The 45,632-nt window shown below is 39.1% G+C and carries 37 protein-coding genes, 2 pseudogenes and 1 CRISPR repeat array; of the genes and pseudogenes, 6 read left to right on the top strand and 33 right to left on the bottom strand.

Annotation, left to right across the window (positions count from 1 at the left end; genetic code table 11):
* The 17 genes and pseudogenes from ACFORE_RS00570 to dnaG all read right to left on the bottom strand — a co-directional run.
* Positions 1-200 (bottom strand): hypothetical protein (locus tag ACFORE_RS00570; RefSeq protein ID WP_380434894.1); only part of this gene is annotated, 200 nt, incomplete at its 3' end.
* Positions 201-788, bottom strand: coding sequence for a hypothetical protein (locus ACFORE_RS00565; RefSeq protein WP_380434893.1), 588 nt, complete (start codon positions 786-788; stop codon positions 201-203).
* Positions 789-899: 111 nt separating this feature from the next.
* A pseudogene (locus tag ACFORE_RS00560) lies at positions 900-2,241 on the bottom strand (GBS Bsp-like repeat-containing protein).
* 65 nt (positions 2,242-2,306) lie between these two features.
* The gene (locus ACFORE_RS00555; RefSeq protein WP_168260604.1) at positions 2,307-3,233 is read right to left on the bottom strand and encodes a glycosyltransferase family 2 protein; all 927 of its coding nucleotides are present in this window, start codon (positions 3,231-3,233) and stop codon (positions 2,307-2,309) included.
* An 83-nt stretch (positions 3,234-3,316) separates the two neighbouring features.
* Entirely contained in the window at positions 3,317-4,867 is a 1,551-nt protein-coding gene (locus ACFORE_RS00550) for a glycosyltransferase family protein (protein ID WP_380434891.1), read from the bottom strand.
* Positions 4,868-4,914: 47 nt separating this feature from the next.
* On the bottom strand, positions 4,915-6,186 hold the full coding sequence (locus ACFORE_RS00545) for a hypothetical protein (RefSeq protein WP_235300291.1): 1,272 nt from the start codon (positions 6,184-6,186) through the stop codon (positions 4,915-4,917).
* 2 nt (positions 6,187-6,188) lie between these two features.
* Positions 6,189-7,301 carry an LTA synthase family protein gene (locus tag ACFORE_RS08700; RefSeq protein ID WP_464821561.1) on the bottom strand — a complete coding sequence of 371 codons (1,113 nt, stop codon included), beginning with the start codon at positions 7,299-7,301 and terminating at the stop codon, positions 6,189-6,191.
* Between the two features lie 1,373 nt (positions 7,302-8,674).
* Complete coding sequence (locus ACFORE_RS00535) at positions 8,675-10,441, bottom strand: rhamnan synthesis F family protein (protein ID WP_269725508.1); 1,767 nt, start codon at positions 10,439-10,441, stop codon at positions 8,675-8,677.
* The gene (locus tag ACFORE_RS00530; protein ID WP_269725509.1) at positions 10,438-11,856 is read right to left on the bottom strand and encodes a glycosyltransferase family 2 protein; all 1,419 of its coding nucleotides are present in this window, start codon (positions 11,854-11,856) and stop codon (positions 10,438-10,440) included. The genes ACFORE_RS00535 and ACFORE_RS00530 overlap by 4 nt, the downstream gene beginning before the upstream one ends.
* Before the next feature lie 33 nt (positions 11,857-11,889).
* A complete protein-coding gene (locus tag ACFORE_RS00525; protein ID WP_235280970.1) occupies positions 11,890-13,128 on the bottom strand; it encodes an ABC transporter ATP-binding protein in 1,239 nt (412 codons plus the stop codon).
* Positions 13,128-13,934, bottom strand: coding sequence for an ABC transporter permease (locus tag ACFORE_RS00520; RefSeq protein WP_154454698.1), 807 nt, complete (start codon positions 13,932-13,934; stop codon positions 13,128-13,130). Before ACFORE_RS00520 ends, ACFORE_RS00525 begins: the two co-directional genes overlap by 1 nt.
* A complete protein-coding gene (locus tag ACFORE_RS00515; protein WP_168260597.1) occupies positions 13,931-14,866 on the bottom strand; it encodes a glycosyltransferase family 2 protein in 936 nt (311 codons plus the stop codon). Before ACFORE_RS00515 ends, ACFORE_RS00520 begins: the two co-directional genes overlap by 4 nt.
* Entirely contained in the window at positions 14,856-16,010 is a 1,155-nt protein-coding gene (gene cps2T / locus ACFORE_RS00510) for a beta 1-4 rhamnosyltransferase Cps2T (protein ID WP_168260596.1), read from the bottom strand. Before cps2T ends, ACFORE_RS00515 begins: the two co-directional genes overlap by 11 nt.
* A 122-nt stretch (positions 16,011-16,132) precedes the next feature.
* Positions 16,133-16,987 carry a dTDP-4-dehydrorhamnose reductase gene (rfbD, locus tag ACFORE_RS00505; protein ID WP_154454695.1) on the bottom strand — a complete coding sequence of 285 codons (855 nt, stop codon included), beginning with the start codon at positions 16,985-16,987 and terminating at the stop codon, positions 16,133-16,135.
* 109 nt (positions 16,988-17,096) lie between these two features.
* The gene (locus ACFORE_RS00500) at positions 17,097-17,432 is read right to left on the bottom strand and encodes a metal-sulfur cluster assembly factor (protein ID WP_154454694.1); all 336 of its coding nucleotides are present in this window, start codon (positions 17,430-17,432) and stop codon (positions 17,097-17,099) included.
* Positions 17,433-17,450: 18 nt separating this feature from the next.
* Positions 17,451-18,560, bottom strand: coding sequence for an RNA polymerase sigma factor RpoD (rpoD, locus tag ACFORE_RS00495; RefSeq protein ID WP_154454693.1), 1,110 nt, complete (start codon positions 18,558-18,560; stop codon positions 17,451-17,453).
* Between the two features lie 8 nt (positions 18,561-18,568).
* A pseudogene (dnaG, locus tag ACFORE_RS00490) lies at positions 18,569-20,381 on the bottom strand (DNA primase).
* Between the two features lie 134 nt (positions 20,382-20,515).
* Between dnaG and mscL the strand changes: the two are divergent.
* Entirely contained in the window at positions 20,516-20,896 is a 381-nt protein-coding gene (gene mscL / locus ACFORE_RS00485; RefSeq protein ID WP_380434889.1) for a large conductance mechanosensitive channel protein MscL, read from the top strand.
* A gap of 50 nt (positions 20,897-20,946) precedes the next feature.
* Here the strand turns inward: mscL and rpsU are convergent, their stop codons facing one another.
* From rpsU to ACFORE_RS00455, 6 genes are all read right to left on the bottom strand, one after another.
* Positions 20,947-21,123, bottom strand: a complete 177-nt coding sequence (rpsU, locus tag ACFORE_RS00480; protein WP_000048058.1) for a 30S ribosomal protein S21 — start codon at positions 21,121-21,123, stop codon at positions 20,947-20,949.
* Between the two features lie 279 nt (positions 21,124-21,402).
* Positions 21,403-21,627 carry a VOC family protein gene (locus ACFORE_RS00475; RefSeq protein WP_235281284.1) on the bottom strand — a complete coding sequence of 75 codons (225 nt, stop codon included), beginning with the start codon at positions 21,625-21,627 and terminating at the stop codon, positions 21,403-21,405.
* A 211-nt stretch (positions 21,628-21,838) separates the two neighbouring features.
* Positions 21,839-22,654 carry an ABC transporter substrate-binding protein gene (locus ACFORE_RS00470; RefSeq protein WP_154454691.1) on the bottom strand — a complete coding sequence of 272 codons (816 nt, stop codon included), beginning with the start codon at positions 22,652-22,654 and terminating at the stop codon, positions 21,839-21,841.
* A gap of 151 nt (positions 22,655-22,805) precedes the next feature.
* Positions 22,806-25,070, bottom strand: a complete 2,265-nt coding sequence (glgP, locus tag ACFORE_RS00465; protein WP_235280966.1) for a glycogen/starch/alpha-glucan family phosphorylase — start codon at positions 25,068-25,070, stop codon at positions 22,806-22,808.
* Between the two features lie 21 nt (positions 25,071-25,091).
* The gene (malQ, locus tag ACFORE_RS00460; protein ID WP_264879704.1) at positions 25,092-26,597 is read right to left on the bottom strand and encodes a 4-alpha-glucanotransferase; all 1,506 of its coding nucleotides are present in this window, start codon (positions 26,595-26,597) and stop codon (positions 25,092-25,094) included.
* A gap of 155 nt (positions 26,598-26,752) precedes the next feature.
* Positions 26,753-27,778 carry a LacI family DNA-binding transcriptional regulator gene (locus ACFORE_RS00455; RefSeq protein WP_204984506.1) on the bottom strand — a complete coding sequence of 342 codons (1,026 nt, stop codon included), beginning with the start codon at positions 27,776-27,778 and terminating at the stop codon, positions 26,753-26,755.
* A 346-nt stretch (positions 27,779-28,124) separates the two neighbouring features.
* Here ACFORE_RS00455 and ACFORE_RS00450 point away from each other — a divergent pair, with 346 nt between their 5' ends.
* From ACFORE_RS00450 to ACFORE_RS00440, 3 genes are all read left to right on the top strand, one after another.
* Positions 28,125-29,387, top strand: a complete 1,263-nt coding sequence (locus ACFORE_RS00450; protein ID WP_154454688.1) for an extracellular solute-binding protein — start codon at positions 28,125-28,127, stop codon at positions 29,385-29,387.
* Between the two features lie 64 nt (positions 29,388-29,451).
* Positions 29,452-30,819, top strand: coding sequence for a carbohydrate ABC transporter permease (locus ACFORE_RS00445; RefSeq protein WP_380434888.1), 1,368 nt, complete (start codon positions 29,452-29,454; stop codon positions 30,817-30,819).
* Positions 30,819-31,655 carry a sugar ABC transporter permease gene (locus tag ACFORE_RS00440; RefSeq protein ID WP_380434887.1) on the top strand — a complete coding sequence of 279 codons (837 nt, stop codon included), beginning with the start codon at positions 30,819-30,821 and terminating at the stop codon, positions 31,653-31,655. The genes ACFORE_RS00445 and ACFORE_RS00440 overlap by 1 nt, the downstream gene beginning before the upstream one ends.
* A gap of 102 nt (positions 31,656-31,757) precedes the next feature.
* Here ACFORE_RS00440 and ACFORE_RS00435 read toward each other — a convergent pair whose 3' ends face one another.
* The 4 genes from ACFORE_RS00435 to uvrB form a co-directional block, all read right to left on the bottom strand.
* On the bottom strand, positions 31,758-32,222 hold the full coding sequence (locus ACFORE_RS00435; protein WP_154454685.1) for an 8-oxo-dGTP diphosphatase: 465 nt from the start codon (positions 32,220-32,222) through the stop codon (positions 31,758-31,760).
* 23 nt (positions 32,223-32,245) lie between these two features.
* Complete coding sequence (locus ACFORE_RS00430) at positions 32,246-32,617, bottom strand: type II toxin-antitoxin system death-on-curing family toxin (protein WP_264879702.1); 372 nt, start codon at positions 32,615-32,617, stop codon at positions 32,246-32,248.
* Positions 32,614-32,871, bottom strand: coding sequence for a type II toxin-antitoxin system Phd/YefM family antitoxin (locus ACFORE_RS00425; protein WP_264879701.1), 258 nt, complete (start codon positions 32,869-32,871; stop codon positions 32,614-32,616). Before ACFORE_RS00425 ends, ACFORE_RS00430 begins: the two co-directional genes overlap by 4 nt.
* Positions 32,872-32,949: 78 nt before the next feature.
* Positions 32,950-34,941: an excinuclease ABC subunit UvrB gene (uvrB, locus tag ACFORE_RS00420; protein WP_154454682.1), complete on the bottom strand. Its 1,992-nt coding sequence runs from the start codon at positions 34,939-34,941 to the stop codon at positions 32,950-32,952.
* A 190-nt stretch (positions 34,942-35,131) separates the two neighbouring features.
* Between uvrB and ACFORE_RS00415 the strand changes: the two genes are divergently transcribed.
* Positions 35,132-37,312, top strand: a complete 2,181-nt coding sequence (locus ACFORE_RS00415; protein WP_380434883.1) for an amino acid ABC transporter substrate-binding protein/permease — start codon at positions 35,132-35,134, stop codon at positions 37,310-37,312.
* The gene (locus ACFORE_RS00410) at positions 37,312-38,052 is read left to right on the top strand and encodes an amino acid ABC transporter ATP-binding protein (protein ID WP_154454680.1); all 741 of its coding nucleotides are present in this window, start codon (positions 37,312-37,314) and stop codon (positions 38,050-38,052) included. The genes ACFORE_RS00415 and ACFORE_RS00410 overlap by 1 nt, the downstream gene beginning before the upstream one ends.
* Before the next feature lie 350 nt (positions 38,053-38,402).
* On the opposite strand, the gene ACFORE_RS00405 is transcribed toward ACFORE_RS00410, so the two are convergent.
* The 6 genes from ACFORE_RS00405 to ACFORE_RS00380 all read right to left on the bottom strand — a co-directional run bounded on the left by ACFORE_RS00405 (position 38,403) and on the right by ACFORE_RS00380 (position 44,541).
* The gene (locus ACFORE_RS00405; protein ID WP_154454679.1) at positions 38,403-38,576 is read right to left on the bottom strand and encodes a hypothetical protein; all 174 of its coding nucleotides are present in this window, start codon (positions 38,574-38,576) and stop codon (positions 38,403-38,405) included.
* Positions 38,577-38,668: 92 nt separating this feature from the next.
* On the bottom strand, positions 38,669-39,982 hold the full coding sequence (gene obgE, locus ACFORE_RS00400; protein WP_154454678.1) for a GTPase ObgE: 1,314 nt from the start codon (positions 39,980-39,982) through the stop codon (positions 38,669-38,671).
* 64 nt (positions 39,983-40,046) lie between these two features.
* On the bottom strand, positions 40,047-40,175 hold the full coding sequence (locus tag ACFORE_RS00395) for a DUF4044 domain-containing protein (RefSeq protein ID WP_167829270.1): 129 nt from the start codon (positions 40,173-40,175) through the stop codon (positions 40,047-40,049).
* Positions 40,176-40,246: 71 nt separating this feature from the next.
* Entirely contained in the window at positions 40,247-40,975 is a 729-nt protein-coding gene (locus ACFORE_RS00390; protein ID WP_154454677.1) for a pseudouridine synthase, read from the bottom strand.
* Between the two features lie 97 nt (positions 40,976-41,072).
* Positions 41,073-42,722 (bottom strand): peptide ABC transporter substrate-binding protein, encoded by a 1,650-nt coding sequence (locus ACFORE_RS00385; protein WP_380434881.1) that lies wholly within the window; start codon positions 42,720-42,722, stop codon positions 41,073-41,075.
* 175 nt (positions 42,723-42,897) lie between these two features.
* Entirely contained in the window at positions 42,898-44,541 is a 1,644-nt protein-coding gene (locus tag ACFORE_RS00380) for a SulP family inorganic anion transporter (RefSeq protein WP_380434880.1), read from the bottom strand.
* Between the two features lie 451 nt (positions 44,542-44,992).
* Positions 44,993-45,618: a CRISPR direct-repeat array (repeat unit 36 nt; unit sequence GTTTTGGAACCATTCGAAACAACACAGCTCTAAAAC).
* Positions 45,619-45,632: the final 14 nt, after the last annotated feature.

Below are 45,632 nucleotides of genomic sequence, written 5' to 3'. Positions count from 1 at the left end.
TCTGACCAAACCGCAAACATGATTTTAGCCCCATCAGCGATTGGTTGGTTGTATTGGATGTTGAAACCGTTGCTACCTAGATAAACGTCGGTCACTCTATCCGTTACTCCAGTTCCGCCTCCTGTGGCTCCATGTTTTGATTGGTCAGCAGCTTCAGCATCTTCAGAAATAACTTTGACTTCTGTTTCTGATGCAACCAACTATTCAGCAGAACTTTCTTCAGAAGTTGCCTCTGTGCTTGCCATTTCTTTTGCAGGCTCTGTAGAATCTTCTTCTGCTTCTGTTGACTCGGTAGAATTGTTTTCATTCTCTTCTACTACGTTTGTTGCCTCAGTTGTTACACCAGCAACTTCTGTTTCTGTCTTTTCTGGCACACTTGTCGCACTAGCAGCTTCTGTTTCTGTCTTTTCTGGCACAGTAGATTCAGCTGGTTTGACAACTTCAGCATCTGTATTTTCCGTTGTTGAAGATGTTTCTGTAGTCTTTTCTACTTCAACCGGAGTTGTGCTTTCTGCTGAGTCAGAAATAACCGTCTTGTTTGCTTCTGTTTCAGAAGTTTTTGTGTCCCCAACACTGACTTCTGAATCTGTGGCAGTGGCAGCAGTAGATTCTGTTGCGACTTGTGGTGTGCTAGCAAGAGTTTCTGTGGCAGAAGAGTTTTCTACCGTTTCGTCAGCTTGCACAGCTGTTGTTCCCATAGCTGCCACCAAAACACCTGACAATAAAAGAGTTCCGATAGCTCCATAAGCTTTTGATTTTTTGATCGTTCCATGACCTTTTGTCTTCATAAACTTCTCCCTAATCACTTAATTAATCATTTCCTGCTTATTATATCAAGACAGATGATAAAAACAAACCCAATTTTTTCATAAAAATATAAGATTATTTTCATGATGTTCTCAATCTGGGTAAATATAAAGATACATTACCACCCCAAGAAGAAGCTTGTGGATTAAACCAGCCTCGGAAATTAGCAATGTATTGCTTTCCAGCGTAATTAGATTCTTTAACTTGAATACGTGTATTACTTGCTACATCTGTCACATAAGCTACGTGACCATAACCGCCACCATCATTTGGCCAAACTGCAATCGACCCCACACGTGGCGTTGAGCCAGTCCTAAATCCCTTTGCTCTTGCATTGTTGGCCCAGCCCCCAGCATTTCCAAGCCAATTCGGAATCCATGGCGCTAATGATTTCACCGCCCAAGTACACTGACCAACAGGGTAAGTATTCGTTTCATTGATGTAAGTCGTGATACGAGGGGTTGGGGTAGCATTCTGATTTGGAACATTGTCTGCTCTAAAACCTGAAGTTCCTTTCAATCCCTCAAAGTTATTAGTAATCGCATTTTGACCATAGATATGGACACTATAGTCTCCTGATGTATAACCATGATTTGCTAAATTGATTTGCGCCTTATATGTCCCATTATCTACTTTAGTAGTAGTGTACCATTTTATATCATCTTGACCATTTGCGTTAGACCAAGTAGGTACAGCGATAGAAGTAATGTATTCTGGTACATTAGTTACTAATACATCGTAAGTTGTATCGTTAACTTTATTAATCTGATACGAAACTTCTTGTTTATTAATGACAATGTCTTGACCATTAATTCCAATCATTTTCCCACCTTGAGATAAATAAGTATGAACAAAATATCTTCCATATCCGCTATGATTTTTCAAATCTGCTTGCGTAATTCCTTTACCACTATCTTCATACCATCTTAAATCATCTTGATCATTCTCCTCAGACCAAATGGCATATTTCACTTGGCCATTTGACGGGGCATAAATTTCTGTCGTCAGCTGAATGACCCCATTTTTGACCGAAACTTGAGGCGCACTAGGAGTGATCTTAGTATTATCTAAAACAAGTCCTGAACGACTTCCATCAAGGTAAGTGGTATAAACGTGCGTCACATAATTTCCAGCGCGATTGCCATGATTGGCTAAATGAAATTGAACACTGGCTTGATCTTCGGTGATCGCGTTCACGGAATACCATTTTAAGTCGTCCTGACCATTTTCTTCTGACCAGATAGCGACATCTATCTGCTTAATACCTTTACCGTTAGTGGATTGCTGTGCAGTGATGTCAAATGTTTTACTCACTGAATTAAAATCCGTTTTGGAAACCGTTGCTTCATCTAGCTGACTAGCCAGGACAGACGGCGACAAGTAAGCCGTTGACAACACAGCAGTTGATAACAATGCCGTTTTTAGTTTATTCAAAAAAGCTATTCTCCTTTTGGTATAGTGGTTACACTATACTAATTCGGAAAATAGCTTGTCTGTTGTTATCCTTTTTCTTTCACGATATAAACGGGACGTTTTTTGGTTTCAAGGAAAATTTTGGAAATGTATTTTCCAATAATACCAAGTGATAACAGCTGGATTCCACCGATGAACAAGATGATGCACACCAGGCTTGCCCAGCCATCTACACTGCCTCCAACCGTCAATTTACGCACGATAATGAAGATAACGCCTAATATAGAAGCTAAAAATGAAGCCGCACCTGCCCAAAGAGACATATTAAGTGGTGCTTCAGAGAAGTTGATAAAACCTTCCATCGAGTACTTCAACAAACTCCAGAAGTTCCAAGATGTCTCACCAGCCACACGCTCACGATTTTCATAAGCAATGTAAGTCACATTGTAACCAACCCATGAGAAAATCCCTTTAGAAAAGCGATTGACTTCTCCTAAATCTAAAATGCTATCGACAACTTGTCTTGTCATCAAGCGAAAATCACGCGCACCGTCAACCATTTCAGTATCTGATACTGCATTTATGATTTTATAAAACATCTTAGAAAAGAATGAACGAATAACAGGTTCGCCCTTACGGTCAGCACGACGTGTCCCAACGACATCATAACCTTCCAAAATCTTTTGATACATATCGATCAATAGTTCTGGCGGATCTTGCAAATCAGCGTCCATCACAGTAACAAGGTCCCCATCAGCAGCCTCAAGACCTGCCAATAGTCCTGCTTCTTTCCCAAAATTACGTGAAAATGACAAATAATGTACATTGTCAAAACGCTTAGCAACATCTCGTAAAATAGTCAAGGTATCATCTTTTGATCCGTCATTAACAAAAATGTAATCAAAAATAAGCTGATCCTTCATCTGCTGCTCAACCTTTTGAGTTGCTTCTAAAAATGGATAAATAGTTTCTTGTTCATTGTAACAAGGAACGACAATAGATAATTTTTTCATTTTACTCCTAAGCCTTTCACCAGCTAGTTTACATACCGATTCTAGTATATCATAAAGTCTTTACAAAAAAAAATGACGAAGGATTATTTCGTCATTTTAATCATCATGTCTTCTTTTTTTATTACCAAAGTCATCATATAATCCAGTCCTAATGCTGATAATGGCAATAATAGATAAACATATGGATAGACGTATTGACTCTTAGTTTCCCAAATCAAATGGAAGATGAAACCACCTGTTAAGTAAATCAACGGAATCAAAAGAAAGACTGTCATGCCATCTTTGTGACGGTATTGCGTCCAAATACTTGGAAGAACACTCACATATATCACCACCAATAATAAGGCAGAGAAATAATAAATGATCTGATAGGCTAATTTTCCTTGATAAATACTGGTCATTAAGCGACCTGTGATTTTTTGTCCCTCAACAGGCATCTTTGTAACAGGACCAGACCAAATGGATTCAAATAAGCTATCTGTCCATGTCGATAGAAATTTATTTTTAAAGAAATTCCAAGCGTAGTCTGGATGCTTCACCATATAAGTGACACGAGATACAATCTGTCTTTCGCTAGCTTCTTCAATCGCTTCAGCATCACCTTGATGTTCATTGTACACTGTTTCAACATAAGCATCATACCAACCCGCTACACGATTGTATATTGGAGTGTCATTCAATCCCATAGCTATCCAAGCAACCTTGGGTTCCCCATCTAAATGATCTACTCGGGCAACCTGCTGGTAGTAGCTTGAGATCGCACGGTTTCCTGCAATGATCGAAGCCAAAAGAATCACCATAAAAGCTAGGTTTTTCTTTGTTTTGTGATAGAGAAAATCTAACATTAAAACAATGAGAACGGTTATGATGAGAATGATGTAGTTATTTCTAATAATATCTGATAAGGATAAGAAAACAGTACTTAGTAACAAGTTAGACCATGATTTCTTATCAAAATATAATTGTAGGAAATACAAACCGATCAAGGCAAAGAACAAGCCGTAAGTTAGCCCATAAACAAACAAGATGTTAAATAAATGGGGTAAAAAAACAAAGGACAATAATAGAACGATTTTTGAAATATTATCTTTTTTAAAGAGATTTTGTGTGATTTTCCAAAGAAAGAAATTATCAGCTATCGCCATCACTAAGTTGATGATAAAGAATACTTTAACATTGCTTTCACCAAATAGGGTTAAAATGAGGCGTTCAAAACTAACTAAACCAAGTTGGTGAGGGTACTTATGAAGGTAACCTGATACTTCTGTCAAGATACTGTAATCCCCACGATTAAGCGCCTTAGCAGCTTCTAGGACTGCCAAAGCATCGTGACGAAGCACATCATTTTGGTGAAGAATCACATAAGCTCCTAAAGCAAGATAAAAAAGCGTCCCAAATAAGAATAAATAAGATTCTTTAACAAATGCCAACGAACGCAAGCAAAGATAGAGTAAGCCAATAAAAAGCACTAAACTCACGAAAAAAATTGGTCCGTTTGCTTGCATATTGGCCAATTCTGACCCATCCATTGGCATATTGGTTCTGACAAAAAGACTCGATAGGCCTAAAAGAAGAAATAGCAAGAATGACCATATCAGAACTGCTTTTTGCCCTAAAAACGCAAGAAATTTCAAAAGATTTCTCCTTATACAAAAGGGGTCTAGGACCCCAAAATCGTTAATTAACTTTTTTCAATGTTACGGGTATCATTACCAACAAAAGCTCGTTTTTGAAAATCACTATCCAACTCTTTTGCAATCATCACAACGACAATCAATAAAGATAAGATAAGTGGTGTATAAGTTCGAATTCCTGAAGCATAGATTGTTGGTGATAATGACATCGCCATTCGAGAAGCATAGCCAGCAATTAAAACGATAACTGCAGACAAGCCCTCAGCTCTATTTCTAAAAATGAAAAAGACAACTGCAGCAAGTACGCATAAAATCAAAGTATAAACAATCAAAGGATAGAGATTTTCCTTGATGCTAAAATAAGTGACATCCCCTCTCTTATTTTGGTCATCAATAACCCTTTGAACAGCTGTCAAGAGGCTTCCTAAGGCAAGTTTGTGAGCAACAACAGTGTAGATGACTGCTCCTGAAAGAAAGGCAGAGAAATATTGCTTTTTAACAATTGTTGCAATGACAAGAATGCCTAGAAAAATGAAGACAATGCTTAATTCAGAGGTTACCAAGAGCACGCGATTGGTTTCCAGATAACCTTTTAAGATTTTAATAAGCAAAGATAGTTTTTCAAATCCAGGGTACCACATTTCTGATTCAATGGCGACACGGTTATCAGAACCAGGTGCCAATAAACCTGAAAGAATACCCAAGAAAGAGATGGCCGTTGCCAGCAGATAAGTCATATCCACTTTTCGGTCTTTAATATAGGCACTGATGCAGAAGTAAAGGAATAAAATAAAGCTATAAACCGTAAATTGTTCTTGCATACAAGCAAAAAGCAAAAATGGCAAGGCAATGATGGTATAGCTTTGTTTCTTTTGTAGCAAGCAATACCAAGCAATGATAAAAGCAATCATTGGGAAGAGGTAGTTTGTGACTGTTGCAATGAGGCCTGCTCCAGTGAAAAAGATACTAGGAAAGGCAATCAAGAACAAAATTGGGGTTACAAACTGCAATAACCAATACTTCTGCTTATTCAAAAAGATACCATTGAAACAGTAAAAGAATACCGCTAACGACACCAACATGGTGATATCAAAAATCAGATAGTGGCTAGACATAAACATGGTAACCGACTCAATAAGCAGACGGCTAGACCACGTTTGGTAACGATGAATAGCAAATTCAAAGAAGCCAAATTTTTGTGCCATACGAGCAAAATCGATTTGGTCACCAGCATCGTTAATATAAATGATAGACTCTAGTGTAAATAGAAGACTAACAAAAGTATAGTAGAGTGGTAAAATTATGTTTTTCTTTTTCATTTTTAATAACTCACTTTAAAAAAATTGTCGTGTTTTTTCAAATACCCTTTTCCTGAAACCAAATCATACTCAACTAGTTTTAAATCGTTAGCCATTTCTTTTTGTTCGTCTGTTAATTGGTCCTTGTCAACACTGGCGTTATTTAAAACATCTGTAAGCAAGGCATAATAAGGCGATACTTTAGAATTGGTTACCGCTAACAATTCTGCTGGAAAATCACTGGAATTGACTAGAGGATATGACAGCACTTCTGTCGGATAATTGCTCCAAATAAAATAATCGGTTTGATATTGGCCAGCTGGATTATCAGCAAAAGCACTTTGAGGATAAAAGCCAGGCAAATGATCGCCATAAAAGACAACCGTAATTTTCTTGTCCATTTGTGATAACTCTTGTAACCACTCTTGAGTTGCTAAATCTGTTTGATACAATAACTTGGCGTAATTATTCATGTAATAATTTTCGTTAGGAGAAAAACCATCTCCTGAACCGCCAACATCTGATTCTTTGTCCAAATTCCATGGGGAATGGTTTTGGTAAGTAATAACTGAGAAGAATTGATTTTTATTGGTATCAATGTTATCTAGCACAGTTTGATAAGTTGAGGCATCACTTGGATAAACACCATATTGCTCTAAATGTGTGGCATCTTCAGTCCCATTTTTCGCTGCAATAAAGGTATCAAAACCAAGTTTCCGATACACGTCGTTACGCGAATAGGTCAAGGCATCTCCTAAATGAATGACGTATCTATCATCAGGAGCGTAAAAATCACTAATAGATGGAATGTATTTCATCTTAGGCACAACGTCTGTGTATAAAGTCGAAACAGAACTTGAGAGGTTATACATCGGCAAACCTGTCAACGTTTCAAATTCCATATTAGCTGTTCCACCACCGTAGGCATCAGATTTCATTAAACCACTGGTTGTAGAGTCTTTAACCGAACGGATAACAGGAATAGGATCCGTGGTTAAATTGACACTGGTAATGCGAGATGGATCCGCAAAACTTTCACTTAGGACATAAATAACCGTTTGGTCCGCAATGTTGTTTGTGCGCGACGCATTGATGAGTTGTGCTTGCTCTGTGTATTTTTGAGCAATTTTTTCCATCGTTTCTTGACTGTAATCCTTTGGTTTTTCCATTGTTTTTGAAGTAACCTGTTTCAGCCAAACAAATGTTAATGAACGTTCACGCGCAACCGTTCCTTGTCCCATCCACTCGATATTTTCATAATTATTTAATCGCGATAAGACAGGAATATTGTCAGCGATATCGCCATCTTCTTGGTGGAAAAAGACTCCCAAGGTAAAAAGGAAAACCGCTAAAATGGCAACGACATTAGCCACTCTTAAACGCCAACTTGTCATAATGCGCCCCTGCAGTAAACGGTTCTTAAAGAAATAGAAGAAAACAGCTACAGCAGCCACAGCAAGTAGAAAATAAAGAATAACTTTAATGTCAATATAAGAAACAACAAGCCTAATATCCTTTATCCAAACCCAGTCACTAAACAACAGCGGTTCATTGCGCATGCTAAATTTGATGCTATTGACAATCGTAATAACACTTCCTAAGGCAACAATTAGAGTTGTTGTGCGTAAGAAATGGTTAATACTCACATAAAGCAAGACATTAAATAAGGTCAATGCACCGATTTGAAAGAGGGTGGCAGACGGAAAAATATAATGTCCTAGCACTTCACCATAACTTTTTATACCATACTGGAATAAATAGTTAAAAATCACAGCTAATAGAAGGCTAAAACCAAGGGCCACAGAGTAATTAATTGTCTTTTTCCGAATAGCCTTATAAGCCTTAAAAAGAATCGCAACTACTAGACCACATAAGACTAAGGTTGTTATAACGCAACCTGAAACCGTTAAGCAATAGGCAACGTAGTCTTTGTTTTCAATGAAATCAGCTACTTTTTCTGATAACATATCTAAAAATAGCGGCCCATTTAAAGCAAAAGAGGCAATCAAACCTGTCAAAATGACTTTGGAACCATCAAAACTATCCAAATAAGCCTCTATTCGGTTACTTAAATGAAGCCTATCCGACGTTCGAGCAATTAAAGCAGCTATTCCAAGAACAGGAACCAGTGTCGGCAAAAAGGATATTTGGAAAAAGCCATTGCTGAAAAGCTTCCACCAAATAAACTGGTCATTGTTTAGGTTTCTCGTGACAACTAAGAAATAAGAAACCACTAAATAAACAAGATACCCCTTAACAAGGTTGATTAAAAAGCTTCTCCTTATACCATTCGATAAATAAACGGCAAGTCCTAAAACAGATACGGTGTAAGCCACAATATTAAAAACATTAAGCGTTACAAACGATTCTGTTAAACGCTAACCACTATTTTTTAATAATGACGCATTAACCAGTGCTAAATTAGTATAAAATAAAAAGATAAATAAAACAATATAGTGTAAAACACTTAGCCAATTTATCTCTAGAAAAGTCTTCTTTATCCTTTCGTTCATGTCCTTGCTTTTTCTAATGTTCTGTTAAAGATGTATTTGATGGCTCTTGCTGGACCAATGACAATGTATTTCAATGCTCCTCTTATGCCACCTAGGTGATTAAAGTCAATAAAGGTATGTGGGGCACTGTCGCCACGTTCGTTGTATAATTTGTTATCGACAAATGGCGTGATAGCAATTGGATTTTGAACAATCCTGAAATCATAGTGTTCATTCCATGCAATGTAAACCAATAAACGTTCAATCGCGTGTAAAATAGAGTTTTGTGGCAATGGCTCTTCTGGCACATCTTCGTCTGTTAGACCTAGGTCAAACAGCGGTTTTAAAGCATCATATTTAAACCACACAAAAGTCCCATAACTCATGACAAAGGTGTGAAAACTATTAAAATCAATCGGTTTAGTCATGCCCATTTTTTGCCATAAATCATTCATTTCAGGAGCAATCAAATGTTCGTTCCACGCGTCAACAATCTTATTATATCTAAAGAAGGTTGGAATATCAGCAATGACCAAGCCTAATTTAGCATTGGCAAAATTAGCCAAGATATTATCCGCAGGTTTGATTAACATATCAATCAACTCATGTCGCCAAGATTCGCCTGCCCAAAAGTCTGCTTCTTTTGATTTTTTCGTGTGGAAATGCCCAACATAATCATAGTGTGACAAATGGTCTTTTAATTTTAGCATTGGTAAAACGTCACGGCCAATATTTCCTGTTACAAAAATCTGAGCTGTCTTGCCATTTTGGGTGAGAATCTCTTCGATTTCAGCCTTTTTAGCATCAATATCTGTTGTTATCAATAAGTCATACTGAAAATGGAAATGCTCAAAGGCTTTCAAGAAATCTTCCAACAAATCCACATAGAAAACGTGAAGATGCACAGCTATTTTTTTGTCATCCAAGGAAACGGCTGGCGCTTCTTTGAGGTATTTGCGAGCTAAAAGATACTTAAAGTCTGGATAATTGATTTCAGACATATGCGATACAATCAAATCAACGGGATAGTCTGATTTTCTAGCAATATCGTCTAAAAGATAGGGAGCGATGTGCTGATTGTTATCAATGGCTTTGACTTTGATAAATGGCACCTTGTGGTCCAAAATGGCTGTCGGATGATAGAATGAAAAATCAGCGTGAAGCATATGGCTTGCGTCTTCATTAACTGTATTGAACACCACACCATAGCGGAAGCCTGCGTCAACAAATTTGGTTGTTACTTGCGTTTCGTATTCATCAATAACCATTTGGACATCTGTGTATTCTTTGACATTTTCCCAGAATTCTCTAAAGGTATGCGAAAGAATGACAGGCTTTTTAAAGGTAATGAAATAACTTTGAATATGCTCACGAAAACCTTGTGTGTAGCGAGATTTTGGCGTTTCACGATTATTGGTCAAGCCCCAAAAGTCAACCGTTTCATCAGCTTCAAACTTCAAATAGTAATCCTTGATATCCCAAAGTGGTCCAAAGCAGGTATCATTCATAATAGTGATAGAATCATAGGTATCTAATTCATCAAAACCGACCTTAGCCATTCCATCACGCCAAGCAGCAAAGTCAAAACCTTTATTTTCACGCTGGATAAAGCTATCCATCAAACGTAAATCTGACAATTTTTGCTGGTCTTGCTCTGTCACTAAACTATTTGAAATGAAGACCACTTTAGAAAAAAGCGGACGCATTTTGGTTAATTGATAATAGACGTGTGAACTGATACGATTATACTTGTTAAAATGAACGTACAATAATAAACGTTTCATCTTTTTCTCCTAAAAAAGTTAATGATCGCAGTTGGAATGATCCAACGGCGTGAATGTGTAACGGAATTATAGGCAACGACCATGCGTTCTAATTCGTGCTTATAATACCGTTTTTTATCGTTAGCCTGTCTAAACTTAAACTTGTACTCTTGCAGCGTCTGGACTTGCTTTTCGAGTTTTAGCATTTCCTGAGTCAACACATTAGCAATGTAATCGTTTTGGTTAATATGGTCAACATTAAACATTTTGTACGATAATTCAAAGGCAGTGCTGTCTAGTATTGAAATATCATAACAAATTTGCGGGTCTGGGTGTTCAAACATTATAGACTGTTTGAGGGCCGTTCCATTTGTCGAAGAAGGCAAAACTTCTGTGCGATAATCTTTTGCTACAAGGGTTACGTATTGATAGAAACTAGGCAGTTCCGATAAATCCACCCGTAAGGCAACTGTTTCTTCAGGTACCTCAAAAGATATAGTATCCTGATACTGAAGTTGAAATTCCAAGGTCTGCTCTTGCGTGAACACATTTTCTTGATTGCTATAATAAATCGTAACCTTTTGCGAGTTGACATTAGAGTGTAGGAAATCTCTCTGAGATAACTCTTTTTCAAAATTATTATGACGCTCTAATAAGATACGAAGCACTTTTTTATAATTCGTGTTGGGGTATTTATCCAAATAAGCCAACTGGGTTCTCAATAAAGAATCAAAACGCTTATCTAATTTTTCTTTACTATTTGGTCGTGAATCCGATCCCTGATTGACACGATAAGCCACTGTTACTTCTGGCAAAAAGCAAAATTGCGTATGATTGAAGAGGTCCAACTGCAAGTTAAAGGTATCATCAGCCGTTCTCATGTCATCTTTTAGCATATCATTGACCAAAAGTATCACATCGCGCTGAATTAACCAAGTAGATGGTGCGGTGAAACCACGCGTGGCAATCATTTTTTCATAAGAATCTGATAAATCAACAATCTGTCGCGTAAAAACGTTATGTTCGACGGTTTTACCATCCACATCGACAAAATCAATATCTGTCCCACACCACTTGGATTCAGGATTCTTTTCTAAGAAAGCTAGCTGTTTGGCTAATTTACACTCGTCAATCCAGTAATCATCCCCATCACAACGGGCAATGTAGTCACCTTTTGTAGCAAGGCAAGCTCTATGCCAAGTTTCAGCAATCCCTAGATTGTGGTCATTATATAAGGTACGGATTATATCAGGATACTGCTCAGCGTATTTTTGGATAATGTCGCGTGACGCATCTGTTGAAGCATCATCGATCAGAAGGATTTCAAAATCGACATCTTTTTGGCTTAAGAAACTGTCGATAGCCTGCCCAATCCATTTTTCCTTATTATAAACCGTACAAACAATCGAAACTGTTGGATTTTTGTCAAAAGACATCGATCATCCCATCCTTTCTAAAAATACGATCTGTTATTCTGATAAAATATCCCATTTTCCGTTTCGTTGAATGATTCCTGTTGCTGAATCCAAGGCAGATAAATCATCTAACGGAATATCATCTCGGTTAACCACAATAAGAGGTGAGTTTTCTGAATTGGCAAAGGCATACATTTCTTTTGACTTACCAAGAATCGTTACTTCTAGGCGCAGTTTCATGTTGTTGACCTGACCTAAAGAGCAAGTGTAACGATAGGACTTATGCCCTGTTCCTGTTGTCGGAATGTTTGTGGCATTGTCATTGTACATCCAAATTCTGCGATCAATGTCCGTCAAAGAAAAGACAATATGCGTTTCAACATCTTTCAAAACATCATAAGAAATCTCAAATTCAATCTTATCTGTTGGCCTGATTTTATTTGGTGTCAACAATTCAACGGTTAAATTGTCCACGTAAGGTTCAACTTTTTTTTCTTCTTTTTCAGTTTCGTCATCTTCTTCTGTCATCACTTCTTGTGGTGCTGATGACACGGCATTATCAAAACTGTATTGGTTGGCAACATCTTCTGGATCACCATACGCTTTCACCAAACCATCTTCAATCAAAACAGCTCGGTTACAGTATTTTTTAACGGCTCCCATGTCATGCGTTACCAAAATGGTTGTTTTACCTGAGGCTTTACGCTCCATGAAGTAATCGTTACATTTTCGTTGGAAGGCTTCGTCACCAACCGCAAGCACTTCGTCAAGGATTAGGACATCTCCTTGCGCTTTAATCGCAACAGAAAAGGCTAGACGCACCTGCATACCACTTGAATAATTTTTGAGCTTTTGGTTCATAAAATCTTCAAGTTCTGCAAATTCAACGATGTCGCCATACATGGCATCAATTTCTTCAGTTGTAAAACCAAGCATCGCACCGTTCATATACACGTTTTCACATCCTGTTAATTCAGGGTTAAAACCAACACCCAATTCAATGAAAGACACCATTTTACCATCTACGGTAACAGTCCCTTTTTCAGGAACGTAAATTTGAGAAATGATTTTCAAAAGCGTTGATTTTCCTGAACCATTTCGACCAACAATCCCAAAGAAATCACCTTTATAAACATCAAATGAAATGTCTTTCAAAACATGTTGTTCACGGTAACCTTTAATTCCTCTGAAACGATTAACTAACGCTGTACGTAAACTTTGAGTTGCTTCTGTTGGTAATCTAAAATCTTTACTAACATGATCAACTTTTACTGCAATTTCTTTCTCTGACATTATAAAATCTCCGCAAATTTCTTAGCATTTCTATGGAAAATAGCATACCCAATCGCAAAAATAACAATCGGCAATAAGTATGGGATAAGTGCCCAAATATGGTGGTTATACAAGTCCCAACCACGCATGCTTCCTGAGTAAACAATGTAATGACGCAAATCTTGGATAATCTGAGCTAACGGATTAAGCATCATTAACTTAGCAATAGTCACTTGATTTTTTTGAATAATAAATGTTAAAGAATAGATAACAGGGGTTGCATACATACCAGCTTGCATGACAACTTCCCAAATAGGACCCAAGTCGCGGTATTTAACAAATAAGGTTGATAAAATAAAGGCTATCCCTGCTGAAAGTAAGGCTAATTCAATAAATAAGGGAATGATCACCAAGAATTTCCAGTCTGGTTGCACCCCATTAATCAAGGCAAAGACAAACACAACTAGCAAGTTAATACCGTAGTTGATAGCAGCCCCAACAACAGATGAAATAACAATAATTTCCTTTGAAAAGTTCAGTTTCCGTAGCAAGTCGCCTCGACTAACAATGGAAACCATTCCCATACTAGTTGCTTCTTGGAAAAATGACCACGTCACCATCCCAAGCAAGACACCAATGGCATAGTGCGGTGTCCCATCATCTAGACGTAAAAAGCGGATAAAGACCAAATACATGATGGTAAACAGCATCAAAGGTTTCAAAATTGACCACAAATGACCAATCAAACTCCCCTGATAACGCAGTTTAAAATCCGTTTTGACCATTTCATTTAGTAATATTCTGTTTTTTTTGCTAAAAAATGTCATCGTTTTCTCCTATAACCAAATTTGGTAATGATTAATGTTCTAAACACAAGAGTATGAAACGTTCTATTTTTTCGTAAATTATATTTTCTTAAGATGGCTATGCGCTGAAATAAAGACTGTTCTAAAAGCGTTGTGAAAGCATTGACCAATTGCCTATTTTCAGGCGACAAAGGTAAATGTAACAATAACTTTGCCTGCTCTTGGCTCGAATCAATCAGCCACCAATACTTCGCCACAAGCTTATGAGGTCTTAACCAGTTCCTCATGCGCTTGGTCCATGTGCGGGCTCCAAGCACATTGTGATCGTGTTGGCGATACAATTCAGTCGGGGTATCAATATAAATAAGCAACCCCATTGCACTAGCCACAAGTGCTAAATACCAATCATGCATCAACAGATGATCTGCCTCATTCCAATACTGGGCAAGAGCGTGATTGATCATCATGGTTCCGCCAGTAACCGTATTTTCAGTCAATTCTTGAACAAGTTCGGTATTAGCATGGTCAGACTGCGTCTTAATCATGCTCTCGTGCAGCACGGTCAATTCCTGATTGACAATTTTCAAATCCGTATAAACCAACAAAGGCTTATCAGACGGATACGCTTTGGCTTTTGCTAATGTCACCTCAAGCTTGTTTTCTAACCAAATATCATCCTGATCAGAAAAGAAATAATAATCTGCTTCGCTATGTTTTAAAAGCGTGTAGAAATTTCGAATCACTCCCAAATTGTTTTGATGTTCGGGATTGATAAAGACAATCCGTGAATCGGCTTGGGCGTATGCGTTAATAATATCTCTTGTCTTATCACTCGAGCCATCATCGCGGATGTATAATGTCCAGTCCTTAACCGTTTGATTTTGAATACTTTTGATTTGGTCGGCTAAAAACATCTCCCCATTGTAGGTGGACATGAGAATATTAATTTTCATTTAAAAACAGTGCCTCATACTCTCCTACTATTTTTTCCCACGTGTAATGTTCTGTAATAATCGCACGCGCACGCCTGCCGTATTCGGCAAAATCCTGGTGTTGGTCCACATCGTTAATCAACTGCGCAAGATTGCCAGACGATTTTGTCCAATACAGGGCACTAGCAGCTGCCACTGATTGGTTAAAGGGAACATTATAAACCAGATTAAGATTCGTGTGCCCCAAAGCTTCCAACAAGCCTGGATTGGTACCACCAACCTCATGACCATGAATGTAAGCAAAAGCATTTTCACGAATATAGGTCAACAACTCACGGTCATAAACCGTTCCCACGAAGCGAATTCGCTCATCCTTGTCAAAATGCGTCAAGCGTTTCAAGGTGTCAAAATAATCATTGCCCTCGTGGTTGCAAATGATGACTAGTTTACGCTTGGTATCTGACGCCATAAATTCACGGATAGCTGTTTCGTAATTGTTTTCAGGCACAAAACGCCCAACAATCAGATAATACCCCTTCTCTTTAATGTGCCATTGCTGAAACCACTCCTGCACTTTAGCACTCTCAGGGCTTAATGCCGATTTTTGTAAGTCTGTTCCGTAAGCAATAAAGGTTGTTTTGGCACTAGGATAAGAGGTTTTAATATACTCCTCTATACCAACGTTATCTGAAATCACCAAATCAGCTGATGTTGCCATAATTTTTTCAGACTGTTTTAAATACCATTGGACGGGTTTTGACCATTTTGACCGTTTCCATTCAAGACCATCTGGATTGATAAACAACTGCCCTCCGACAGCGTGGATGTTTCGAATGAAAGGATCAATAAAAGCGCCAATCGTATTTCCCAAAACATAAAAAATAGGATGCGCAATCTGTTCTTTTTTCACCATTTGAAGACTATAATTGATAGCCATCATGTCATAAGCAATGACACGCGCTGGACCAAGCTTAGGCGCCTTAATGGTAAAACAATCTGCACCCGCATACTGAAAATGTGTATGATGTTCTTTATCGCTTAGACAGGCCACATGGTAATACACGTCTGCACTTTGTTTATGTGTAACCAATTCCTCAACAAAAGTCTCAAAGCCACCATATTTTGCAGGCAGCCCGCGACTTCCAATGATAAAAACGTGTTGCATAGCAGACCTCTCTATCTTTAAAATACAATCATTTTCCATTATACCACATTTTACATAGGCTGGCTAAATAAAAAAGGAATCTGATTATTCACCAGATTCCTACCCTGTTCAAAAGGTAGTGATTACTCTTTCACTTCTTGTCTGTAAAATTCTTTCAAGGCATCTTGCCATGTTGGAATCACAAAACCAGTTTCTTTGGCTTTTTTAAGGCTAAGTGTTGAGTTAAATGGACGTTTTGCTTTTGCTGGGAATTGACTTGAATCAACTGGTTTAACAAGCACATCTGTATCTTTCAAAATCTCAACTGCGAAATCATACCATGTAGTGTCTTCATCAGCGTCATTTGACAAATGGTAGTAACCAAATGCTTTTTGGTTTTCAGTCAAGTAAGTCATGAATTCTGCCAGGGTGCGTGTCCATGTTGGGCGACCATGTTGGTCATTAACGACAGTTAAGGTATCATGTGTTTTAGCAAGGTTTTGCATGGTAAAGACAAAGTTTTTACCGTAGTTACTAAATACCCAAGCTGTACGGATGATATAGTAGTTATCCAAGTATTTTTCAACTGCTTCTTCACCCAAACGTTTTGTGCGACCGTATTCTGTTTGAGGGTTCGCTTTGTCGTCAACTTCCCATTCTTCTCCGACTGGCTTGTCACCATCAAAAACGTAGTCTGTAGAAACGTAAACAAGTGTTGCGCCGTATTTTGCAGCTGCTTTAGCAATAATTTCAGTTCCTGTCACGTTGATGGCGTAGTCCAATTCTTTACCTTCATCTTCTGCCGCATCAACTGCAGTGTAGGCAGCACAGTGGTAAATAAGAGTTGGTTTTACTTCAGCAAATACTTTATCCACTTTTTCGCTGTCTGTGATGTCCATTTCGGCAACGTCAACTGCAACGTATTCTTCATCACGTTCGTCCAATAAATGACGCATTTCTGAACCTAATTGACCATTAGCACCTGTAATTAAAATCATAACAAGTCTTTCTCCTTTACTTCATTCCCTTTCATTTTACACTATTTTACTGAAAAAAGCACTAATAATTCAAAAAAGAACAGCAAGGCTCTTGCTGTTCTTTCATCTATTATCGAATGCCTAGAGCAATGCGAGCATAGCGGCTCATCTTATCAACTGTCCAAGCAGGATACCAAACCAACTTCACTTCTGTCTTAGTGACTTCAGGAATATCACGCATCGCATCATGAATTTGGTCTGTCAAAAGGTCAGCCAAAGGGCAACCCATTGTTGTTAAGGTCATATCAATTTCTGTATGACCATCTTGGTTGAAACGAATTTCATAAACAAGGCCAAGATTCACAATATCAATTCCCAACTCTGGATCAATAACCATTTCCAAAGCTTCAAGGATACGATCTTTGATTTTAGCAACTTCTTCCTCAGTGTACTTTTGTTCTGACATAGGCAAACCTCTCACTCATTAGTCTTCAATAAAGTCACGTAGTTGTTTACTACGGCTTGGATGGCGTAATTTACGAAGAGCTTTCGCTTCAATTTGACGGATACGTTCACGCGTAACGTTAAAGACTTTTCCGACATCTTCTAAAGTACGCATTTTACCATCATCCAATCCAAAACGCAAGCGCAAGACATTTTCTTCACGGTCAGTCAAGGTGTCTAACACTTCATCCAATTGTTCACGAAGAACGACACGCGTTGTGTAGTCCACTGGATTTTCAATCACTTCATCTTCAATGAAATCACCTAAGTGGCTGTCATCTTCTTCACCGATTGGGGTTTCCAAAGAAACAGGTTCTTGAGCAATTTTCAAGATTTCGCGAACCTTGTCAGGTGTCATGTCCATGCGTTCAGCGATTTGTTCTGGCGTTGGATCTTGTCCAAGCTCTTGAAGGAGGTTACGTTGTTCACGAACCAATTTGTTAATGGTTTCTACCATGTGAACAGGGATACGAATAGTACGGGCTTGGTCAGCAATAGCACGCGTGATCGCTTGACGAATCCACCAAGTCGCATAAGTTGAGAATTTGAACCCTTTTGAGTAGTCAAATTTATCAACGGCTTTCATCAAGCCCATATTGCCTTCTTGGATCAAATCAAGGAACTGCATCCCACGACCAACGTAACGTTTGGCAATAGAAACCACCAAACGCAAGTTTGCTTCTGCCAAACGCTGTTTGGCTTGAAGGTCACCTTTAGCAACGGCAACCGCCAATTCTTTTTCTTCCTCGCTAGTAAGCAAAGGAACAACACCAATTTCTTTAAGGTACATACGGACAGGGTCATTGACCTTAGCAGAATTGCTACCAAGCAACTCTTCGTCAGTCAATTCTTCTGGCTTTGGTTCTTCCACAACGTACTTGCTTGAAGGATTACCTTCCTTGTCTGTGATGGAAATACCACCATCCGTTAAACGCTCTAGAAGGTCATCAATTTGATCAGCATCCAATGAAAATGGAATAACTAATTTTTCAGTAACCTCTATATCAATGGCAGTTCCATCCTTTTTATGATTACGAATAAATTCTGCAACTTGAACATTAAAGGTTGTGATTTCTTTTTCTTTTGCCATATTTTCCTCTATTCCATATTTCTTTTTTGAGCAATGAGATTTTCTAAAGCTGCTAATGCAGTATCTACATCTCCAAGGTGGCTCGATTCACGGACAAGTTTGCCTTGCTTTTGCAACTCTCGCTCTTGGAGAAGACGATTGCGACGGTCAATAATCTCTTCTATTTCATTCGTTGAAATCTCATCTGGTAAATTTTCTTCTAAAACGCGATAGTACATTTGACGCGTTGATTCATCTAAGTGTGCCAAATCGTAGGAATCCAACTCCCCTTCTTGCAACAATAAGTTATATAAAACCTGCAATTCCTTAGTATCAAAGGCAAATAGATCGTTACTGCGAAATTCATTAAGCAGGTAATCATGCGTTAACAGACGGTGCATGAGCTGGCACTCTGCTCTTGTAATAGCAGAGATTTTTTTTGAAATGGGCAACTCCACTACTGTCACAGCCTGTTTGGCATAATTACCCTGCATGGCAGAACGGTTTTGTAAGCGTTCATTGTTGACAGATTGCTCGATCTGATAGTAATCAAAATCAGGGAGCAAATCAGCCACCATACTAATATACGAATTTTGAGCCGTAATAGAAGGAGTTTGCGCGATAATCTTTGAAATTTGTTCCACGTAAGCAATTTCTGATTGCAAGTTATCGCTATTTTCAGGCTTCAAGTAATGAATCAGAAATTCCGTGCTGCTAATACGGTAATTTTCTAATAAATTAGCCAAAGCCTGAGGTGAATTTTTGTGAACAAATTCGTCTGGATCCATTCTATCAGGTAGACTGACAATCTCAACATCCAACCCCTTCAACAGTTCCAAAGATTTAGCAATAGCGTGCTGTCCGGCCGCATCACCATCATAGGTCAAAACCACTTTCTTAGCATAGCGTTTCAAATGGCTGACATGTTCAGGTGTCAAAGCAGTCCCCATAGAAGCTACTGCATTATCAATTCCTGAACGGTAAGCTGCAATCACATCCATGAAACCTTCCATTAGGTAAACTTCATGGGTCTTACTCACACTAGGACGTGCCTTATCCAAGTGGTACAGTTCGTACGATTTATTAAAAATAACGGTAGAACGCGTGTTCTTGTACTTTGCTTGCTGACTTTCCACATCTTCTCGTGACCAAATGCGCCCTGAAAAGGCAACAATCCGCCCCTTGTCATTTGTCAAAGGAAACATGATACGATTTTGAAAAGCATCGTAGAAACGGTTTGATTGCTCAGAGAAATTAAAAAGACCTGAGTTCATCAAAACCTTTTCATCGTAATGTTTTGAGAGAGATTGGTAGAGAAAATCAGAGCCCTTGGGCGACAAACCAATGTTAAAATAATCAATCACATCGTCTGTTAGACCACGACTATGTAAATAAGCCTTAGCTTCTTGCCCTTCTTTTGTCGTTTTCAAGACGGCACTGTAAAACTTAGCCGCATCCTTTTGAATATCCAACAACAATTGATTAGGGTTTTGGGTCCTGGTTTCAACTTGTTGCGGTCTATCATTTGGTATGGTAATACCTGCACGTTTTGCTAGCAGGCGCACACTATCTAAAAAACTAACTTGGCGGTATTCTTCTACAAATTTGTAAACATCCCCTGATTTTCCGCAGCCAAAACAGTGAAAGAACTGCTTATCCTCAACCACGTTGAAGGATGGGGTTTTCTCTTTATGAAAAGGGCATAAGCCAACATAATGACGACCAGCACGTGTCAAATCAACAACTTCACCGATGACTTCCACAATATTCACGTGACCTTTAATCTCGGAAATTAATTCTTTGTCGATTGCCAAAAACATCACCTCCACACACTAATCCCATTATACTTTTGAAACTTATTATACCATTTTCAAGGTTTTTTGTAAATTTTTTAGAATTTAGCATATTTAGAGCATTTTTGCCACTTTTTTGGTATAATACTATCGTAAGCGTTTTATTTTTTTAGGAGGTTTCTTATGATAAAGGAATTGAGGGATTTTTTGTTTAAGGCTAACGTCTTAGATCTTGCTGTTGCCGTGATTGTTGCGACTGCTTTTAATGCCATCATCACTTCACTCGTTGAAGATGTGATTACACCACTCTTCCTAACACCCGCTTTGAAAGCTGCTGGGGTTGAGCAAATCACTGAGTTATCTTGGAATGGTGTGGCTTATGGTAGCTTTCTTAGTGCCGTTCTTAACTTCTTGATTGTCGGTACAACCCTATTTTTCATCGTCAAAGCAGCTAATGTCGCAACATCTCTAGGCAAACAAAACCAAGAAGATGCCGAAGAAGATGCAGCACCGACTCAAGAAGAATTGCTTACAGAAATTCGTGATTTGTTAAAAGAAAAATAAGAATGACAAAAGAGACGCCTAGCGTCTCTTCTTTTTTATCTAAGATTTCATTAGAATTTTTTACGTTTGCGAGCTGCTTCTGATTTGCGTTTACGTTTTACAGAAGGTTTTTCGTAGAATTCACGTTTGCGTGATTCTTGAAGAGTCCCAGCTTTAGTCACAGAACGTTTGAAACGGCGAAGTGCGTCGTCTAAAGATTCGTTTTTACGTACTACTGTTTTTGACATGTGTCTCACCTCCTCAAGATAATGTAACATTTACACGTTCTTAATAAGAATACCAAAATTATGAAAAAAGGTCAATCCTTACGTGCATAAAAATGTATTTATTTTTTGAAAACATGTTTTTTATTCCCAAACTTATGACTTCTTTAAGGAAAGAACTCTATACTATAGACAATCCTAATAAACTTTCTTTTTCATAATCTCCTAAGCGACTACTTTTCAAGTGGTCGCTTTTTTGCTTACTCAGAAAAAGCGAAATAATATCCCTCGGGATTACAAAAATTACAAGCCAAAGTTTTTCCTATTTGCACCCACGTGAACGCCAGCTTTTAAAAGTTCTTCACGCTTTAAGGCGACATCGTCACAATGAAACATCAAAGATGGGGTGGCTAAAACAAGTTCTGGTGAGTAAGCTGCTACTGCCTCTTTATCCAGCAAGACAATAGCTGTTTCTGCCTCAGGTGTCGGACTTAAGACAAATATCTTTGCGCCATCTAGTCCAGGCATGGTTTGTTTTAATGTAAAACCTAGTTTATCCACCCAAAATTGAGCACAACTTTTCTGTATGGTCAACATACAGCATCACTTGAGCAAGGTAATTCATCTCTAATCTCCCTCTTTTATGGCTTTTTATGAGTCATACCTTACCTACTTTTTTAAAAAAAGCAATCAAAACGTTCACAAAAAAAGACCTCAAAAGGTCCTTAAACTATTGATGTTATTCGTCGCTGCTGCTTCCAGTCAATTTAGCAGCGTCTGAAATGAATTGTTGGTATTTACCTTCATCTTTTAGTTTTTTGATGACTTTGTTAACGGTATCAACCAATTCACCACTGTCTTTTGGCATAGCTACAGCTTTGGCATCACCATCACCTGTTTTAAGCGCAAAGCTTGCTAAAGCCAAATCTGGGTTTTGATCCAAGTAACCTTCTGCAACAGGTTTTTCAAGGTCAACAGCTTGAACTTGTCCTGATTTCAATTCATTGATGGCTTCACCCATTGATGTCAATGAAATGATGTTTGCATTTTCCAATTGCTTTTTAGCCAAGTCTTCTTCGACAGTTCCTTTTTGAACAGCTACTTTTGCTCCAGACAAACTATCAATTGAGGTATACTTGTCAACGTCGCTAGCTTTTACCAAGATGGCATTTTCATCTTCATAGTAAGGATCTGAGAAATCGTAAACTTTTTTACGAGCTTCTGTTGGTGACAAACCTGAAATCGCCATATCTGCCTTACCTGTTTGAAGGCTTGATAGCACGTTATCAAAGCTCATTGATGAAATTTCCAATTTTACTCCCAATTCGTCTGCAATCGCTTGAGCCAATTGCACATCAGCACCGACAACGGTATCTTTACCGTCCACCAAAGCTTTAAATTCAAATGGAGCATAGTCTGGGCTCATAGCGACAACGAGTTTGCCTTTTTTCTCAATTTTTTCTTGAAGGTTTTCATTAGACGAGCTGCCACAAGCTGTCAAAGTCATGAACAAAGCTAAACCAAGAATCCCTAATACTAATTTTTTGATTTTCATATTTATTCTCCGTTTATTAGTTTTTTCTTTATTTTAGCTGCTTTTAAGGAATTTGTCAATCATTTTTTGAATAAAAATGCATAAAACTTATATTTCTATCATCATTCAGACAAAAAATGACCTAATCATAATGATTAGGTCATTTTTAAGCTTATTTGCTGTGCCAGATTTCGTCGTTGTATTGTTCGATTGTTCTATCTGATGAGAAGAATCCAGCTTTTGCAATGTTTTTGATGACTTTTGTCATCCAAACTTTTTGGTCTTCGTAGTCTGCAAGCATTTGTTCTTTGACAGCGATGTATTCTTTAAGGTCAATCAACGTCATGAACCAGTCTTTATTGATAAGTTCATTGTAAAGACGCTCTAGACGCTCTGCGTTACCAAGTTTAACCACATCGTCGCTCACAATGAAGTCCACTGCTTCTTTGATAACGGCATCGTTTTCGTAGTAATCTTTTGAAACATAGCCTTCTGTTGCATAAAGGTCAATAATCGTATCAGAATCTTTACCAAATGTATAAATATTATCCATACCAGCTAATTCAGCGATTTCGACGTTGGCACCATCCATTGTTCCAAGTGTCAAAGCACCGTTAAGCATGAATTTCATGTTACCAGTACCAGAAGCTTCTTTAGATGCCAATGAGATTTGTTCAGAAATATCTGTCGCAGGAATCAAGTGCTCAGCAACGGTTACATTGTAGTTTTCTACCAAGAAAACGTTGAGGTATTGGTTCACTTCTGGATCGTTGTTGATCAATTCTGACAAGCAAAGGATCAAGTGAATAATATCTTGAGCGATAGTGTAGGCAGGAGCTGCTTTACCACCGAAGACAACCGTTACTTTGCGTTCTGGCAAGTTACCACGTTTGATTTCAAGGTATTTATGAATCACATAAAGAGCGTTCATTTGTTGACGTTTGTACTCGTGGAAACGTTTGATTTGAGTATCGATGATTGAGTTTTCATCCAACTCGATACCTTTGTTTTCTTTGAGGTAACGTTTCAAGGCCAATTTATTGTTGTGCTTGATTTCAGCTAGTTTAGCATGAACGCTTTCGTCATCTGCATAAGCCAATAATTTTTCAAGATTAGTCGCATCAGTCAAGTAGTCGTCACCGATAAGCTCTTTCAAGTAATCCGCCAAGTCTTGGTTGGCAAATTCTAACCAGCGACGGAAAGTGATACCATTTGTTTTGTTATTGAATTTTTCAGGGTAAATATCGTAGAAAGGCTTCAATTCACTGTTTTTAAGGATTTCAGTGTGGAGGGCTGCAACCCCGTTTACTGAAGTTGAGAAGTGAATATCCATGTGTGCCATGTGAACACGACCTGATTCGTCAATGATTTGAACAGCTGGGTCACTGTATTCGCTAGCAATAAGTTCATTTAATTGTTCGATGATTGTTACCAAGTGTGGTACAACTTCGTTTAGGTAGTCAAGAGGCCATTTTTCAAGGGCTTCTGCCAAGATTGTGTGGTTTGTGTAACCAACCATGTTTTTCACGATAGCAACAGCTTCATCAAAGGCAATGCCATGTTTTTCAGTCAATAGACGAATCAATTCTGGGATAACCATTGATGGGTGTGTGTCGTTGATTTGAACATAAGCGTAATCTGCCAAATCGTGCAAGTTAGAACCGCGTTCGATAGCCTCATCAATCAACAATTGTGCTGCGTTAGATACCATGAAATATTGTTGGTAAATACGAAGCAATTCACCGTTTTTATCAGAATCATCTGGGTAAAGGAAGAGCGTCAAGTTTTTCTTGATTTCTGTTTTATCAAATGAAATACCATCGTGAATCAAACCATAATCCAAACCATCGATATCAAACAAGTTGAGATAGTTTTTCGTATCACGTTTGTAACCCAAAACATCAATACGGTCTAGGCGTGATTTAAGCGTGAAATCTTTGAATGGCACATCGTAGCTAATATCTGTTGGAACCAACCAAGAATCGTCTTCAATCCAGTAGTTAGCTTCTGCTTCTTGTTGATTGTCCACGAAAACTTGTTTGAACAATCCACAGTGGTAGTTAAGCCCGACACCTTCACCGTTGATGCCAAGTGTTGACATTGAATCGATGAAGCATGATGCCAAACGTCCAAGTCCACCATTACCAAGAGATGGTTCTAATTCAACATCTTCCACTTCAGCAATTGATTTGCCTGCTGCTGCCAATTCATTCTTAACTTCCTTATAGATACCAAGGTTGATTAGGTTGTTTGACAAGAGTTTTCCGATAAGGAATTCAGCTGAGATGTAGTAGACTTTACGTTTAGCTGTATTTTTTGGTTTTTCTGCAGCTAGTTCTTTCACGAAGTGTAAAAGAGCGACGTAAATATCTTCGTTGCTCATGTCAGCAAGTGTTTGTCCTTTATGTTCAAGATAGTTTGTAAATGTAGTAGTCATGTGTATATCCTTTATTTTTTCTTATCCTTTGTTTGGGTTTTTACGACAGTAAAGCGCTGTAATGTCTTTCAAGAAGGCTTTGCGGTCATCCGTCAAATCTTCTTTGCGCATACGCCATTGCCAGTTGCCACCAACAGTATTTGGAATGTTCATGCGGCTTTCTGCAGGTTTGTCAAGCAAGTCTTGCATTGTCGCAATCGCAATGTGACTAACTGTTGCAAACAAAGTACGTAGCATAGCTTGTGTGATTGGTTCATTGTCACAACGGTGTGTGTATGCATCCACAAAAGCTTGTTGTTCTTCTGTTAAATTAGCATACCAGCCGTTAACCACTTCGTTATCGTGTGTACCGTTGTAAGCAACACTATTCACGTCGCAGTTGTGTGGTGCGTCGATACTCTTACCTTCAACATCGTAGAAACCAAATTCTAGAATCTTCATACCTGGGAAGGCAGTATCTTTCAAAAGTTGGTCCGCTTTTTCATCAATGTAACCAAGGTTTTCAGCGATGATTGGTAAGTCACCTAATTCTTCTTTCACGACATCAAACAAGGCACGCCCTGGACCTGGTTGCCAGCTACCGTCGTTTGCTGATTGGTAGTCACCGCGGATTTCCCAGTAGTCTGAGAAGCCTTTGAAGTGGTCAATACGCAATAAATCGTACAACTTGAAGCCTTCTTTGATACGGTAAACCCACCAAGCATAGTTGGTTTTAGCGTGATTTTCCCATGCATAGATTGGATTGCCCCAAAGCTGACCGTCATCACTAAATTCATCAGCTGGTACACCTGCGATGCAAAGTGGATTCTTTTCAGCATCTACTTTGAAGAGTTCAGGCATTGTCCAAACTTCTACACTGTCTGCAGAAACGTAAATTGGCATATCTCCAATGATTTGGATGCCTTTTTGGTTAGCATAACGTTTCAATTCAGCCCATTGTTGATAGAAGAAATATTGGGTTACTTTGTGGTATAAAATCGCATCTTTCAATTGCTCGCGGTAAGCGTTGAGCGCTTGTTCTTCTCTTCTAACAATTGCTTTATCATCCCACTCTTGCAAGGCTTTGTTATCAAATGATTCTTTGATTGCCATGAAATCAGCGTAATCTTGTACCCAATCTGCTTCTTGCTCAAATTGTGCTAATTCTTCAACACGAGCTGGGTTGCTCAAAAATCCTTTAACGGCTTGTTCTAAAATAGGACGACGTAGGTCAAAAATACGGGCATAATCAACTGACTCAACATCATCTCCAAAGTTAACACCTTCAAATGCAGCACGGTCAAGGAAACCTTGGTCCGCCAATTGCTCTAAATCAATAAGGTGTGTGTTTCCAGCAGTAGCAGAAAATGATTGATAAGGGGAATCACCATAACTAGTAGTAGTCAGCGGTAAAATTTGCCAGTACGTTTGATCTGTTTCCACTAGGAAATCAACAAATTCATACGCCTCTTTTCCGAACGTTCCTACTCCCTGAGTGCCAGGAAGTGATGTAATATGCATTAATACGCCACTTGTGCGTTGGTTCATACGTTTTTTCTCCTTCATCAACAAAACTTTTTACATCGCAATTATAACGCAAGCGTTTGCATAAGTCAACCATTTTTGTTAAAAAAATAAAAAAAGCTTTCATCACTCAAAGCAAAATGAGTTATAAAAGCTTTCGTTATGCTATTAGAATAGACTTATTCTTCACCGGAAATCTGACGCACACTTTCGCGTTCTCGCAAAATAAACGGTACTATGATTTTTTCAGTGATAGATGTTTTCGGTGATTTTATCAATTCTAGTAACCTTCTAAAACTGGTTCGACCTAAATTTGTAATATTAATGTCAAACGTAGTCAAATAAGGATGAATCAAGGTTGAATAAGAAGAGTTGTTAAAGGTAATAATCGAAATATCATCTGGCACACTTAATTGGTAGTAATGCAACAATTGCGTGATGCGAACAGATATTGTATCGGCAATTACAATCAAGGCTGTAGCTTCTTGCTCCTTAATCTGTTGAATGAAGGATTCTATAACCATAGGCTCTCTACGGTCAAACAAGAGAGCTGGCTGGCTTTTCAAGCCTAATTTTTCTGTGCCACGCAAGTAACCAAAATAACGTTCTGCTGATACTTCAGATTGCAAGTCATCGGTCACAAACAAAAGGTTGTGATGCCCTTTTTCATATAAGTACTCAACAGCCCGTCTTCCCATCAACTGGTTATCATTATCAATATAGGTAATGTCATTTTCATAACCTTCAGGTGCACCAACGATAACAAAAGGAACCTTATTATCCATCAAGTAACGACGAACAGGGTCTTCAGGGTCAGAATATAAAACGATAAAACCATCCACACGCTTTTGGCGGTACATCAATTTCACCTGTTCTTCTAATTCATCAACGGTCATCCCTGTTGCAATTGAAACAGTAAAATCATGCAATTTTGCTTCACTTGTAATAGTAGAAAGAATTTGCATAAAGAAGGGTTCACTAAGGCGGTCAGGAGTTAGCAGAGGCGGAAAAATCAAGCCTATATTATAGGTTAAACCGCTTGCCAACATTTGTGCAGCGACATTTGGCACATAACCCAATTCAGCCATAGCCTGTCGCACCTTGTCTTTTGTTTTTTGAGAAATGGATTTATTGTCTTTTAACACACGACTGACGGTTGAGGGATTGACCCCCGCCTTAGCCGCGACATCTTTAATTGTAACCATCTAGTTCTCCTTTTCCTTTTTCATTTTATACTAGAATCCGTAAACTGACAAGATAATGTAAAATCTTTATCAACTCTTTTGCTACCCATTATACCCAATAGATATTTTTTAGACAACCGTTTGCTTAACAAAATACACTCTTTTATTTTAATTATATAGCTTTATTTCTAAAAACAATACAAAACCTATAACTAAAATATTGTATTCGATTACATTTTGTTATGATTTAGGGGGTAGGTTTGAAAATAAATTAAAATTTTTTCAAAAAAGTTATCGAAAATAAATGCAAACGGTTGCATAATAGTAAGTGTAAAAATATTAAAAATCTTTCTCTAGGAGGGAAAACATGAAGAAGAATACCTGGAAAAAATTGTTCCTTGCTGGCGCTGGCCTAACACTTGCTAGTAGTGTGTTAGTGGCTTGTTCGAATTCCTCATCATCGGAATCATCAAGTTCGTCATCATCTGATAAAACAATTAAATTGTGGGTTCCAACAGGCGCTAAAGCCTCTTACGAAGAAATCGTGAAGAAATTCGAAGATGAATCTGGCTACAAAGTCAACATCATCGAATCAAACGACTCTAAAGCTCAGGAAAACGTTAAAAAAGACCCTGAAAAAGCTGCAGACGTCTTTTCACTTCCACACGACCAACTTGGTCAGTTAGTTGAATCTGGTGTTATCCAAGAAATTCCAGATGATTACGCTAAAGAAATTAGCGAACAAGCAACTGAGCAAGCGATTGCCGGCGCACAATACAATGGTAAAACTTATGCTTTCCCATTTGGTATTGAATCACAGGTACTCTTCTATAATAAGAGCAAATTGTCTGCGGATGATGTGAAGAACTATGAAACCATCACAACTAAAGCAACATTTGGTGATACCTTCAAATCTATGAACGCTTATGACACTGCTCCATTGTTCATGTCTGTTGGTGATACTTTGTTTGGTGAAAACGGTGAAACTGTTGACGGTACAAACTGGGCAAACGAAGCTGGTGTTTCTGTTCTTAAATGGATTGCTGACCAGAAAAACAACAGCGGTTTCGTCAATACAACTGCTGAAAACACAATGTCTAAATTTGGTGATGGCAGTGTAGCTGCTATCGAAACAGGACCATGGGACTTGTCAGCTGCTCAAGAAGCTGTTGGTAAAGACAATCTTGGTATCGCTGTTTATCCAAAAATCAACATTGGTGGTAAAGACGTTCAACAAAAAGCCTTCCTTGGTGTGAAACTTTTCGCTGTAAACCAAGCACCTGCTGGTTCTGACACTGACCGTATTGCTGCCTCTTACAAACTCGCATCTATGTTGACTAGCGAAGAAAGTCAAGAAAATCAATTCACTTACGAAGGACGTAACATCATCCCTTCAAACAAAGCAGTTCAAAAATCTGATAAAGTACAATCTGATGAATTAGCACAAGCTGTTATCACAATGGCTTCATCTTCTGACTACACAGTCGTTACACCTAAACTTAGTCAAATGACTACTTTCTGGACTGAAAGTGCTGCTCTTTTAAGTGATGTCTATAATGGTAAAATTCAAAGTAGTGAATACCTCACGAAATTACAAGAATTTGATGCAGATTTAGCAGCAGCTAAATAAGACATATGTAAAGTGGGGAAGTGCTTCCCCACTTTATTTTTTCAGTAATATAAAGGAGCTTTGTATGTTTAACTCACATCATTTTGACAGTGTGACGGTTCAAGAGGCTTTCAAAAAAGGTGGCTTTGATACAAAACTGTCATTTTTAATAATGGGATTTTCAAATCTCTATCATAAACAGTTTATCAAAGGCTTGTTATTCTTACTGTCTGAGATACTCTTTTTAATCGCCTTTGTGACTCAGGTCATTCCACGTATTAACGGCTTGATTACTTTGGGAACAAATGCTCAAGGTTTGGTGGAAAAAGATGTCGGCGGAATTAAGATGAAGGTTGCCATGGAGGGTGACAACTCAATGCTGCTCCTCATTTTTGGTTTGGCTTCTTTGATTTTCTGTCTTTTCTTTGTCTATATTTACTGGTGTAACCTAAAAAGCGCCCGTAATTTGTATGTTTTGGACAAGGAACATTTAAAAATTCCATCTTTTAAAGAAGATTTTGAAACCTTGGCTAACGGTCGTTTCCACATGACTTTGATGGCTATTCCATTGCTAGGAGTGCTTTTGTTCACTGTCTTGCCATTGATTTACATGATTTGTTTGGCCTTCACCAACTACGACCACAACCACTTGCCACCTAAGAGCTTATTTGACTGGGTCGGTTTCTCTAACTTTGGTAGCATCTTCAATGGACGCATGGCGGGAACTTTCTTCCCTGTTCTATCATGGACATTGATTTGGGCGGTATTTGCCACTGTAACCAACTTCTTCTTTGGTATTGTCTTGGCTTTGATCATCAACACTAAAGGCTTGCGATTTAAAAAATTATGGCGAACAATCTTTGTTATTACCATCGCCGTTCCGCAGTTCATCTCTCTTCTTATCATGAGAAACTTGCTTAACGATGCTGGTCCTGTTAATGCCATTCTTGAAAAAATTGGGTTGATTTCAGCAGCAAATCCACTTCCATTCTTATCAGACCCTATTTGGGCGAAATTCTCAATTATCATCGTGAATATGTGGGTTGGTATTCCAGTAACAATGCTTGTTGCAACTGGTATCATCATGAACTTGCCACAAGAACAAATCGAAGCGGCTGAAATTGACGGAGCAAGTAAGTTTCAAATCTTCAAGTCAATTACCTTCCCACAAATTTTGTTGGTGATGATGCCAAACTTGATTCAACAGTTTATTGGAAACATCAATAACTTCAACGTTATCTACCTGCTAACAGGTGGAGGACCAACAAACTCAAACTACTACCAAGCAGGTAGCACAGACTTGCTGGTTACTTGGCTCTACAAACTGACCGTTACCGCGGCAGACTACAACCTAGCTTCTGTTATCGGTATCATCATCTTTGTTCTTTCTGCAGTCTTCAGTCTTCTAGCTTATACAAGAACAAGTTCTTATAAAGAAGGGGTTGCAAAATAATGAAAAACAAAAAGCGATTAACACTAACATTTGTTTATATTTTATTGATTGTTTTATCAATCATTTGGCTTTTCCCTATCGTTTGGGTTGTCTTAACCAGTTTTCGTGGCGAAGGAACGGCGTATGTTAACTACCTTATTCTAAAAACATGGACACTGGATAACTACATCAAGCTCTTTACGTCAAGTGCCTTTCCTTTTGGGCAATGGTTCTTAAACACCTTGTACGTTGCAACCGTTTCATGTATCATTTCAACCTTTATCACAGTAGCCATGGCTTACTCATTGAGCCGTATCAAATTCAAACACCGCAATGGTTTCCTTAAAATTGCCCTTGTCTTGAATATGTTCCCGGGTTTCATGAGTATGATTGCCGTTTACTACATCTTAAAGGCATTCAACCTTGACCAAACCCTACTAGCCTTGATTTTGGTTTATTCAGCTGGTGCCGCACTCGGTTTCTACATTGCTAAAGGCTTCTTTGATACCATCCCGTATTCACTTGATGAATCAGCAATGATTGATGGGGCAACACGCGCTGATATTTTCTTTAAAATCACCTTGCCGCTATCAAAACCAATTATCGTTTACACTGCTTTGATGGCCTTTATCGGACCTTGGATTGACTTCATCTTTGCCAAAGTTATCCTTGGTGATGCGACAAGTAAATACACTGTCGCTATCGGACTCTTCTCAATGCTTGAACAAGATACCATCAATGAATGGTTCATATCATTCACGGCTGGTTCGGTTATCATTGCTATCCCAATCACCTTGCTCTTCATGTTTATGCAAAAATACTACGTTGAAGGCATCACAGGTGGTTCGGTTAAATAATAGACAAGACACACACTCTCCTTCCTACAGTAATACACAAAAAATACACGAAAAGCTTGGATTATCCGTCCAAGCTTTTTTGTTGTTTTATCAAGGCAATACTCACCAAAATTCGCGTAGGAAGTCATCTTCTAAGCGTTCGCGGTAAAAGAGTTCGTTGAGATTATCCTCATCAAAGACACGAAGTAAATTCAGCATATCATAGGCAAGAGGAAGTTGTGGCAACTCTTGTCGAGATACCCATTTGACTTCGCCCTCATCAGACGAACGAAGGTTACCTTCAAATTCAGACGTGCGATAAAGAAAGACCAGATAACGCTCATCGTCCTTGGTGTACCAATGTTTCATGCCAACTAATTGCGGGTGTTTGATGGTTAAGCCCGTTTCTTCCTTAATTTCACGAATAACCGATTCAACCAAGCTTTCATGCGGCTCAATGTGTCCACCTGGTAGAGCAGCTCCTGACCAAGCATAACGTTTTGGGTCCCGAATCTGCATCACCAACCGCCCCCGATCGTCCTCAATCAGACACATATTGGTTAAAATCACATTTTGTGAACGTGACATCTCGTCCTCCTCATATACGAAAATCAATGATTTTCTACAAAATCTAAAATAGCTTCATACGTTATTTGTGATGCTGCTATACCAATCCTAAGATGAACTAATTCTTCATCTGTACACTCCAGTACAATACCATTAATTTCTAGGAGTACGAGCATCACAAAAATACCTATACGATTATTACCATCTAAAAAAGCGTGATTCTTAATCAAAGAGTAACATAGCCTAGAAGCCTTCTCTTCAATAGTTGGATAGCGATCAACTCCAAAATAAACATCGAAAACATTAGAAAGCGATGATTCGACTAATCCTTTGTCGCGAACACCATCTACACCTCCAGAAGCTGCAATTAATTGACTATGTAGGGCAATAACCTGTTCAACGGTTAAATGTTTCATTTTGCGAGTTCCTTAAAAGCATCTAAATGTCTTGACAAAATAGCATTTGCCACATCATCAACACTAGCTTGATCTGCAACAACTGTTTCTTCTTGTTCTTCTTGAACTAGGGTATTGTAATCAAGCAGGACATATTTAGGTTTATTATTCTTTAAAATAACAGCCGTTCCTTTATTGTCAACCATACGAGCTACTTTAGAAAAATTTTGATTTGCCTCAGTGATTGGAACTAAATTTTTAAGATCGATTTGCATTATGATTGCCCTCCTTTTTGATTATCATATCATTTTTAATGACGAAAAACAAAATAATAGGATGAATTTATCCTATTATTAATCCATCGCCTTTAATTCTAGCACCATATCGCGTAATTGGGCTGCCAGTTCAAAGTCAAGGATTTCTGCGGCTTCTTGCATTTGTTTTTGGAGTTTTTTGATGGTGTCTTGGCGTTCTTTTTTCGTCATGCTGTTGTAATCAGGAATATCTTCTGCCACGTCGGTGTCAGCCGTTTTCGAGATCGCAATCAAATCACGAATGTCTTTCTTAATGGTTTGTGGGACAATGCCGTGTTCTTTGTTGTAACGCATTTGGATTTCACGACGACGAGCCGTTTCATCCATGGCTTTTTGCATGGATTCGGTAATCTTGTCCGCATACATGATAACGTGTCCCTCACTATTACGAGCAGCTCGTCCGATAGTTTGGATTAAGCCACGTTCATTTCGCAAAAAACCTTCTTTGTCAGCATCCAAGATGGCCACCAAGCTAACCTCAGGCACGTCAATTCCTTCGCGCAGCAAATTGATACCAATTAAGACATCAAAGACGCCCAGACGCAGGTCACGAATGATTTCTGTCCGTTCTAGCGTCTTAATATCTGAGTGCATGTATTTGACCTTGACGCCCATTTCCTTCAAGTAATCGGTCAAGTCTTCTGCCATTTTCTTGGTTAAAGTGGTAATGAAGGTTCGCTCACCTTTTTCCACACGGGCATTGATTTCACCCAGCAGGTCGTCCATTTGTCCCATGGTCGGACGCACTTCAACCTCAGGGTCAAGCAATCCAGTCGGACGGATGATTTGTTCAACAATGGTATCCGTTTGCTCTAGCTCGTAGTCACCTGGAGTGGCTGACACATAAACAATTTGGTGAACGTGGCTTTCAAACTCTTCCCGACGTAAAGGACGATTATCCAAGGCACTTGGCAAACGGAAACCGTGATTAACCAGCATTTCTTTACGCGAACGGTCCCCGTTATACATGCCTTTAATTTGTCCCATGGTCATGTGACTTTCATCCACCATGATGAGAAAATCCTCTGGGAAAAAGTCTAGCAAGGTAAACGGTGGCTCGCCTTCTGAACGACCATCCATATAGCGAGAATAGTTTTCGACACCGCTAGTGTAGCCCATTTCGCGGAGCATTTCCACATCGTACTCTGTCCGCTGGCGAATACGTTGCGCCTCGATGAGTTTGCCTTCTGACTCAAATTGTTTGACCTGTTCTTCCATTTCCGCCAAGATCTCCTTGATGGCGTGCTCCATGTGCTCTTCGTTGGTCACGAAGTGAGTGGCTGGGAAAATCGCCAAGTGTTCCACCTCGCCAAGCACTCGTCCTGTCAAACTTTCAATTTCGCAGATACGGTCAATTTCATCCCCGAAAAATTCCACACGAAAGGCATGGTCATCACGGCTGGCTGGGAAAATTTCAACCACATCACCGCGCACACGAAAACGCCCACGTTGGAAATCAATATCATTTCGCTCAAACTGAATGTCCACTAAGTCATTCAACAACTGATCACGTGAGATTTCTTGTCCAGGACGTAAGCTAACTACGCTATCTGCATATTCTTTGGGCGAACCCAAACCATAGATACAAGACACCGATGCGACAACAATCACATCGTTACGTTCCAGCAAGGCAGAGGTCGCCGAGTGACGCAATTTATCAATTTCATCATTCACCGAGCTGTCTTTTTCAATATAAGTGTCACTTGATGGCACATAAGCCTCAGGTTGGTAATAGTCATAATAAGATACGAAATATTCCACGGCATTATCAGGGAAAAATTCCTTAAATTCCCCGTAAAGCTGGCCCGCCAAGGTTTTATTGTGGGCAATGACCAAGGTTGGCTTGTTAACCTGAGCAATCACCTGACTCATCGTGTACGTTTTACCAGTTCCCGTTGCTCCCAACAGAATCTGCGCCTTTTCACCGCCTTCAATATTATCAACCAATTCCTTAATTGCTTCTGGCTGGTCACCAGCAGGCTGGTATTTTGATACTAATTTAAACTGATTATCTGTTACCCTATCAATCATGTTTTGCCTTCCTCTTCCATTGCTTTGATGTCCTCATTTTAACACAAGTTTGACGGAAAATCTGCTTTAGACTTCTTAAAGCAACTGGCATTTTTATGTTATATTTTCTAACATCGTCTGTTGCTTAAATTTGCCTTAACTTGTGAATTTTGATATAATAGCGCTATTACTAACCAAAAAGGAGACTAACATGAAGCACAAATTGAAAGCTCTTATGCTAGCTATGCTCTCTGTATTCTTTGTGTTGGGTGCAAAGACGACGCACGCTGATACGATTAAGATTGTGTCAGATACCGCCTATGCCCCATTTGAATTTAAAGACTCAGATCAAACCTATAAAGGTATTGACGTTGATATTATCAATGAAGTTGCCAAACGCGAAGGCTGGGACGTTGATATGACCTTCCCAGGTTTTGATGCGGCGGTAAATGCCGTTCAGTCTGGACAAGCAGATGCCTTGATGGCTGGTACGACAATCACAGACGCTCGTAAGAAAGTATTCACTTTTTCTGATCCTTACTACGATACCGCTGTTGTTGTATATACACGTGGCAACGCTAAAATTTCAAGCTACAAACAGCTTAAAGGAAAAACCATCGGGGTTAAAAACGGAACCGCTTCTCAAAGCTTCTTGAAAGATAATCAAGAAAAATACGGTTACACCATCAAAACATTTGATACCAGTGATCTTATGAATAACAGCCTTGATGCTGGTTCTATTGACGCTGCCATGGACGACGAACCTGTTGTTCAATACGCTATCAAACAAGGTAAAGATTACGCCATTAACATGGACGGCGAAAAAGTCGGTAGCTTTGCCTTTGCCGTTAAAAAAGGTAGCCAATACGAATACCTTATCGATGAATTTAACGAAGGTCTTGCTTCTATGAAGGAAGACGGTACTTATGATGCTATTATGAAAAAATGGCTAGGCGAAGACACTAGTGAATTAGAATCAACTGGTGACGCTAAGGCCAAAGCCACTCCAGTCAAAGATACTTATATCATCGCATCTGATACATCATTTGCACCATTTGAATACCAAGACGGTAATAACACCTATACTGGTTTTGATATGGACTTGATTAAGGCCATTGCCAAACAACAAGGTTTCAACATCAAAATCAACAATATCGGCTTTGATGCAGCACTCAATGCAGTGCAATCAGGACAAGCTGATGGGGTTATCGCGGGAATGACTATCACAGATGCCCGTAAAGCTATCTTTAACTTCTCAGATCCTTATTACACAACCAATATCATCCTAGCGGTTAAAAAAGGAAGCTCTGTTAAATCATACGAAGACCTTTCTGGTAAAACCGTTGGAGCTAAAAACGGTACTTCTTCTTACACTTGGTTGGAAGAACACGCTGATCAATACCACTACACTTTGAAAGCTTTTGATGAAGCTTCTACAATGTACGATAGTTTGAACTCAGGTTCAATTGATGCCTTGATGGATGATGAAGCTGTTTTGGCTTACGCTATCCAACAAGGACGCAACTTTGAAACACCAATTCCTGGTGAAGCTTCAGGTACCGTCGGATTTGCCGTTAAAGCTGGTTCAAATCCTGAATTGATTGAAATGTTCAACAACGGACTTGCAGCCCTTAAAGCAAACGGTACTTACGACAAATTAGTTGCTAAATACCTCACAACTTCTTCAGATACATCTAGCTCAGCATCTGATTCAAGCGTGAATGAAACAACGATTTGGGGACTTCTTAAAAACAACTACCGTCAATTGTTGGCTGGTTTAGGAACAACCCTTGGCTTAACCTTGATTTCATTTGCGATTGCCACTGTTATCGGTATCATCTTTGGTATGATGGCTGTCGCTCCAAATAAAGTCCTACGTGGTATCTCAGCAGTCTTTGTTGACGTGATTCGTGGTATCCCACTAATGATTGTTGCGGCCTTCATTTTCTGGGGAATTCCAAACCTTATCGAATCAATCACAGGTCGCCAAAGCCCTATCAACGACTTCCTAGCAGCGACTATCGCCCTCTCACTAAATGCTGGTGCTTACATCGCCGAAATTGTCCGTGGAGGAATTGAAGCCGTACCAAAAGGTCAAATGGAAGCCAGCCGTAGTTTGGGTATCTCATACGGCACAACCATGCGCAAAGTTATTTTACCTCAAGCTGTTCGCCTCATGCTACCAAGCTTTATCAACCAATTCGTTATCTCATTGAAAGATACAACAATCATGTCAGCGATTGGTCTTGTGGAACTCTTCCAAACAGGTAAAATCATTATCGCCCGTAACTACCAATCATTCCGTATGTACGCTATCTTAGCAGTTATTTACCTCGTAATGATTACCCTTTTGACTCGTTTAGCAAAACTGTTAGAAAAGAGGCTTAAGTAATGTCAGAATTGAAAATTGATGTTCAAGATTTACATAAATCTTACGGAGACAATGAAGTCTTAAAAGGAATTACCACTCAGTTTCATGAAGGAGACGTTGTTTGTATCATTGGACCATCTGGTTCAGGAAAATCAACTTTCCTACGCACACTCAACTTACTTGAAACCATCACTAGCGGTAAAGTCATCGTTGACGGTTACGAACTTTCTGACCCTAAAACGAACGTCGATAAAGCCCGTGAAAACATCGGTATGGTGTTCCAACATTTCAACCTTTTCCCACACATGACCGTGCTTGAAAACATCACTTTCGCTCCTGTCGAATTAGGAAAAGAAAGCAAGGAAGAAGCTGAAAAACACGCGATGGAATTGCTTGAAAAAGTTGGCCTTGCAGATAAACGCGATGCCAAACCAGATAGCCTATCTGGAGGACAAAAACAACGTGTCGCCATCGCTCGTAGTTTGGCCATGAAACCTGATATCATGCTTTTTGACGAACCAACATCTGCCCTTGACCCTGAAATGGTCGGGGATGTATTGAACGTTATGAAAGACTTGGCAGAACAAGGCATGACCATGTTGATTGTAACCCACGAAATGGGATTTGCACGCCAAGTGGCGAACCGCGTTATCTTCACAGACGGCGGTGAATTTATCGAAGACGGCACACCAGAACAAATCTTCGACAACCCACAGCACCCACGTCTAAAAGACTTCCTAGATAAAGTCTTGAACGTGTAACTGAGTAAGAAAAGCCAACAACTAAAGTTGCTGGCTTTTCTACGCTAAGTGTTATAACACTTAGCTAACTCACTTATTAGCAAAAAGAGCAAGTTATTATCGAACTTGCTCTTTTTGCTAATAACCTTTTGAAAATGGTCGGATGCTAAAGTATCTCGACTTTTTACGTTATCTACTATCAGGTAGATAACTTGATTTCTTACTAGCTCCCGATAAAAATCAATATTATTTTTATCAGGAACTAGTAACTCTCTAAATCTATTAGGAGTGTTGTCATTTTGCAGCTATAATACTTTTACTCTAGATAAAAAACCTAGCCATATAGGCTAGGTTTTTAAAGTAAGCAGGCTTTATTCTTTTATTTCTCCTGCTTTTTTTGCGGCTAACTTTTCGCGCTCCAACCGCAAACGTCTATTTGGGTTTAATGTATTGAACAGTTCTTCTAGCTTTTCAGCATTCCAAACATCGGCTGCTGATACAAAATTCCCATCTTTATCTCTAAAAGATATCGGTTTATCTCCCATAAGAACCCCCAATAAAATACAATATAAGATCAATTATAAATCATCACAATTCCTATCGTTAGATAACTATGCTATCAACGACAAGTGGCAGGTTAATCTACAAATTCAAATTCAAAGTTACCGATTCGGACGATATCACCATCTTTGGCTCCGCGTTCACGAAGGGCTTCATCGACACCCATACCACGCAATTGACGGGCAAATTTCATTATAGATTCGTCGCGTTCCATATTGGTCATGACAAAGAGCTTTTCAAGTTTTTCACCTGACAATACCCATGCTGCATCGTCATCACGTGAAATCTCAAATGGAGGTTCGTCTGGATCAAAGCCATAGTAAACTTCTTCATCCACCATGTCATCATCAGTATAAAGCAAGAATTCATCTGTCTTAGCAAGCAATTCTGCTGTTGCTTCCATAAGATTATCCAAACCTTGATGTGCCAAGCTTGAAATTGGGAAAATCATTGGCATTTCTTCGAAATCATCGTAATTCGCAGCCAATTTTTCCTTAAAGACTTTCAAGTTTTCTTCGGCTTCTGGCATATCCATCTTATTAGCCACTATAATTTGTGGGCGCTCCATTAAACGAAGATTGTAAGTTTCAAGCTCGTTGTTAATCGCTAGATAGTCTTCGTACGGATCACGTCCTTCGCTAGCTGACATATCAATCACATGCAAAATAACGCGAGTGCGCTCAATATGGCGAAGAAATTGTGTTCCAAGTCCAACACCTTGCGAAGCCCCTTCAATCAAGCCTGGCAAATCAGCCATAGCAAAACTGTCACCTGATTTGGTGCGAACCATACCTAGGTTTGGCACGATTGTGGTGAAGTGATAAGCACCAATTTTAGGTTTAGCGGCTGTCACGACACTTAGTAAGGTTGATTTACCAACTGATGGGAAACCGACCAAACCAACATCTGCCAAGATTTTCAATTCCAACTGCAATTCACGCTCTTCACCTGGCTCACCATTCTCAGCAATTTCAGGTGCAGGGTTACGCGGAGTCGCAAAGCGGATATTACCGCGTCCACCACGTCCACCACGAGCAACTACAAATTCTTGACCATTTTCAACCAAGTCAGTGATAACTTTGCCAGTTTCGGCATCGCGTACTGTCGTTCCTTGCGGCACTCGAACAATCAAGTCCTCTGCCCCACGACCATGCATTCCCTTAGTCATACCTTTTTCACCTGATTTGGCTTTGAAAATGCGGTTATAACGAAAATCCATCAAGGTGCGCAAACCTTCATCCACTTTAAAGATGACTGAGCCTCCTTTTCCGCCATCACCACCCCAAGGTCCACCGTTGGGAACGTATTTTTCACGACGAAATGCAACCATTCCATCACCGCCACGACCAGCTTTGACACTGATTTTTGCGGTATCTAAAAACATACTCATGATTATTTCCTATTCTTTCATTAAAATTGCACTAAAGCATAAAAAAACGCCTCTTCAGCGTTTCTTACATAATAGAACCGATAGCAGCCGCTACAATGCCTCCTACGGTTACAAGAAGCATCAAGATAACAACTACCATTGTTAATTTTTCAAATAGCGTTTTTTTACGCGGTCCGTTTTCACCAAATGCCACTATTACATACCTCGCTCATTTACTTTATACCTATTATCATAACATTAAAGCAGCAAATAATCAAATAACTACTACAATTCCACACCAAATTCTGCTAAAGAAGCCACTTCTTCAGCACTTAAGCGACGCCATTCTCCCAATGCTAACGAGGTATCCAATTGTAAAGGTCCCATGCTGATGCGCTGCAAATCCACCACGGTTTTCCCGCAAGATTGAACCATGCGTTTCACCTGATGAAATTTTCCCTCTTTAATCGTAATCTCAACAAAACTCGTATCCGTGACCTTATCAACCTCTAAAATGCTCAATCGAGCAGGCTGGCAAACAAAGTCTTTCAAGGTAATCCCTTCAGCAAAAGCAGCTACGTCTTCTTTTGTCATCACACCAGCCACCTTGGCACGATAGGTTTTCTCCACGTGTTTTTTAGGTGATAACATGGCATGAGCTAGTTTCCCATTATTGGTCAATAGCAAAAGCCCATGGGTATCAATATCCAAACGCCCCACTGGAAAGACTTCCTTATCCCAAGCCGTTTTATCCAACAAATCCAAAACCGTTTGATGATGGTTGTCCTCCGTAGCTGAAATAACCCCTTTTGGCTTGTTCAAGAGATAATAAACGTATTTTTCATAAACAAGTCTTTGATTGTCAAAGACAATCTCATCAGTTGAGGCATCTATTTGGCGTTTTGCTGACGTTTCAATCTTATCATTCACACAAATTTGTTTTTTCTTGAGCAATTGCTTGACCTCTGTTCTCGATCCCAACCCTGCTTCAATTAAAAATTTATCTAAACGCATACTAACCTTTCTATAATGGCACTCTTTTTATTGTAGCATTTTCAAAGCATAAAGAAAACAAGGTAGGTAAACCCTACCTTGTTTAATAACCTAAGCCTTATTCTTTGTAAGCGTAAGTAAAGTCAACTGATAATCCTGTTGAGTTACGAACAAGTCCTTTCAATGAAGGATTTTGAAGTGATTCTGTACTACGGAAGTAGATTGGGTTGTAGTAAGCATTTTCGTAAAGGATTTTTTCTGCTTCTTTGTAGTCTTCAGCAGCTGCTTCTGGATCTAGAGCATCTGTTGTGATAGCTTTTTTATAAGCAGCATCGTAATCAGTGTTTGAGAATTTACCATAGTTATATGATGAATTTGATGTGAACAAGCCGTAGAATGTTGAACCTTCTGGGTAGTCACCACCCCAAAGAACAAGGGCAACATCAAAGTTTTGGTTCTTAGTATCTTCTAGACGTTGTTTGAAAGTAACGAATTTTTCTTCAACAGTCAATCCTGGAAGAGCTTCTTCCCAAGTTTGTTTGAGGTAATCAACAGTCGCTTTTGCAACTGGGCTATCAGCATCTGATGTGATAGTCAATTTAACAGAGTCTGTACCCAATTCTGCTAAACCTTCTTTGAAGAGTTTTGTTGCTTCTTTCTCATCATAGCTATAACCTGGCTCAACGTAATCAGTCAAGTCTGTACCATCAGGCAACGTTTCAAGTCCATAAGGTACCAAGGCAGTTGCTGCTTTAGAACCGGTGTCGATAGCGGCTTTAACGATACCTTCGCGGTCTGTTGCCAAGTTAAGAGCTTGACGGATTTTAGTATTTGTCAAAGCTGGTACAGTACCAGTTTCGTTATAAACCAGGTAAGATGTTGTTGCTTCTGGAACTTGGACAACGTCTTTATTGTTTTTGTTAGCGTTGTAGATGGCTTCTGTACCTGAGATACCAGCTGCATCAAGTTCGCCGTCTTTATACATTTGAACGGCTGTATCTGGTTTCTTGATGGTTTGAATGTTGACTTTTTCGTTTTTCACATTGTCAGCATCCCAGTAGTATTTGTTTTTAACCAACTTGAATGTGCCACTTGTACCGTTCCAATCTTCAACAGTGTATGGACCAGAGTAAAGGGCTTTGTCTGAGTTTGTTCCGTAATCAGCACCTGCTTTTTCTACAAATGCTTTGCTTTGTGGCATGAAGTTTGTAAACGAAAGAAGACTCATGAACTGAGGTGAAGGGCTAGACAAAGTAAAGATAACTTTATTGCCATCTGCTTTAACACCAAGTTCGTCAACACTCTTAGTACCAGCGATCACTTCTTCGGCATTCAAAACGTGTGCATCAGAAGCAAGGTAAGCATACTCTGAAGCTGTTGTTGGGTCAACAATACGTTGCCATGTGTAAACAAAATCTTCAGCAGTTAAGTCGCTACCGTCTGACCATTTCAAGTTATCACGCAAGGTTGCTATGTAAGTCAAACCGTCGTCAGAAACTTCAACTTTTTCAGCCAAGTCAGGTTTAAATTCACCTTTTTTATCGCGGCGAAGCAAGTTACTACCTGAGTTACCAATGGCAATAGATGAGTAAGTATCAGTGTTTTTTGAAATGTCTAACGTATTGATTTCAGTTGGAATGCACCAGTTGATTTCGTTTTTTGATGATGACGAAGATGAACTGCTACCTCCACAAGCTGCTAAGGTCACTGCCGACAGCAAGGTCACTGCACCTAATCCAACACGTTTCCAATTTGAAGTGATCTTCATAAATGGTTCCTCCTAACCATAACTTTCTTTCATGATTGATACTATTATAACATACTGTTTTCAAAAAATACAGAAAATTTCTAAATTATTTAAAAATTCCATAATTTCATTTCATTTTTTTGATTTTCTTCTATAAAAGTAAAAAACGACGGCCCTTAGCCATCGTTTTATCAAATTATTGTAATTCTGCTGCTCGTTTTAAGGAAGCATCAATGTTTGGGCAGATATTCTTTTCACCGATTTTTTCAAGAAAACCTGCTTTTTTCATCACACGGAAAGGTTGGGGGTTGACGTGCGATAAAATCAAGGTCATGCCACGTTGCTGACAGGTTTCACGGATTTCTTCAAGAGCATCCAACCCTGAAATATCCATAGCAGGAACATTTCGCATCCGAAGAATCAGGGCATTTTTACCTTCCTCATAGCTAATGTCAAGAAAGTCATTGGTCGTTCCAAAGAACAAAGAACCAAACACTTCATAAACCACGGTATTTTTTGGCACTACTTTTAAATCAAGCGCGTCAGTATTCTCATTATCTGCTTCATCAACCCATTGGCGAACTTCCGCGATGTCTGACATTCGTTTCAAGAATAAAAAGGCCGCTAAAACCATACCAAACTCAATCGCAACCACCAAATCAAAAAAGACGGTTAACAATAGAGTAGTTACCAAAACAACAATGTCACTCTTTGGAGCCGTACGTAGCATATATACAAAAGTTCGCCAACCACTCATATTGTATGCGACCATAATCAAGATAGCCGCCAAGCAACTCATTGGAATCAAAGAGGCATAGGGCATGAGAAAGAGTAAAATTAACAACAAAACAAGTGCATGCGTCATACCAGCGATTGGCGTGCGTCCACCGTTTTTAACGTTGGCTGCTGTACGAGCAATAGCTCCTGTTGCAGGAATGCCACCGAATAAGGCCGACATCATATTTCCCACACCTTGCCCAACTAATTCAGCATTTGAGCGATGACGACTGCCAATCATACCGTCTGAAACCACACAAGACAGCAAGGATTCAATTGACGCTAAAATAGCAATGGTGAAGGCAGGTGATAACAGTTGACGCACCAACGAAAGGGAGATGTTGGGCATTGAAAAGGTTGGTAAACCTGCCTTAATGGTGTACAAATCTCCAATCGTTGGGACAGATAAATGGGCCAGCTGAACAATGACAGTTGTTACAAAAATAGCTACCAGTGAGCCTGGTATTTTTTGAGAAACACGAGGCCAAAAAATCTGAATGCTAAGAGACAACAAACCAATTAGCAAGGTTGGCAAATGAATGGTATTAAGGTGTTGGGCATAAGCTACTAGTTTATCTGTAAATTCAGCAGGAACTGCTCCCATGCTTAATCCCAAGAAATCCTTTAATTGCCCCACTAAAATACCAATGGCAATCCCCAAGGTAAAACCAACCGTAATGGTTTTAGGAATAAAACTGATTAAATTTCCAAATTTTAACAAGCCCATGACAATCATCATCAAACCCGCTAAAAAAGTAGCCGTTGCCAAGCCACTCATGCCATATTGCGAGACGATGCCATAAATAATCACAACAAAGGCGGCGGTTGGACCACCGATTTGTACGCGGCTTCCCCCTAAAAACGAAATAAAAAAACCAGCGATAACACCGGTGTAAAGCCCTTGTTCTGGATTCACACCTGACGCAATTGCCAAAGCAATTGATAACGGTAGGGCGATGATTGCCACGATAATTCCAGCCACAAGATCTTTTGCAAACTGTGCTCTAGTGTAACCCTTGAGCGTGCTAAACAGTTTTGGTTTTATGTATTGAAAAGCGTCCATTCTCTCCTCCTATCTTTATTTGCTCTCAGACGCTTACGAGAACTTCACCTCCCATTTTATCATAGCTCCACCAAAAACTCTAGGCCTCTTAGGCCAAAAAAGCCTGTTATTTCGGTTTTTTTAGCCCTTTTTCACTTAACTTTACAATGATAAGTGTACAATAAAAACTGGCTCTATAATTCTGTAGTAGGTAAATCCACTTTAGAAATTATGGTGCTTTTTCCTCTGTTAAAAACATACTAAGATTAGTAGTGAGAAAATCCCCCGACAGGAGAAAGCACTCGCTACTTTTCCTTTTATGTTAAAGTAGTGGTATCTTGTTAAGTCGAGTTCTCTTTTGACGCTAGACGTCATAACAAAAACTGGCAAGGCACCTGTTTTAGGGAGAATTTTATCAAAGTATGTAGGACGCAAGATATCATTTTCAATACTCGATGTCAGGTGTCCCACATACTTGGAACCATTCGAAACAACACAGCTCTAAAACAATCATCTTCAACTATTTTAGTTCGTGCAGGTTTTGGAACCATTCGAAACAACACAGCTCTAAAACGCGAAAGCACGCGACGGAAGAAATTGATGTGTTTTGGAACCATTCGAAACAACACAGCTCTAAAACAAAGCACCGCTTAATGATGAAGAATTGGAAGTTTTGGAACCATTCGAAACAACACAGCTCTAAAACGCGCAAGCACGCGACGGAAGAAATTGACGTTTTGGAACCATTCGAAACAACACAGCTCTAAAACGGGCCGCTGCCTGTTGTTTGTACAAAAGCAGTTTTGGAACCATTCGAAACAACACAGCTCTAAAACCAACAGCCGTGAAATGTATTTTAAATATAAGTTTTGGAACCATTCGAAACAACACAGCTCTAAAACCTATGAACAAAATAAAATATAACGATAATGGTTTTGGAACCATTCGAAACAACACAGCTCTAAAACTAGAGTTAGAAAAAGAAGACACGCAGAAGTTTTGGAACCATTCGAAACAACACAGCTCTAAAACCTCTGGGTGCAGACATCGGCACGAATGTTCGTTTTGGAACCATTCGAAACAACACAGCTCTAAAACTTAAATATAAAAAT

Origin of the sequence: Streptococcus alactolyticus, assembly GCF_042649785.1 — a bacterium.
In the GTDB taxonomy this organism is placed as follows: Bacteria; Bacillota; Bacilli; order Lactobacillales; family Streptococcaceae; genus Streptococcus; species Streptococcus alactolyticus.
Note: the sequence above shows the minus strand (reverse complement) of the source record. Positions and strands in the feature narration are given on the sequence as shown.

What these genes read in the sequence shown, in the direction of transcription:
- ACFORE_RS00565 (WP_380434893.1), bottom strand. Translation starts at nt 788, where the DNA reads ATGAAGACAAAAGGTCATGGAACGATCAAAAAATCAAAAGCTTATGGA.
- ACFORE_RS00555 (WP_168260604.1), bottom strand. Translation starts at nt 3,233, where the DNA reads ATGAAAAAATTATCTATTGTCGTTCCTTGTTACAATGAACAAGAAACT.
- ACFORE_RS00545 (WP_235300291.1), bottom strand. Translation starts at nt 6,186, where the DNA reads ATGAAAAAGAAAAACATAATTTTACCACTCTACTATACTTTTGTTAGT.
- ACFORE_RS08700 (WP_464821561.1), bottom strand. Translation starts at nt 7,301, where the DNA reads ATGGAAAAAATTGCTCAAAAATACACAGAGCAAGCACAACTCATCAAT.
- ACFORE_RS00535 (WP_269725508.1), bottom strand. Translation starts at nt 10,441, where the DNA reads ATGAAACGTTTATTATTGTACGTTCATTTTAACAAGTATAATCGTATC.
- ACFORE_RS00530 (WP_269725509.1), bottom strand. Translation starts at nt 11,856, where the DNA reads ATGTCTTTTGACAAAAATCCAACAGTTTCGATTGTTTGTACGGTTTAT.
- ACFORE_RS00525 (WP_235280970.1), bottom strand. Translation starts at nt 13,128, where the DNA reads ATGTCAGAGAAAGAAATTGCAGTAAAAGTTGATCATGTTAGTAAAGAT.
- ACFORE_RS00520 (WP_154454698.1), bottom strand. Translation starts at nt 13,934, where the DNA reads ATGACATTTTTTAGCAAAAAAAACAGAATATTACTAAATGAAATGGTC.
- ACFORE_RS00515 (WP_168260597.1), bottom strand. Translation starts at nt 14,866, where the DNA reads ATGAAAATTAATATTCTCATGTCCACCTACAATGGGGAGATGTTTTTA.
- cps2T (WP_168260596.1), bottom strand. Translation starts at nt 16,010, where the DNA reads ATGCAACACGTTTTTATCATTGGAAGTCGCGGGCTGCCTGCAAAATAT.
- rfbD (WP_154454695.1), bottom strand. Translation starts at nt 16,987, where the DNA reads ATGATTTTAATTACAGGTGCTAATGGTCAATTAGGTTCAGAAATGCGT.
- ACFORE_RS00500 (WP_154454694.1), bottom strand. Translation starts at nt 17,432, where the DNA reads ATGTCAGAACAAAAGTACACTGAGGAAGAAGTTGCTAAAATCAAAGAT.
- rpoD (WP_154454693.1), bottom strand. Translation starts at nt 18,560, where the DNA reads ATGGCAAAAGAAAAAGAAATCACAACCTTTAATGTTCAAGTTGCAGAA.
- mscL (WP_380434889.1), top strand. Translation starts at nt 20,516, where the DNA reads ATGATAAAGGAATTGAGGGATTTTTTGTTTAAGGCTAACGTCTTAGAT.
- rpsU (WP_000048058.1), bottom strand. Translation starts at nt 21,123, where the DNA reads ATGTCAAAAACAGTAGTACGTAAAAACGAATCTTTAGACGACGCACTT.
- ACFORE_RS00475 (WP_235281284.1), bottom strand. Translation starts at nt 21,627, where the DNA reads ATGCCTGGACTAGATGGCGCAAAGATATTTGTCTTAAGTCCGACACCT.
- ACFORE_RS00470 (WP_154454691.1), bottom strand. Translation starts at nt 22,654, where the DNA reads ATGAAAATCAAAAAATTAGTATTAGGGATTCTTGGTTTAGCTTTGTTC.
- glgP (WP_235280966.1), bottom strand. Translation starts at nt 25,070, where the DNA reads ATGACTACTACATTTACAAACTATCTTGAACATAAAGGACAAACACTT.
- malQ (WP_264879704.1), bottom strand. Translation starts at nt 26,597, where the DNA reads ATGAACCAACGCACAAGTGGCGTATTAATGCATATTACATCACTTCCT.
- ACFORE_RS00455 (WP_204984506.1), bottom strand. Translation starts at nt 27,778, where the DNA reads ATGGTTACAATTAAAGATGTCGCGGCTAAGGCGGGGGTCAATCCCTCA.
- ACFORE_RS00450 (WP_154454688.1), top strand. Translation starts at nt 28,125, where the DNA reads ATGAAGAAGAATACCTGGAAAAAATTGTTCCTTGCTGGCGCTGGCCTA.
- ACFORE_RS00445 (WP_380434888.1), top strand. Translation starts at nt 29,452, where the DNA reads ATGTTTAACTCACATCATTTTGACAGTGTGACGGTTCAAGAGGCTTTC.
- ACFORE_RS00440 (WP_380434887.1), top strand. Translation starts at nt 30,819, where the DNA reads ATGAAAAACAAAAAGCGATTAACACTAACATTTGTTTATATTTTATTG.
- ACFORE_RS00435 (WP_154454685.1), bottom strand. Translation starts at nt 32,222, where the DNA reads ATGTCACGTTCACAAAATGTGATTTTAACCAATATGTGTCTGATTGAG.
- ACFORE_RS00430 (WP_264879702.1), bottom strand. Translation starts at nt 32,617, where the DNA reads ATGAAACATTTAACCGTTGAACAGGTTATTGCCCTACATAGTCAATTA.
- ACFORE_RS00425 (WP_264879701.1), bottom strand. Translation starts at nt 32,871, where the DNA reads ATGCAAATCGATCTTAAAAATTTAGTTCCAATCACTGAGGCAAATCAA.
- uvrB (WP_154454682.1), bottom strand. Translation starts at nt 34,941, where the DNA reads ATGATTGATAGGGTAACAGATAATCAGTTTAAATTAGTATCAAAATAC.
- ACFORE_RS00415 (WP_380434883.1), top strand. Translation starts at nt 35,132, where the DNA reads ATGAAGCACAAATTGAAAGCTCTTATGCTAGCTATGCTCTCTGTATTC.
- ACFORE_RS00410 (WP_154454680.1), top strand. Translation starts at nt 37,312, where the DNA reads ATGTCAGAATTGAAAATTGATGTTCAAGATTTACATAAATCTTACGGA.
- ACFORE_RS00405 (WP_154454679.1), bottom strand. Translation starts at nt 38,576, where the DNA reads ATGGGAGATAAACCGATATCTTTTAGAGATAAAGATGGGAATTTTGTA.
- obgE (WP_154454678.1), bottom strand. Translation starts at nt 39,982, where the DNA reads ATGAGTATGTTTTTAGATACCGCAAAAATCAGTGTCAAAGCTGGTCGT.
- ACFORE_RS00390 (WP_154454677.1), bottom strand. Translation starts at nt 40,975, where the DNA reads ATGCGTTTAGATAAATTTTTAATTGAAGCAGGGTTGGGATCGAGAACA.
- ACFORE_RS00385 (WP_380434881.1), bottom strand. Translation starts at nt 42,722, where the DNA reads ATGAAGATCACTTCAAATTGGAAACGTGTTGGATTAGGTGCAGTGACC.
- ACFORE_RS00380 (WP_380434880.1), bottom strand. Translation starts at nt 44,541, where the DNA reads ATGGACGCTTTTCAATACATAAAACCAAAACTGTTTAGCACGCTCAAG.